The organism is Haladaptatus cibarius D43, from assembly GCF_000710615.1.
GTDB lineage: Archaea > Halobacteriota > Halobacteria > Halobacteriales > Haladaptataceae > Haladaptatus > Haladaptatus cibarius.
Genome location: NZ_JDTH01000010.1, coordinates 1 through 57671 on the forward strand (window position 1 = coordinate 1; position 57671 = coordinate 57671).

Here is a 57671-nt window from a genome sequence, read left to right on the forward strand (position 1 = left end):
CGGGTCATTTATCCGAGCATTAATGGCTAGAGCTTATGTAGTTATACTCAAAAGTACAATCATTGCCACTGAAATTACCACAAACAGCATGGGAGGTGATGTGTGAAGATGCGCTTATTGGTTGACTTGGTTGCACAAGCTGACGCTGCACCAGATACGAACTATCACGATAAGATTCGCGGTCGAATATGGCGTTCCCTCCGAGGAACGAAGTTCGATGATGAACACGGGAACGGTAAACCACTCGGGTTTTCATACTCGAATATCTTCCCCTGGGGGTCGATGACAGCAGGAGATAAACGCCAGTTCCTCCTCGCGTCGACCCGGGAGGATCTTCTCGCGGCAATCGCGAAGGATTTCCGCGACAACAGGGAGTTCAACATTGGCGACCGACCCTTCGAGATTGAAGACTTGCGGGCACTCGATGTCGATGTCGGCGAACCGGGAACACGAGGTGTTATCGAGACCGCAACCGGTGTCGTTGTCCGGTTGTATGATCACCACCGCGAAGAGTACGGTATCGACGGCGAAGGTCACGACGGAACGCCGACGTACTGGCAACCCGAACACACGATCGAACCGTTCCGAGACGCAATCGTCGATAATCTCCAAGAGAAACACGACCGCTTTGCGCCGGAATATCGTCCCGGCCCCGCGGAGGTCGATGGCTCATTGTTCGAGGGCTATGACTTCCTCAAGACATACGCACTTCCGGTAACGGTTACGACGGGAACAGAAATCGAGATAGTGGTGAGCAAATGGCGATTCGATTATCGCGTGCGTAATGACACACACAGACATCATCTCAATCTGGCGCTCAACACCGGTATCGGCGGTCGGAACGGTCTTGGATTCGGATTCGTAAACATCGTCGAGAAAACGACGCCGGACAGAAGCGAATTGGAGGGAGAGAATGCTTTCGCCTGAGGAGTTCGAAAAGCAGTATCCCGAAAACGAACTGGCCGAAGAACTCCCCGACAAGCCGATTTCCTCGCTTCGGGACATCCAGTACCTGTACGGTAAGCTTTACACCCTCGCAACCGCAGGTGGCGGGAAGTACGCGTCCTATCTCACCCCGGATTCGGCTCGCGATTTCGTGGACGAAGAAGATAGTCTCGTCGTCGTCCGAATCGACGTCTCGGGAGACGAACCGCGATTGGAAACCAGCGACCGGCGTGGCCCCGTGTGGATTACGAAGTACACGAAAGAGCTAATCCCGAAGGTTGCACACTGTAAATACCCCGCGGCACGGGGTATCGACCACAGTGTCTCCCATCAGGCGGGCAAGAACAGCGACCCAGAAAAGCTCGCCCGATACGCGACGGAACGACTGACGAAATGGGCGACGGACGACGTGGTACAGTCGGTTGCCGACGAGCACGAAGATGGCTGGATTATCGACGCACTCGCCGACCTCGGAGCGGACGAATCAGTTCTCGACACCATCGAGGAGAGCGTTACCACGCAACTCGAAGGCTCGACTTCGGCACTGTTGACGGTACAGGTAAAAACAGAACCTGACGGTGAATACCAGTGGCCGGGCGACGCCGACCTCGACGTGTTCATGGCCGGAATGCGCCGTCGAAAACTGTCAAAACTAGTCTCGAAGGGACAGGCGTCTGATTCGTCGGGCGAAGCGACCGACCTCGTGACTGGTGACCGAACTCGAACCGTGGGAACAGCGGAAGACCCGCTGAACTACTTCCTCGGCAAACAACTGGAGAAATTCCCCGGACTCGACCCAAATGAAGCGTGGCGAACGCATCCGATTTCGGAGGACGCTGCGATTACGCTCATGAACGCAGAGACGTTTGTTGACGCTTGTACGTACCGAACATTCGGCGCGAACGTCTACTACCTGCCATACTTCTTCGGTACTCCGAAACCAGAGAAGACGTACTCTCTGTACGGAATGTTGTACGATGTCGCAACTGCAAGCGATACATCGGAACGCCTCACACCCGTTGAGCACGTCTATCGAAAGCGAGAGACCGAACCTATCGAAGACCGACTTCGATTCTACATCTCGGCGATAATGCCGCATCAGATGTCGCGGTACGACGTGTTCGGTGAAACGATGAATGGTCTGATTCAGTACCCGGCTAGCCTTCAAAGTGCACACCGAACGATACTGAAAACGACAGTATTCCGCGATAGCAGGGAGCGAACCGCCGCACTACCCACCCACGAGAATTGGTCACTGCTCGTTGGAGAAGACTTTCTCGGAACAGTCGCCTCAGGATGGTACTTCTTACAGACTTTTCCTGAAGGAGACGACGACACGCATGCGAGTGCGGACGACCGTCGAATTCAGGCACTCGTGGCCGTCCTTTCCGGAGAGGCAATACCCGTCTCGATGCTCTTAGAAGCGTATGTAGAGCGGATTATCGATGAGAGCCGAGACGACGAAAACGGATTTCCCGGCCTTCGAGTCGCCGCTCAGTACGCGCAGCTCTGTGCGCTCGCACACGCCGACCACGATTTCCTCGAAGTCAGAGACGAGAACGACACACTACAGCAGATTACGAACCCACCAACCTACAAATCACGAACTATGAAATCAGGACGAGAAATAGCCATTCCAGACGGCGGATTCGCTGGAGAAGAGAAAATAGAAACGTTCATCGAAGACACACCTGCGCTTGCCGAGAACGACGAGCGATGTGCCTCGTTCCTCCTCGGCGCGCTCGTCGGCGCTGTCGGTAACTATCAGGAGTACGTACAAGAGCGTTCGACGACACTCGTTGACCAATTCCCGGTAAAAGCAGTCACCCGAAACCGCGTAAAGAAAGTCGCAGAGGATGCCATCGAGAAGGCCGTTACGTACACGCGCCAAGAAAAAAAGGAGGGGAGAGTCTATCCCGGAACGAAATTCGACTACATCGTCGAACGGCTCCGAAAGACCATCATCCAACCCGACCCCGACGACTGGACTATCGACACGGACGATCTCCGGTTCTACTACGCTCTTGGCGTCACCTACGGCATGAACGACCGGCCAGTCAAGACGAACGGTGCAGATAAGTAACCCGAAACAACCCAAACATACCAATGACAAACGACACAAACTCCGTCGAGAACCGCTCCGAAATCGTCTTCCTGTACGACGCCGTGGATGCGAATCCGAACGGAAACCCATTGAGCGGCGCGAATCGGCCACGAATCGACCCGCAAACGCGACAGGCAATCGTCACCGACGTTCGGTTCAAACGCTACCTTCGCGACCAATTAGATGACGACGGTCACGGAGTGTATATCCGAAACGTCCACGAAGACGGTCAGCAAGCGACGCGCGAAGACCTCCTCAAAGCAAGATTGAAAGAGGTCGATTTGGACGAGACGGACGATGAAGACCTCGCAGACGAGGTCTTCGGGACGTTCCTCGACAATAGTTCCGACGTTCGGTACTTCGGTGCGACGATGAGCGTCGATACCGACCACGAGTACGCAAAGCACCTTCCCAACCACTTTACCGGCCCCGTCCAGTTTTCCCCCGGGAAGTCGATACACGCTGTCACCGAGAACGAGGAGTACGACAGCCTCACGAGCGTCATCGCAACACAAGACGACAAGGCCCAAGGTGGATTCGACTTGGACGACCACCGCATCCAGTACGGACTCATTCGATTCCACGGCCTCGTAGACGAACACGGCGCTGAAGACACGAACCTCACGACCGAAGATATTGAACGACTGGACACGCTTTGTTGGCGTGCAATCAAGAACCAGACTATCAGCCGAAGCAAAGTCGGACAGGAACCGCGTCTTTACCTGCGCGTCGAGTACGACACCGACAGTTTCCATCTCGGCGGTCTGGACAAAGACCTCGAACTTGACGGTGACCGAACGAAACCGGACGACGAACTTCGAAACGTTCGCGACCTCACCCTCTCGGTCGATGCACTCATCAGTCGCCTCGAAAAGAACGCGAACCGTATCGAGAGAATCCACGTCGTCGCAAGCGATGTTCTCCCCGTTTCGTACGGCGACGAAGTCGGTGACGCCGAACTTCTTTACGAAGCACTCGAAGATGCGCTCGGTACGGAATCGGTTCGCGTCGTGGACGTGTACGAAGAACACCTGGCAACCCTTCCCTGACCGTGACACAGGATACACTCTCCGCGTGGGACGATCTCCCATCGGACAGCGATAGCGTTCCACCCCGATGTCTCTCGGTTACAGTTCGTGGGCCGTGGGGACACTTTCGGCGTATCGAGGGGAACATCGTCAAGCAAACCTATCGTATTATTCCTCGGACAACAGTTGCAGGTTTGCTCGCCGCCGTCCTCGGAATCGGTCGAGACGACTACTACGACCTGTTCGCACCGGAGGAGTCGGCAATCGCCATCGAACCCATCGAACCACTTCGAACGGTGAACATGCCGATGAACACACTGTCCACCGCAAACGAGGCGATGCAGTCGCTGAACTCGCGTGGAAAGGTGAGCGTGAAGCTTCCCGACCCAACTAAGCTTCGCCAGCAACACAACTACGAAGTGCTCGTTGACCCCGCCTATCGACTCTACGTCTGGTTCGCGAACGACGACCGTTTCGGGGAGCTAGCGGCGATGTTGGAGGATGGTCGGTCACACTACGTGCCGAGTTTGGGACTCTCGGAACACCTTGCAGAACTCGATTACCACGGCATCAGTGAAGTCGAAACAGGGCCGACGGAAGGACTCGTTTCGGTCGATTCGGCGGTGCCAAACGCGGTCGAGCGAGTGATTCCCGAGAAGGAAGCGCGGTGCCAAGTCGAAGAATCACCCGCGTTCATGACCGCCGACGCAGGTGGTCGAACCACAACCGGTTTCACCAGCTATGCGTACAACCCCGACGCTGGCCCGCTGACGGTTCGAAATCCCGAAACAGCCATCGTTGACGGGAAGACGGTGATGTTCGTCTAATATGTCGTCCGAGTACGAAGAGCGATACTCGCACCCCGAAGAGGATGAAAAATCGGCAGTCTATCTCATCGACCATCTCCAAGACGTTCGGAACCGAGTTGAGTGGGCTGTTCCGGAAGACGCCGTAACACCGGATGGAGAGTCGCTCGTGGACGTTATGAAGAAACTCGCACTCGTCCACGATTTCGGGAAGGCAACGACGTATTTTCAGCAGCACATCGATGTCCTGCCCGGAAAACCAGACTTTCGGCAATTTCGGTATCACGCACCAATCGGTGCATTCGCGGCATACTACGTTCTCAAAGAGACAGGACATTCGGTACAGACGTGTCTGGCCGGATTCGTTGCGGTAGCGAAACATCACGGTCGACTTCCGGCGGTTACGGAGTACATTTTCGACCGAACAAAAGATGTATTCGAGAATCGGGATGAAAATAGTGAGTCCGAAGTTCTCGACCCAATCGAGATACAGGTAAACGACATCCATAAAAACGCGCCTCGGCTCGCAGAATACGTTTTTGTAGAAGCAACTGGGAAAGAAGATTCATGGTTGAAGTTTGCGAAAGCGTGTGTTAATGAAAACTCACTGTTTGAAGAGGTCGCTCATCACGTCTCGAAAAACGGAGACCGGGCTTTCACGAATCCCGAATTTCTCTCAGACGAGTTCTACGGACTCGTTCTGGAGTGCTGGGGGTCGCTGGTTCTCGCGGACAAGACGAGTGCCGCAGGTGCGCCGGAAACAAAATCGGTGTACGAGCCGGAAACCCCAGAAATGGAATCACTCGACAGCTACATCGAAGAAATCGAAGTTCGCTCGAATGCCGACAAGAACGGGAGTCGAACGGAACTGCTCAACTACTATCGCTCTACAGCCCGCGAAGACATACTCGGGAGCGTTTCCGAATTTGTCGAGAGTGATTCAGATATTGCGACGATTACCCTGCCAACCGGGATGGGTAAGACACTTAGTGGATTGAGCGCCGCACTCGCAATTCGTGACGCCACGGACGGCGACCGAGTAATCTACGCACTGCCGTTTACGAGCATCATCGATCAAGTCGCAGAAGAGGCCAGAGAGGTGTTTCCCACAGACGGAGTGGACGGGCTCCTCACAGTCCACCACCACCTCGCTGACACTCGATTTGCTCCGAAAAACGATGTAGACGAAAATAACGAGTACGATTCAGCCGATCTGAACGACGACATTGCAGGAATGCTCGGCGAGAGTTGGCGCGGGGGACTCACCGTAACGACGTTCGTGCAGCTGTTTGAAAGTCTTGCGGGCCCACGAAACACCCAATCGATGAAGCTCTCGGCGCTTCGTGGTAGCGTCGTCGTCCTCGACGAACCCCAGTCGCTTCCACTCGACTGGTGGAAACTCGTCCCACGACTGGTCGAAGTGCTCACCGAGCAGTACGGTGCAACCGTGATTGCGATGACCGCAACTCAGCCGGAGTTGTTTGAGAAGGAGATGTCGCTCGTCAGCGACGTAGATCAGTATTTTTCGGTTGCCGAGCGCGTTCGATACCGGCTTCACGATTCAGTTGAGCGGTTTCTTGCCGGAGGTGAGACGCCACTCGGCTACGAACGTGCGGCCTGCGAACTCACAGACAAGGTTCGAGATGGAACATCGACCCTCGCAATCTGTAACACTATCGACAGCGCGCGTTGCTTGACAGAGACAGTTACCGACCGCATCGAGACGGTAGACATCGCAGAAGAGTACCTCAACGCTCTCGAAGCGGACGTGTCGAATCCAATCGCGCAAACCGTTTTGCGAGTGTGGACTTCGAATGGGCGTCCCTTCGTTCATCTCTCTACTCGGCTTCGGCCAACGGATCGGTTAGCTCTCATTCGCATCGTCAAAATGCTTCGTGAGAAAGGGGTGCAAGTCGTCGCAGTAACCACGCAACTCGTCGAGGCTGGCGTTGACCTCAGCTTCGAAGCGGTCTACCGCGACCTCGCACCAGTTGATAGCATCGTTCAGGCCGCTGGTCGGTGTAACCGGTCGTTTGAACAGGAGTACGGCGATGTTACGGTCTGGTGGCTAGCAGAGCCAGACGAGCAAGAATCCACGCCAGCAGTTGCCGTCTACGACAAGGGTGGAGAAACGCTGCTCCCGGTCACTGCTGCAGCACTCGAAGAAGTGAGGGATGGCGGCCAGTTGACGGAAACAGACGTTTCTCGGAGAACGGTAAAAAGCTATTATGAGCGCCTGCACCACGACAAGGATGTTGGTCGGGCAGAGTATGCAGAGTACGTCGATACCGCCGATGCGGAAGCACTCGGTCAACTCTCACTTATTGATACCAATCGGAGTATCGACGTAATCGTTTGTCTCTCGAAAGACGACGAAGACCTCGTAGACGAACTTGAAAAAGCGTACAACGACTATGACTTCAACCGAGTCAAGGAGTTAGTCGACGAGACGAAACCGCTTCGCGTTTCGATTCCGATTTATGACGATGATTCGAACGAATCTGAGCAAGTCACCAACCTCCCGCCGCTTGGAGGCCGAGAGGAGGAAAACGACGTTCGTGTACTTCGGCCGGGAACCTACCAGTTCGAAGAGTACTTCGACGCAACCACCGGATTTGTCGTCCTCGACCCGAGCGTGGAGGACAGGTTCCTATGACCGACTCCGACCCCGTTGACTTGCTTCTCCAAACTGCTCGGGACGAAGCAGGGCCGGAAGAGTTCCGAGTGACTGGCGTGATGATGCAGTACTACGTCGTCTGTAAACGGGAGCTCTGGTTTCACAGTCGCCACGTTGAGATCGACCGCGGTAACGCGGCAGTCGTTCGCGGGACACACGTTGACGAGACTGCGTATGCGGACAAGCGCAAACACGTTTCGATTGATGGTACCATCGCCATCGACGTGTTGGACGATGGACGTGTGATGGAAGTCAAACCGTCGTCGTCGCTCGTCGAACCTGCAAAACTACAGTTACTCTACTATCTCTGGTACCTGAAGCACGTCGTCGGTGTAGAAAAGTCGGGCGTCCTTGCCCATCCAACCGAGCGAAAACGAGAAGGTGTAGAACTCGGTGAAGAGGAATCGGAACAGGTTGAAGATGCGATTCGTGGCGTGTACAATGTCGTCACGAGCGATTCACCACCACCGGCAACCGAGAAACCAGTCTGTGAATCGTGCGCGTACCACGATTTCTGTTGGAGTTGTTAATATGGATAGAAATTACCACGTATTCAGCGATGGGCGTCTTGAACGGCACAACGACACTGTACGACTCGTCACGCTTGATGATGAGAAAAAATTCCTTCCGATTGAGAAGGCAGAGGCCGTCTACCTTCACGGGCAGATCGACTACAACACGCGACTCGTCTCATTTCTCAATAAACACGGTGTCGCTCTCCACATCTTTGGCTGGAACGACTACTACGCAGGCTCGGTCATGCCAAAGCGGGGGCAAACCTCCGGAACAACGCTAGTCGAGCAGGTTCGCGCATATGACGACCTGGAACACCGCGTTGACTTAGCGCGGAAATTCGTCGCTGGAAGTATCCACAATATGCGAACAAACGTCTCGTACTACAACACGCGCGGTCACGACTTCGAGAGTGTTCTCACCACGCTCGAAGAGACACGCGACCGGCTTGAGGAGACGACCGACGTAGCGGAGACAATGGGTGTCGAAGCAACGGCGCGTCGTGCCTACTATTCGACGTTCGATGATATCCTTCCCACTGGATTTGTGTTCGACGGCCGCCGCTACAACCCGCCAGACAATGAGACGAATAGCCTCATCTCGTTTGGAAATTCCCTCGTCTATGCGAACATTATCTCGGCTATTCGTGCAACGGCGCTCGACCCCGCGGTGAGCTATCTTCACGAACCCGGCGAGCGACGGTACTCACTTGCTCTCGATATCGCGGATCTATTTAAGCCCCTTCTCGCTGACCGGGTTATCTTCCGACTTCTCAATCGAAATCAGCTCACGACAGACGATTTCGAAACCGACCTCAATTCGTGTTTGCTGAACGAACGGGGTCGGGAAACGTTCTCAAAAGAGTTCGAAGAGTCGTTGGAAGAGACGGTCGAACATCCACAGCTCAATCGGAAGGTGAGCTACCAGTATCTCCTTCGCTTAGAAGCGTACAAACTCAAGAAGCACTTGCTCACAGGGGAAGAGTACGTGCCGTTCAAACGGTGGTGGTGACATGGTCTACGTCATCGTCGTCTACGATATGCAGGCAGATCGAACACGTCTCATGCTCAATTTCCTTCGGAAGTATCTCACGCATGTCCAGAATTCTGTTTTTGAAGGAGATATTACGGAAGGCGATCTCGAAACTATTCAGAATAAGACGCGTGAGACACTCAAGGCCGACGAATCGGCGATTATCTATCGAATGAGTTCGGAGAAGTACGTTGACCGAACAGTCGTCGGTGAGGATCCCACCGATGATGCACGATTTCTCTAAATTTCCGTCGACCCCCCGGGGGTTTGGGGGTTACTGAGGGTCGACGGAAACACCCAAGTGTGAATGGCTTCAAGAGCGACTGAGTGCCCAGAAACGGGTATGGTTACAGACGAACCGTAGTCGGGTTGAAGCCATCGGCGTCCGTGAGCGTGATGTCCGTCTCGTGGAAGTTACAGACGAACCGTAGTCGGGTTGAAGCCCCAACTACCGGAGTGGTAGTTTTCTAGCGAAACGGTTACAGACGAACCGTAGTCGGGTTGAAGCTGGTTCATTGCGCTGATGGCGATGGTCGGTGGATGCGTTACAGACGAACCGTAGTCGGGTTGAAGCAGCATACCCGAGTCACTGAAACATCGCTTGGACGTGGTTACAGACGAACCGTAGTCGGGTTGAAGCCGGCGCTGGCGTCGGACAGCCCCCGCTCTGGGCGTGTTACAGACGAACCGTAGTCGGGTTGAAGCCTCCCGACGAGCAGTTCGAAAGCGCGCCCGGACTGTTACAGACGAACCGTAGTCGGGTTGAAGCGTAGATCGGGAGGAAAAGGCGGGCGTGTCGCCTGCGGTTACAGACGAACCGTAGTCGGGTTGAAGCGATGCCAAGGCTGGCAACGAAGGTGATCAGGATCACGGTTACAGACGAACCGTAGTCGGGTTGAAGCCACATCAACGGTGCCGAACTCGTCTTTGTCACGCCGGTTACAGACGAACCGTAGTCGGGTTGAAGCTACCGATAACGTATGCTGTTGGAGTAAGTGTATTCCGTTACAGACGAACCGTAGTCGGGTTGAAGCTCTGGATTGTCGCGGCGATGTGCCACCTGCTCGGGGTTACAGACGAACCGTAGTCGGGTTGAAGCTCAGGCTCACTCGTGCTGATGACCCGTCCCCGCTGGTTACAGACGAACCGTAGTCGGGTTGAAGCTCCGTGAGACCATCAGTCGATGGCCCGGCCGAGGGCGTTACAGACGAACCGTAGTCGGGTTGAAGTTGAGTTTTTTGTCCCCATGTTGGATTTGCGACGACTGTCCTAGCTTTCGGCTTGGATGTACCGCTCAGTGGATAGAGGTCGGCGGTGATACCGATGTTGAGATAACAGCTCCTGCGAAGATCATCGTCGAAGCAAAAAGTCGAGGGAGTTCAATTGGTGTTCGGAGTCTTAAAGCAACTCGAATCGAAGGCCACAGAGATAGTCGTAGAGCAGATCACACAATTGTCGTGTGCCCTCACTTCCCACTCAGGGAATTACTCGTTAGTTCATATAGAAAATATAAATAATTAGGATAAGTATTTTTATTTATATTTATGAAAATTACTATTAATATATTATCCATCACAAATTTCCTCAACAACAAGTTCGTAGACCTTTGGGAAGTTTGCCTCAAGGAAATCAATATCATCACTGAGTCGTTTTTTGATGCGGTTTCTGACAGTTGATTCGACTTTGTACCGATAGTTATCAGAAACATCAGCGTTACCTCCGATAATTTCTCTTTCTCGGTCAGTGAGGAGAGCACGGCCTTCGTCGCTCATGTTTGGTGGTGTTTCGTCTGCTCTCATATATTCCTCCGTATTGTAGGTGGATTCACCCCTACAAACACCTTACTCTTGGAAGTATATACTCTATGAAGTAATCATTAAGAGGTTAGAGGATACTCTATAAAGTAAGAAGCGTGGATTCTGGTACAGAAACCAGACGGCGCTGGAGACGCCGCCCGCGCTTCTGCGCTCACAGAAGCATGACTAGCAATACCCCTGCCGTAGAAAAACGCATCGACTACCAACCACCATTTTTCCGAGGACACCACTAATGGCGTCCTCCGACGAGAAACCCAACGGCGGGCTGCTCTCCCTCGAGGCCCAATTCGGCGAAAAAGTCTTCGAACCCGTCAAGCGCCTCGAACCCACACCCGAAACCGCCACTCAAGACCCAGACCAACCCACGCCCGACACCGACGAGGCGATCACTCGCGCGTACCTCGTCGAACTCCGCGTGGGCTTTCAAACCCGAACCAAAACCACCAGCCAAGCGCCCTCCCTGTACTGCATCTACGCCACGCCGGACTGCCAACGTTTCTTCGAACGTCGCCTCCACATCGACTATGACGAGGGCGGCTTCCAGATTCCCGAGGACACCGACACCTACCGCTCGGTCGCCACCACCAAAACGGGCAATCCGAACCTCCCCTCGACACCACCGGGCGAAACCCACGCAGAAACCCGCACCCACTACCAGTCCATCCTCGAACGGTGCTACGGGATCGACGCCACCACCCACACCACCACAACTGAGGTGCGCGCGTAGATGCACCCCACCGAACGCCCTTTCCAGAGAGCGCTAGCTGTCGGCACACAACCTCACGACAATTCGTTCGTGAGACAGAATGCATTCCTATCAGAATTAGCACTTATATGCGTAAAGTATATCCACCTAGTCGCGAAGCTGCAACCAAGGCGTACGAGCCTGAATCGCCAGCGGGCGTATCCTTATCGACCACGACGCAGCCACGACGTACCGCACTCCACGAGCACCAGCCACCGGCAACGCCACACTTGGTTCCCACCCATGAAACTCACACCACGGAACCCCAGTAAGCGACGACGACTCCAGCCCGACCTCACTCCTGAACACACGACCCTCACCACACCTGACGAGGACCCAGACAACTGGAGGCGAGCGTAATGGCCCACCACGATTGTGAGCCACCGCGCAAACCAACACAGGACACCGACCACGAGTGGTCACCAGACGACGAAATCACGGCAGCCGAAATCGAAGAAACATTCGATCAGTGCCCCCACTGTGGCACGTACATCGTTCAATGCGATGGGTCACACTCCTGCATTCCAGCCGACTACCAGCCCCATGCAGACGAGCCGGAACGTCGCCGTCGCATTGAGGCCAGCCCCTTCCCTGACGACGAGGAGGTGCTCGTCCTCGATCAGCCGACGAGCAGGGCCTACGCCTACCACGAACCCAACAACGAGAACAAACCACTCTGTTGGCCCCACACTGACGGCACATTTGCCACCCTCTCACGAGCAGCAGCACACGACCAACTCCAATCGCCCTGCCAGCGCTGTGAGCGCATTCGGCAAAAACGGGAGGCAGACCAATGACCGACCGAGAGACGGTTCTCGGACTCGCGTGCACGGATCCAATCCAAATCCGTACCAAGCATCGCACGTTGACGGGCATCGTCTATCAGTGTGAGTACCATGAACCCGAACTCACCTGCCGCGGCCCCGAGCCCGGTGAGCACGTGCTGTACGTTGCGACACCGACCCACGATCTCTACCGCCTGCAGTACCGTTACTACGACGAGATCGAGCACACCGAGGCCACACTCGAACACTACGATCTCTCACCGAGTGGGCGCTACACCTGGCTTCGGACGGGTGCCCGTGTCGAGTGCATCACCAACCCGAGAGGAGGTGAGCAAGCATGAGTACCCACGAGCATTCAATCGTGCCGAAGCCACTGAACCCACGTGATCCGGAAACACTTACCCGACGCCTCTCGCCAGGTGACCACGTTCGTATCACGACGACCGACCTGCCGCGAACGATCTGCACGGTCAGTGAGACGAACCCACCGACGAGCCACGCACCGCAACTCGTCCTGACGGCACCGCCGATCACCACGACTGCACAGAACGACGTCCAGCAAGCCACCTTCCACTGCACTGCCAGCCACTCCAATTCGCCCATGACTGTTCTCGAGTACACCCACACCGCTAGCGACACGACTGCCCGCTGTATCGGTTCGCTCACCACGATTGCTCACCTCCCGCGGCTCTCAAACCAGGAGACGACACTGCGGCCACAGTGGAGGTGTCTCGCGATGAGTAACACCACCGCTTCCGGAGTATCCAGTACCCTCGATGCAGACGATATCTCGGCCGGTAAACTCGCCAAACACGTCCAGTTGCTCACCGACCGAATCGACGACCTTGAACAAGAAGTTGCCATGAAAGACGAACGAATTGATGATCTCGAACACCGGGTTGAGGAACTCGAAGACTATCGCACAGAGGCGGCGAAAGAACGTGCCCAAGATCGACAAAAGCTCAGTCGTCTCGAAGAGACGACCGAGACTATACAGACAGATGTCGACGACCTCGCCGAAGCTGAAGAGAAGAACAGTCGCGTACGGGCGTCGGTCTCGCGGCTAATCAATCTCGTGCGCGATTACGAGACCGAAGAGAGTGTTGACGACGATTCGCCGAATCTCGTTGCGGAAGCGTCGAATGCCGGTCGACAACTCTTCGAGACAGTGCAGCGTTCAGAACAGAACACTGAACTCGTCAACTTCCGCGAGAAGCGTGCCGAGAGTCAGCAAGTCGAGGACAAGTATCTCAACGTGCTCGAGCACGCCAAGAACGTCGCCAAGACGAACGACGTGATGGTTGCACGGTTAGGCTATCGGGAAGTCGCGACCCACTACGGCTGTGCGTACAAGAACGACGGCTATCGCGTCATGGAGGAAATGGCCGAACGTGTCCCCGGTGTGACCTACAAAGAGTCACGGACGCTGTGTGTAGACGACGCGATGGGTGTCGGTAGTCACCACATCGAGATCGCGTTCGCACATCCCGATTTAGCCGGATGGATGCGCGCCCACGAAGCCAACGCGGAACGAAACGGAGGGCGCTAATTATAGCGTTGTAATCACGGGGTTCGAAGAACCCCCACTCGGGCGGCACCACCATACGAGATTCACACCGCGTTGTCGGTGACACATGGTGGTAGTAATCGGTTGGTTACGGTGGAGTGCGTCTTTTTCTGCGTCTTTTTCTGCGAAACAGAGGGGGTCGCGTTCGCGATCCCCCTCTATTACAACGGTATAATCGACTACCATGAGAACGACAAATGACAACAATGTAGCGAAGTATCGAGGACAAAATCTTCGCCCTAATGCGTTTCTCTGAACCGATTTTCGAAGCCACTTCTCCACTCGGCTGCCATTACCTCGCCCTCAAACGCTGCTAACAGCTTTCACAGGAAACGATTGACTGCTATCCCGTCCACGAGTACCATAGCATATAGAAACCATTTATATCGACGTAGTTTGCTCCGAGCTAATACCTTACATGACCACTACATCCATATCAGATGATGGCAACCAATGCTCTTTCAGTAGAAAACACGCGCGACATTGAATCATTTGTGAGTGAATGGGTTCGTGACGAAGGTGTTCCTGGTGTAAGTGTAGCGATTGTCGACGACACGGATTGTCTCTATACCGATGGGTTTGGGGCACGTAACCTAGAAACAAACGCACCAGCGACGCCAGAGACGCTCTATGGCATCGGCTCTTGCACCAAGTCAATTACCACTGTAGCGATTTTACAACTCGCTGAAGACAGCCAGCTCACACTTGATGATCCAGTTGACGACTACCTTCCATACCTCCGTGAGGTCAACGCGGACTCAATCAGGATCCATGAGCTGCTCACGCATTCGTCGGGAATGCCCAGCGATGGCAGTCTTTCAGCCCTCATCACACGACTCACAGGCCGCAGTGACCAGGATCCAGATCAGCCATTGAGCAGTGATGACGATTTTCGACGACACATCGAGGGATCTGTCGATGAACGACTGACTGATCGTGACCGGTTTTTCTACTATAACACGGGCTATTATCTCCTCGGCAAGGTCATAGAAGCAGTCACCGAGCAACCGTATGCAGAGTATATTCGCGACCAGATTCTCGAACCACTGGCGATGACTCAGTCGTTATTTTCCGAAGCAGACTTTGAGACGGTTGAAGATCGAATGACACCGTATAACCAAGAGGATGGAACAGCTGTCGAGGGCAAGTTAGCTTTCGATGAACGACTGTATGCCGCGGGCGGAATGATTAGCTCGGTCAGAGAGATGGCAAACTACCTTCAGATGTTCCTACGGGAAGGAACGTTTGACGATCACGAGATACTCTCATCGGAATCGATCGAATCGATGACCAAGCCGTATGCAACACGTGAGGAGTATCTCGACGAACGCGAACAGGGTTATGGGTATGGCGTCGCTGTCGAGTCATTTCTTACCGACACACTGGTTAACCACGGTGGGATGATGGGAACGACCACAGCCTGGTTTGGCTATTTGGTTGATGCTGGAATTGGTGTCGTAACGATGTGCAACACTGCTCCCGAGAAACGTCCCTCTGATGTAGGAAAGGCGCTTCTCGCCATTGTACAGGATGAATCGCCAGCAACAGTGGTGCCAACGTATATGCTTGAGCAGAAAGCAGAACCATTACTTGGAGAATATGCATCGTATCATGGTATCCGAACGGCAACCGTCTCAAAGAGGAGTGGCGGCCTCCATATTTCATTTGACGATCCAGGATGGTCAGCTGATCACTACGTCTATCCCGAGCGACTACAACCGGACGACTATCAGTACTCATTTGTCACCGACACTGGAAAGCAGGTGCCAGTAGAGTTTCGCATTGACGATGACGCAGTGAGTATGCTGTTTCAGCGGTGGCAGCTCCACAAAGAGTGACAGTGGCAGCAGAATTCGGCACGATTCATCGGTTTCCCGATTCAGATTTCCGGCTCTGTTTAAATCCTCATCAGCTGATAGAATTGGTCTGCTGAATACAGAGGATACATGCAGCAGAGCATTATCTACAGGAGAAATAGACCTAGTTCACATAACGGCGGTCCCCTCCGGCGCCGTGGCTGCCTTCAAGAAGGCGCACAACGTAGATACATACCGTCTGATAAGGTTCCGGCCCTTCTATCGTCTATATTGAATAGTCGTGATGAACAAGAGGATTCTATGACCAACCTCATCTACTTCATCAATTCATCACTCGACGGCTACATCGCCGACGAGAACGGTAACTTCGACTGGTCAGAACCATCCGAGGACGCGCATGCCTTCTTCAACGACCACCAGCGATCGGTCGGCACCTCCCTTATTGGCCGTCGCATGTATGAGACGATGCAAGTGTGGGACACCTTTGTTCTCGACGACCTCTCCGAGGTAGAACGCGAGTTCGCCGAGGCGTGGGGGGATACCGACAAGGTCGTCTATTCAACCACTCTGGACACCGTGCCGGAACCGCGGACCCACCTGGAGCAGACGTTCGACCCCGAGGTGGTACAAGCCATGAAAGACCAAGCCGACCGCGACCTGTCCATCGGTGGCCCCAGTCTCGCTTCCGAGGCCATCCGCGCAGGTCTGGTGGACCGGTATGTACTGCGCTTGGTTCCGACGATCGTCGGTGGGGGAACCCGAGCCCTCCCCGACGCAACGCGGGTCGACCTCGCTCTCAACACGACACGTCGTTTCGAGGACGGCTCCGTCCTCGTCGACTACAGCCTCCGATGACCAGATCACCCCTAACCAGGCAGCGGAATAGATCGACCGAGAAGTCACCGTCAGGAGAGTGCGGTTTGATTCTGACGACACTGTTCACATCTTCTATTTGCGAGATGTTACAGGAGAGATCCACCTTTCCGTGTTCTGTATCGTTTGCACTCGTCCGGGATGGAACCAACGTAAGTATATTAGTCATCGCTCGCAAACACTAACCCATGAAGCGGACGATCGACACGGACATCGACGGCATTGATGTCACTCGGCTCCAGTCATATCTTTCCCAGACTGAAGTCACGTTCGCTCTTTTATTTGGCTCTCATGCCCGTGAGACGGCAACACCGACATCCGATGTGGATATTGCACTCCACTTCCCGGATCAACTTGACGCCCGTGAGCGGTTTCAACGACGGAATCGAATCGATGCTGACCTCCAAGCGTATGCCGAAGGTTTTGTCGACGTAAGCGACATCGAACAGCTCCCATTGAACGTCGTTCATTCAGCAGTCCGTGATGGAATACTCCTCGTCGGGGATGAAACAGCCGTAGACGACTATCGCGAACAAATCGAACAAGAGTACGGTGCAACCGCTGATGAGCGAAAGCGAGAACGTCAGGAGTTCATCGACCGGCTTGCGAGCGGTGACGTCTGAATGGTTGATGAGGAGATTTTCGTCGATAAGCTCCAATACATCAACCAATATACCGGCGATTTGCGGCAGATGCGTGGACAATCACGAGACCAGTATCTGAACGATATGGTTCGGCAGCGGGCAGTCGAGCGAACGCTGATGAATCTCATCCAAGCGTGTATCGATCTCGCCCAGCACATCCGTGCCACAGAGGATTTCTCATCGAGTGAAACGGCAAAACAAGAGATACAGGCCCTTGGTGAGGCAGGGATCATCACGAGTGAAACACAGATGAAGCTGGAGGAAGCCGTTGGGTTCCGCAATATCCTCGCCCATCGTTACGGTGACGTTGATCAGGAAGTCGTATTTGACGTCCTTCAAGACGATCTCCAGTGGTTTGAGCGGTTTCAACAGGAGTTGGCACAGTGGTTCCAGCAACAGAACAGCACATGAATCAACACCTAGATCAGTCGTTCCGTAGTTCGTCGAGAGCGATGATCACATACAACAGTCCGACCAACCGGGTCCCGACGTAGACCCACGGTTTCCAACGGCAGTCGCTGGCATCAGTGTACGCAAGCTCGGCACCATACTCGACATAGGCACGTGGGAACGCCAACGCAAGCAGTCCGATCACACCTAGAAAACGCTTGAATGCAGCATACGAGCGGTCGCTTCGCCACATGGAAATTACGATGAGAAGTCCTTCGATCCGCGCACCAGGAATGACCCACGACTGCAATTCACAATCGTCAGAATTCTCGAGTGCGAGCTGCTCAGCACGGTCGAGAAGTGCGTTTGGGGACAGTAGTTCGATGATGCCGATGGCTGAAAGGAGCAGTTGGAGCATGAGTTGAGAGTTAGGTATCCGACAAGATAAACTTCATCGGATAACGAGGATGCCTTTGCTATTTAGATCCGTAATCGGTGAGTCGAAGCTTTCCCTCAACTTCGTAGAGATGGCCCTTATTGTACAGCCGTTCGATGATATCTTCGGCAGTAGGTGGCTCGAGATCCTCTTTCTCAGCTAAAACAGCATAGGCTTGCTCGTAGGTGAGTTCACCACCGGGTGGGGTTGTGCTCGCAAGTGCCTCAAGGGCTTCTTGTGCAAGTGGAGTGAGTGGCGACGTCTCGTTTGGACCCATTCGTACGACCAAATTCGAGGACGCGATAGGTAAACCCTCGGACAGAGTCTACTCATGATACTACTTAGCTCATCGTGACAAGGGGAAAAGCAGACAACATGGGAGCATGGGTTGGGATGAACACAAGAACCCACGTCACCTGCTGGGTTACGCTGACTGCAGTCTACGCTTCGTACGTGATGGATAAAGAGTTCAGCCAACCAGAGTGGAAGTGAAACTGAAGACACGGGAGGATTCGCGGCATCAGCGCTTCTCACGAACAATGTCGAGCCGGAGCGCATATGCTAAGGCGAATATTCTTGAGTTAGCATAATATGCTAACCACCAATGCCCAACACAATCAAACGGTCTGGCGATGGGCTTGCTCTCCAAGTCACAAAGCCTGCCAGAACCGCTAGACTCGTTGAAGAAACTGACAACGAGTCCGCCCGCCTAGCAGACATTCGCGTGTTTGCATTCGGCGGTCTCCTCCTCGTCATCGATATCGACCGCATCAATGACGAGAATATCGTCGAGCTCGCAACGTCAGCCGCTTTAGACACCGTCTCGATCCACCGAGTCGCAAACGCCTCACTCCAAATCGCAGGCAATGGATATCAGGTGCAACTGCCGGGTGCTACAGATGCAGGATTCCACGCTGGTGATCGAGCGCCCTGTACGCCAGCGCCGAATCTGCTCGTGATTGCGGCAGAAGGATCGGGACGAGTGGCAGCAGATATAGTGACGATTCGAAAAGAACAGGTGTGAAATCGTCCGCTCTCGGTTAGTATATTATCTTAACGAATAGACGGATCCAGCCGGTCAATCGAATTGGTAATGGTGGTCGATCTTGAGAAAGCACCCCCACACCGGATTTCAAATGAATTCGGCTCCAAAGGAAGGGAGGGTTCGAAGAATAGAGGTGATAGCGTGAGTACTCAAAGAGAAGATTCACGTAATAGGACGGCTATATCCCATGAATTTCAAGCAATTGAGTTCATTTGCAGCACAACCTCTCTATTCGCACTATTATATATATTACTATAACGGTAAAGTAGTAGTAGTAGTAAGAGTGCAAGAAACTCGGTTTCCAAAGGTACAACCAATATGAAGAGTGACCGATTTCTACAAACGACCTATTTATATATTGGATGCTGAACTGCCATTGCAATCGTAGATACTCGTCCTTTCTATCGTGGTTCATCGAGTAACACCGAATTTCAGATGATTTTCCAACAACAGTACTTCTACCGGCTGTTTAGCGTGGGTTCAGATAGTCCCGTCCTTTTTCCCCATAGTTATGTACCCGCTTGAATCGTGCCTGAATTCATTTGAAATTCGGTGTGGGGGCGTCGAGTATCCTCTATCTTGTCATACCCTACCGAGAGTTCATTTGAAATCCGGTGTGGGTGGGGGTTAGCCAACCTCTCCTACACCATCTGTTTTTACAGGGAATTCATTTGAAGCCCGGTGTCAGACGAACGGGTGACAATTTTTGTTTGGTTCATAGAATTTCCAACAACAGCGACCTGCTTTCGACACGAATCGATGCAACTGACGTGCCTGGGGAAAGAACTAAGGTGAATTCATTTGAAATCCGGTGTATGGATTCAGGCACAGCACAGGTGAAAACACTCGGCGAGTATGCAGCCGAGCATGGGGCTGTTGCCCATTCTCGCTCTAAGGCTCGCGATGATCCTCTTTCCGTGCTTGACGAGGATGATCCTATTTTCGCCAACGAAGATTTACTTCGTATTGACCACATCCCCGAGCATGACAAAATCGTCGGTCGAAACGACCAGATTGAAACCGTCGCTCGGCGACTCAAACCGACAATCACGGGGGGATCTGGAAAAGGAACGCTCCTTCTTGGCAAGTCTGGTTCCGGAAAAACGCTTGTCACCCGATATGTGAGTCGGGAGGTCGAAGAACGCGGTGCAGAGAATGACACCCGAATCGGTCGGGCAATTATCGACTGTGCCCAACGCCGCTCGGAAGTTCAGACTGTCATTCATCTCTCAAAAAGTCTGAACGATCCGCAGCAAACAGGAATTACGATTCCACACTCGGGAATCGCGACGGGAGCATACTACGACCGTTTGTGGAGCGTCATCGACAAACTATACGATGCGATCATTGTCGTTCTCGACGAGATCGATCGGCTTGCACCGCCCGATGATGCCCGGAATATCCCACCAGAGGAAGCGGATGACAGCAAACTCCTCATGCAGCTTTCTCGAGCTGGAGAGGAGAATGACGTTGATGCTAGTATTACTGTCGTTGGCATCAGCAACGATCTCAAATACGGTGACCGATTGGACACCCGTGTCGAGAGTTCGTTTGCTCCCGATGAAATTGTTTTCCCTGCCTATGATGCAAATCAATTGGGAGATATTCTAGACCGACGTCGGGATGCCTATCACAAAGGCGTCCTTTCGGAGGACGTGATCCCGTTGTGTTCTGCATTTTCTGCCCAGGAGCACGGGGATGCACGACGTGCACTTGATCTCTTTCGACTCGCTGGTGAAGTCGCTCGTGATGCCGATGGCGATCAGGTTTGTGAAGAACACGTTCGAGCTGCGAACGACGATGCTGAAGTCACACGCGTTCAAGATTTGATCAGGGGCTGTCCAACCCAGGCAAAGATCGCGATTGCTGCGCTTGCCGCCATGGATGAATTCACCAACCAATCCCATTTCAAGGCGACTGAGATGTACCAAGTCTACCGTGTATTTGCAGAGTCGATTGGCACGAACGTCCTTGGTCAAAAGCGTATCACCGATCAACTCCGTGAGTACGAAACGCTGAAAATCATCGACATGACCCGAACGAGTGATGGATACCGTGAAGGAACGTACCTAGAACTCTCTCTGTTGGATGAAGCAAGCCTTCTGCTTCAGTCGATTGGACTTGATGATCAGTGTTCTCGAATCCCGATTGACACCAAAATGCGCCAGCAGATTGTTGGCCTCGTGGGACGCTAGCTTTTTGCCTATAGCTATTGCTTTCAGGTACTTTTCAGTCACACAATTTCCAGCTACAATGCGTCGTATAGCTTCAAAAACTCAATAGAAGAAAATCAACGCTCAGGACGAGGTGCAGTCTGATACCGTTCAATCGCGTCGGACTTCTCTACGCGAGCATATACTGTCTGTAACGTTTCTTCGGCCCGCAGTAACCCGTGTTCGCCGAGAAACGCTCGTCCCTCATCACTGACCCCGTAGAACTTGTATGGGAGATCATTCTGCCGTTGCTCGTCAGGGAGAAACACCTCTTCGACGACTCCCACATCAACGAGTTGCTGGAGGTGCTGACGGATCGTCGTCTGGCTCTTGCTCGGATTCACGTAGTCCAGTTCTTTCAGCGTTGGAAGCTGTGATGGGTGTCCGAGGATGTCCTGGATGAGCGAGAACCGCGTTTCTTGGGTGACAACGTTCAACCGTTTTCGAACGTTATCGAGGTTGGATGACGTGTGACCAGACGTACTCATACTTGTTTCTTCGAGTAGTGCGTGCAAAAGCGTTTCGCCGAAATACGAATCGGTCTACTACGATGTGGTTGCTGATGAAGTCGATGCATTGATACTCGACAATTGAGAGTACAAAGACAATGAGCACGGAGGAACCTACTATAAAAGAATTTGCAGAGAGAGCCGAGGAGCATCTGCACAACACTTCGCTCACTCCCCAGGAATATGAAGACCTCAAACACAGCGTTGCAGAACTCTCCCCTATTTTCACAAATGAGTCCGCTTACTTTGTTCTCGGTAGCTACGGTCGGCCGGAGATATACCGGCTTCAGTTAGTTAAGGATCGTCTCAACCGGCGGAACGATTCCTATGCATTTCTTATGGTGGACATCCGGAGCGAATGGGTCAACACCTATGTCAAATTCCGCCTTCTAGCGGACTATTCCGACTACATTATCGGTATAACCGAACACGACCGTGGTGGTTTTCTTGTCGAACAGGGGTACTTCACTGCTCTGGAGTCCTATTTCACGAAGACGCGAGTTTTCAAGCGTGAATATTCCACTCTGGCTCCCGATACAGTCGATACGAATGTCGATCTCGAGAAGCCATACAGTGGGATGCAGACTGCAATCTTCGACATGCTAAACGATGCAGGCCGCCTGTGTATCTGGCAGACCGAGGACGACCTTTTAGAATGTGCCGAAGGACTTCCCTAGTGATTTGCTAATTCTCCTCTCTGGAATTGATTTTGATAGCAAGCGAGACGTGAGTTAGCGAGCCACTTGACTGCAAACGTATTCTCGTCGTCGTTCGGGCTCATTCAGGACACAAAGGATTTGTCTGACATACTTTTATCCCATCTTAGAAGGCATAACTAGAGTAGAGAAGTATGACGACTAAGATAGCTGTGAGTAATCAAAAAGGCGGCGCTGGAAAAACGACGACGTCGATTAACGTCGCAGGAGCGCTCAACCAACTGGGTTACAACGTTCTCTTGATCGATTTGGATCCACAGGGACATGCAACCGAAGGGGTCGGCTTAGAAGATGAATACGATGCAGACGTCATAAGTTTCTATGATGTCTTACCTGATTTAGACGTCATAGACGAAACGTCACAACTGATTTACGAGCATTCTGAGATGGATGTCATCCCGAGCCATCAGGATATGATTAACATCGAGGATGCGCTGGCTGGCGTACCAAATCGTGAAAACCGCCTTAATATGGCGCTTGACAACCTCGGCGAGTACGAGTATATCGTCGTCGACTGCCCACCAAACTTGGGCGTCTTGACCGACAATGCGCTTCTCGCATGCGAAAATGTACTCATCCCAGCACAGACGAAGACGACGAGCATCCGTGCGCTTGAATTGTTGTTCAAACAAATCAACGCTCTCGAAGCCGCTTTTGGTACGGAGATTAAAGAAGTGGGACTTGTCGCGAACGAAGTTGGGACGGACAACGAAGCAGACGAGATGATGGAGTGGTTCGAAGAAGTGTTCGAGGAAAGGGCACCAGTGTGGGAGATCCGAAAGCGAGTTGCACTACAGCGCGCGTGGAACACAGGGGTCTCGATTTTTGAACACGAGGAAGACTGCGACATGGAAAAGGTCTATCTGCAAATCGCTGAGTCGCTGGAGGGAATCGATGGCGAAAGATAAGACGAAGAACCGTGATCCATTCGGAAGTCGATATTCTCAGAACGAAGAACCATCCGAGACGGAAACTCAAGATACTCCGTCTAAGACAGGTGAATCGGACAATCTCTCTAAGACTGGAAAGACTGACACACCGTCTAAGACTTCTAAGAAGGATAATCCAGAACAGACAGAAAAGACAGGGGAAAAAGAGAAGACGTCTGTGAAGAACCGGCCGTCAGTGCTGATGTATCTCCCCGAAGAGCAGCACACTGAACTGGATATCCGATTCGACGAAATCAACGCGAGGTACAAACGTGAACATGGTGAGTCACTTCAGAAGAATCGCGACTATTACCCGATTCTCATTGAACTCGCGATGGAGAAGACCCAGGAGATGGACGAGGATGAATTGCTTAGTCGTCTGAATCAGTCCTAACTCTCTTAGAGATTATCTACTTAAGAGGTCATAGATTATTCCACCTATTGCGATAGAGAAGCCCTTCAATATTTCTAAGATAGATATGACCGTATAGACTTATTAGATCAAGTCTAGTTAAGTGGAGGTAACCGAGAACAACGTTCTCTACACTGCACGGATGGATGTGTTCATAGCTGTCTAAGATGGATATGCTAAGAAAGCTATCTGAACTACTGCCTCATATTTCCAGTGGGTGAGTATTGATCTCAACATAGAATCCCGAGAGTCGTCGCCATCATATCTATCTAAACTATCTAAGATGTTGTGTTTCCCACTGCTAATCTGCCGCAACCGACTAATCCGGGTTAGTATTATACCCTAACCTTTATCGCGAAGCTGAGCGAAGATAGAATCGTCAATCTGTGCAAACAAGTCATCTACACTAGCACTACCATCTGGTATAGAAACGGAGTCGATCCATGTGTTATTGGTACTCTTGTAAAAGAACAACCATTCGAAGAAGAACTGGTCAGGTAGTCCTCAGTTGCTTTAGTTGATTCAAAACTGCATCTTCCCAAGTGGTCAATTCGTGTTGTAACCAGTCTATAGTTTCTGCGAGTGGTTGAGCAACGTATAGTTATTTAACGCCTCCATTCGAGTCGGTGCTGGGATATCGAGTCACCAATACCCACTCGGGGGTTGCAGTTGCTTCCCAATCGTACTCTGATCACGGTCAAGAATTTCAGCGATCTCAGCGATCGTACTGTGTGGATGGTCGAGAACAGTGAGGTATACACGGAATGCTGCTTTATGGACTCCGCAGACCGTAGCCATCGTCTCCGTGAGCTCCAACTCGGATTTCTCATCCAGTAATTGCTCGAATCTCGGTTCGCTCATCTGGGAGTATTGTCCCCTCTGTCAACTCATTATCTTCTGTCTTCATATGTGAGAGGTCTAGCAATCGCTTATAGCTCTTTCTCACACACCGGTTAAATCAACGGAAACACACCTTTAGACGCTGTCAGCTCCGGTTTTAGCGGCTCAGACTTCGTGCGCTTTATTGCCGACCCAGAGTGAGAGTGTGGCGTGTCGCTTACCGAGCGCATCCGAGGACTCATCGAACTCACCCGCCCCAGCAACGCCATGGCATCTGGCGTACTCACGTTCACTGGTGCGTTCGTTGCCGACGGCGGGACTGTTCTTACTGATGGTGCCGCTGCTGGCGCAGCAGTTGCCACAACCATTCTGGCGACGGGTGCAGGGATGGCGATTAACGACTACTTTGACCGGGATATCGACCGGATCAACAACCCCGAGCGACCGATTCCACGCGGGGCTGTTGCTCCCCGGACGGTACTCGCGTTCAGTTTCGTCCTCTTCGCTATCGCTGGTGTACTCGCATTTATGCTCCCGATGTTGGCGACGGCCATCGCGGTCGTGAATTTCGTTGCCCTCGTGACGTACACGGAGTTACTAAAATAATAATAATTGAACAAAGACAATCTGCTTAGTTCACAACTTTATCCATCGAACCCCTTACTAGATTGTAGTTATCATACCTCAGCAAACGGTGTGGTGCCTGTGCCAATCCTAACCCATTCTCCCACATCGCGTGCTCATTCCCCTTTGTTGCGCTACAGTGACTATCGATAAACGACATTCCGTCCGAGGGTTTACTTGGCCAGTACTCGAAGTACCTGACTAAATAGTCTCCAATGGCGAATCGCCACTCACAGTCCTTGACGCACTCACGGCAGGTTCCGAGTGAGGGAGAGTTTTCCTATGAACATGTGTATACAGTTCTCGCAGAAAAAGAAGACCTTGAGCGCCCTGCTATCGAGGATATTAACGTGGATTCCCCTTTATGAAGACCATCTCTCAGATGATGTCTGTGACAACACATTTCCGGTCACCCAACCACACGAAATGATACACCTCGTCAGTAGCAATACTCTTACTCCCTTTTCTGCTACGCTGGCCAATCCAGCTTCGGATTACAGCAGAATCATCCTCATACTAAGCTACAAGGTAGAACACCAAATCAATCATTTCTATCTCGAAATACCGTTCGACAACAAATTCTATTGATCAATCCCACGCATCGAGCGTTTGGTCTCGTCGTCCACGTCGAGCTAAACAGTATCTTCTATACTGCTGAGTACAGCATCGAGAGCTTCCAGAAGACGGTCTGCGTGATCTTTTTCAAATACTAGGGGTGGACGGATTTTCAAGACGTTCTCGTGTTTCCCAGTCGAACCGATGAGAACCTGACGCTGACGAAGGCGATTAACTACTTCTGTAGCCTCACTGGTAGCTGGTGTCCATGTTTTTTTATTTTGCACAAGTTCGATACCGACCATCAGCCCACTTCGACGGATTTCACCGATAAGATCGTGTTCTGCAGTTAGCTGCTCGAAGCCATCCTGGAGATATCCGCCGACATCACTGGCATGTTTCAATAAACCCTCATTCTCAATGACATCGAGCACTGCGAGGGCGGCTACTGATGACACTGGATTTCCACCAAATGTGCTGAATATTCCGGGTTGCTCCCTGAGTGTCGAAGTAATATCCGACCGTGTTACAACCGCTGCGACTGGATGTCCATTGCCCATCGGCTTACCCATCGTGACGATATCAGGAACGATATCCGCTGCCTCAAAACCCCACATATTCGAGCCAGTACGACCGAACCCTGCCTGTACCTCGTCGGCAATGACGTATCCGCCTGCTTCGTGCACTTGGTCAACCATCTGGCTTAATCTTTCTGTATCTGGTGGAAGAATACCAGCGCTAGCGAACAAGGGGTCGAATAGGAACGCAGCGATCTCTGTACCTCGTTCCTTAAGTGCTGCTAGCCCATCAGACATTGTGCCCGAGGTATTAGCACTGACAGACCCGTGATATCGAGAGTTATCAACTGGCGGTGAAATCGTTTCAACGTGGTTTGGATGGCGTCCGTCTATCCAGTCCTCAGGTGACAATGTCGTCGTTGCGTCAGTGATTCCATGATAAGCGTGATCAGTTACAATGCCACCTTTCCGCCCCGTCGAGGCGGTTGCTAGACGCCAGGCGATATCATTCGCTTCGCTCCCCGAATTGACTAGCAAGACCCGGTCTAGTTCGTCAGGCATCGTGTCTAAAATTCTCTCGGAAAGTGTGACGATAGATTCGTGCAAGTAACGAGTATTGGTAGTCAACTTACGAGTCTGACTTTCGATGGCGTTAGCAACCGTTTCGTTGCCATGACCCACCACTTGGACATTGTTGTATGCGTCAAGATAGCGGTCGCCAGACTGGTCAAAGAGCCAAACACCATCACCAGCAACGAAATGGACGGGTTCGTGATATGAAAGCCGTGCCGACCCGAGAACCTGACGGCGACGGGAAATCAGTTCGGATGTTTCGATTTGGGGGTATGGAACATTGCTTTCCAGTGCAGCTGTTCGCAGGAGCCGTTCTATCACATCTAAACCGGTTTCCTCTAGTGATATCAGCGAGTTCCACAATTCGTTTGCGTCGTCGGTGTTGTGCGCGTATTTCTCGCTTTTCCACGCGTGCATGAGTCCCCTAACGACCAGCCGTGTCAACACCAAGACTGGCAACAGACAGATCTCCTCTTCTTCTAACGGTGTAACACTGACGTATCCCCGGACTACTGACTCCGCTGCCGAAATCGAGTTCTCGTGACGATTCATCACGTTTGCAAGCACTACAGCGAGGTCACAAACGAGGGCCGTATAAGTGAGGTCACCGAAGTCTGTGATACCGCTTACCCTATTGTTGTCATCGAACAATACGTTATCCGGCCCGAGATCATTGTGAACCACTTGTGCACGGAGAGAATCGAATTCGGGTTCTACGCGTTCTTCGAATTGATCAAGAACCCTTTCAGCAGTATCGCGTCGCTGGTCATCACTGACGTTTTCGAGCAACGATCGGAAATCCGAAGCGTGTCGGAGATCCCATAAAATATCATACTGTGCTTCGGGGTGGAAAAAGCCGCGTAAAGCTTGTCCCATCTTCGCAATGCTCACACCATATGCGTACAGCGCATCGTCATCAAGATCCCCGAGCGAAACTTTCTGCCCCGAGACGTACGTGTACATCTGCACGAAATAAGTCTCGCCGTTCTCATCTACCGATGTCCATGGATCTCCATCGTTTGTTGGAACAATTTCCATTATCGGCAGATCGTGATCGGTACTCTGTATGTGCTGAATCGCTTGTGTGCGAAAGTTGAGTATCTCACGACCGTCCGCACGGTTGAAGATTTTGAGAACGAACCCATCTCCTTTGTCCGTCTCAATCCGAAAGTTCTGGTCTCGCTCTCCCCCCAGTTCCGATACAGTTCCGCTTTTCCCGAAGTTTCTCTTAGCGATTTCCGAAACTCTCGATGTATCGACTGCTGGTGGATCAGTAACAATCGGTTCGGAGCCTTGCAGATTATCGCTCATTTCGTATTCTCCTATTGATGACACTCATACCCTGAGATGCGAAGAGTGAGTGGTTAAAGGTTTGGTGAAGAAGGGGACAGACAGAGCGACGAGTTGACTTCGCTTTCAGCACATGGAGACAAAACTAGGTCTGAAAGATTACTCATCCCATCCTCGGCGAAGGTACTACTTTCTACACGATACATTGATATATCGCAATCGTCGCTATGACAATGCTGAACTATTGTATTCTGACTACCAAGCCCAAATTGGTGTGTCGAGAGACATATATGCAGGGCAATAGAGAGTGACCAGGAGGCGAGAAATCATCTCTTTCGTATTGAATTCGAAACAACGCTAATAAGCGTAATAAAAAAGCTTGATATCCATCTGAGCGATGGTCGGAGTATTGAACTAGATGACACCTTCTACGTTGAAGATGGAACGTGGATCGAATCGATCACGATTTCCTGATCTGCGACGAACCTGTACCGATACTCGACATGTCCTTGAAGGTGAATTTACTCAACCTTCTCTGTAGTCTTGACGACACTGAGAATATAGGCATTATCTACATCTCACACGGTCTTGCGAGTCTTTTGCAAGCCTCAGATCGACTGGTGATTATCTATCTCAGAAGTGTGATCGAATCGGCGATATCGATCGCATCGCCAATCAGCCGAGACACCCCCTACACACATTCACTGTTATCGGCAACGCCAGAGAAAGACTCCTCAATCGACCGCGATAGAGTCATCTTGTGGGTGAGCCACCAGATCCAGTGAACTTTCTATCGGAGTGAATCTTCGTGCAACGGTGTTCAAATGTGAAAGAAGAGTGCTGACAGGTTGAGCCGGACTTACCAAAACCGCTGAAAATGGACATAGAGCGGCCTGTTATTCCCCGAAAGGAGAAATAGGAGAAGTCACCGACGAACACCAATCGTCTGAATACGGCGAATCAAGTAGCGACTGACTCCAAGATCGGTTCGTTGAAACAAGCACTGCAATCAAAGCGGATTACCTGTCGGAACAGCTGTGATTCCGAGTGTTTGGGAAATTGCGGTTCGAGATTCCACTGCAATTGTTGGTTTTCTTCGATAAACCGACTCGGTCGCTTGCGTAAAGCATGATTAAATTTTATTCACTCTTAGCCCAATATTTTGGTAGAAGTCCTACGCTTAAAGAGTCATAACGGAACACCACCGTGCAAAACGCTTTATTGAGGTAACCTACCGAACCTGTTCGGTCAAACTAGCGTCGGCAGTGAAGGGTTGAATTCGGATCGAGAATTCGTGTTCGATAGGGTGAACTCGATACTGTGGGAGCGTGTCGGGTCCACAGCTACCAGATCCGATACCGCACTGTTTCGCGTCCACCGTCACGGTAATCTCGTCTCGTTTCGGAAGCTTATGTGGATGTGATGCCACTTCGAGGTCGGAAATCGTGTACCGGTGCGCGCTGAAGTTCATGTAGTCGGTTCCAGTGGTGTACAAGCCGACGCCCCCCTCGTCAGTGAAGGTTACCCACCGGACATCAGTTCGGTTTCCGTTTTCCTGCGGTACAACGTATGGTGTCTGTAGTTCGTCAACGTCTCGAACGTACCGTCCGATGAGATTCGATTGTTTGCTGTCGGGGTAACTTTCGCCGGGGCCGCGTCCGTACCAGGTTGCCCGAGTGAACTCGCTGTCGAGCGTGAACACGTACCCAACTCGAGGTAGAGTTTGAAGGTCAGAGAAGTCGTCTTCCGGCGTGAGCCGTGTATCGATGTCGATCGCACCGTTCCCATCAACGGTGTAGCATTGTTCGACGGCAAATCCATGGTCGTACATCGGCGGTGCGAGGCGACCAGTTACGTCGATCTGTGTGACGCCGTCATCAGCCACCTCGTGTGTGACCTCGTCAGCTCGGAATCGGAGGTCGTCAAGCCCGTGTTCGTACCACAGGCGGGCGAGTGAAACCGACCACGAGTTTTCTAGCGGAATCTCACCGTCGTTTTCATCAAGTATCTGACCGATGTTCCGGACGAACGTCCGGCCGAGTTCCCGGTGTCCGTCGTTGTCTGATGGTGCTCGCCAGAGGTTGAGCTTTGGGCCGGATTCGAGGAGTTGTCGACCGTGGTAGGTCAGCGAATCGATTACGCCGGTTCGCTCGTCGAACCGAACTTCGAACTCCGACCCCGAAATCACGAACCGATTGTCCGTCGTCGTGCACTTGGTTGCCTGTGTGTTTGAGACGGTCTCACTAAAACGAGGTTCGGAACCGACCGGAAGTTCGAACTGGGCAGTTGCGACCTCGTGGCCGGCTTCACCCCATACTGTTGCGCTGGCAAGCGTAAATTCGAGTGTTACGTAGTACTCGCCATCTCCCGAAAGCTCGGTAGGATCAATCGGCATCGCTGTCTCCACACTCTCTCCAGCCAGCACTGTTGTCATTGAAAGCGTTCCACTTTCGATCACGACGCCGTCCTCCATCACAGACCAGTTTGCGTTTAGATGATCTAGCGTGCGAAAGTCGTATCGGTTCCGGATTCGAATTGTGGCTGTATCCGAGTCGATGAGTTCGACTGCAACTGGTTCAAGCACTTTCTTGTATTCGCTGAGGGCAGGCGACGGCTCACGATCCGGAAATACGATCCCGTTAATGTTGAAGTTTCCATCGTTGGGCTCGTCGCCGTAATCACCGCCATAGGCGAAGCGTTTGTCGTTCTCGTCTGGAATGTCCTGTGTGAGTCCCTGATCAATCCAATCCCAGATGAAGCCTCCTTGGATACGTTTGTGCGACCGGAATGTATCCCAATATTCGGTCAAACCACCAGGACCGTTCCCCATCGCGTGGGCGTACTCACAAAGGATTACCGGATGGTCGGGGTGTTCTTCGGTAAGTTCGATTACGCGGTTGGGTGAGGGATACATCGGCCCGACGATATCTGAAATCTCCTGTTCGGTGTCGGGTTCGTAGTGAATCGGTCGGGTTGGATCGATGTTACGGACGACGTTGGCCATCGTCTCGTGATTCGAACCAAATCCGGATTCGTTTCCGAGTGACCAGACGATGACGCTTGGATGGTTCTTGTCTCGTTCGACCATCCGAACCGCCCGGTCGACATATGCGTCTCTCCACGCTGGATCATCGCTCAAATGTGTAACGCGGTCATTGCCTTCCATTCCATGGCACTCGAGGTCAGTCTCATCAACGACGTACAGCCCGTAACGATCACAGAGGTCGTAAAATCGGGGATCGTTCGGGTAGTGAGCTGTTCGGACAGCGTTGATATTGTGGCGCTTCATTAACTCGATGTCTTCGCGCATCGTCTCGAATGAGACTGCGCGGCCTCGGTCTGGGTGGTGGTCGTGTCGGTTGACTCCGCGAAGCATCACCGTTTTACCGTTGATTTGCAGGATTCCGTCTTCAATCTCGACGGTTCGGAAACCGGCCGTCTGCGACAATACTTCAGTGGTATCGCCATTGTCGGCAACCGTGATAAGCAACGTATACAAATTCGGCTTCTCTGCGGTCCACTTCGCTGGGGATTTGACTGTGCTTTCGACAGAAACAGTCGCTCGCTGGCTTCCCGGGATCGTCACCTGTTGGGTACCGACTTCGGTGACAACAGTCGAACCATCGTTGTTGAGCAACTGAACAGCGACTTCGCGGGTGGCAGCCTCTGACAGATTGTTCTCGACTTCGATGTCAACTGACAGCCGTCCGTGTTGGTAGTCGTCGTCAAGGTCGGTTCGCAGGTCAATGTCGTGGGCGTGGACACGCGGCGTTGTATACAGAGAAACGTCGCGGAAAATGCCGCTCAGCCACCACATATCTTGATCTTCAAGATAGCTTCCATCCGACCATTGCACAACTTTGACGGCAATCGTGTTCTCTCCAGATGAAATTTCGTCGGTCACGCTGAACTCAGCGGGCAACCGACTTCCTTTGCTGAATCCGACACACTTCCCATTAACCCACACCGAGAAGGCGGAATCAACCCCCTCAAACCGGAGGATTGTCTCACGGTTATCCCACGATTCAGGTACCTCGACTGTTCGACGATACAGACCAGTCGGGTTCTCTGTTGGCACCTTCGGTGGATCGACTGGGAACGGGTAAGCTGTATCCGTATACTGAGGAGTTCCGTACCCTTCAAGTTGCCAATGCTGGGGAACTTCGATATCGTCCCAGTTGCCGTCCTCGAACGCCGGTAGATGAAAGTCGCCCGGCCCATTGTGGGGGTTCGTTTCATAGCTGAACCGCCAGTTACCGTTCAGGAGTTTGAACCACGGGGACGCATCTCGATCGCTCAACAGCGCACTCGAACGGTCGGGATGTGGCAGCGCGTAGGTGTGATCACGTCGTCGGTTCCTGCCGGTAACGCCGGGATTTTTCCAGTCCTCTACCATCGTTCTGGTTCATCCTCCCGGTGTAAATCAATCTTCTCTTCACGGCAGATTGGGTGTGGATTGAGAAAATGACATTGGAGTAATGTGTTCTAACCGAGCTCCTACCAGAAGGTAACTTAATTCCTTGCCAGACGGAACCAATTCATATTGGCGATGCACGAGATCCTTGAAATCGAAGCCATGGGATAATGTTGAATGTCTTTAAATTACGAAGCCCATGACGAGAAGTTTGTGTGCGGCGGAACATACTACCATTCCTTCAGTGTGTAATTGGTGTACATGTGGATTATTGTATTTCATACACTGAACAATATTGCGTCAAACAATCTTGGTTTGATTACTTGTAATAATGAAATAAAATAATGTGGTCTGATAACCGAAAACTTTGTTTAATGTGGGTTCAGTCAACACGACCATGTCTGCCATCGACTCAATTGGTGATAATGTGTCCAATAGACGGAGAACCGTGGAAATTACTGCTTTTAAGAGATTGGACTTCCCGTCGTATTTTGGCGGAGCGGTTATTGCGTGTTGGTGTAGGTCATATATTTAACCTTACACTCATGGTTATTGTCTTGACATAGGTGTGTGAACTGATTACAATATCATACACTTCACACCGATTACTGACTTCCATCTGAATTACCCGTCCTGTGTTTATTCGTCCATATGGCTATCATCTGTTGAGAAATACTGCTAGTCGAGTGTATGAATATCTGGAGAATGTTTATTACTCACCTATCCCTCTTTCAAGTGATTGGCCCCCTTGTGGATTCATTTAGGAGCGTTGTACTACTACAAAACTACACAATTATTGAATAAAAATGAGAAATAATGACTCATCCCGGCCGGCCGCTCGTACAATCGGCGACAGATCCTTCAAACAACTGGACTTGCTGGGCTAGGGGTTGGATTCAGCGAGACAGCTCGCTCAGACCCCTCCCCTACCCGGAAGAAAATGATTCCAACTCTATATCTGGACTAGCTAGCAACTATCCTTCGACACTCGATCATATCGGAGTTCCGGATACCGCCCTCCCTGATGCGGACATGGATATCACTCCATTTGCAGATCGGGGTACGTGGCATGGCTATGCACTACCAGGCAAGGACGACACTGAGTACTACGGAGCATTTATTGGCCCGTTGTACATTGCCCAAGAGTATGCATGGTTCCTTAGCAAGGGGTTTGTCAAAATTTCTGTGATTGATAAGAAAAGCAGAACCGAAATCTCCCTGAATGAGGCCGATGCCAAAATCGCGTCTTACCCTGGTTTCCTTCGTCAGGTACTCTCTGTAGATGGGTTGACGGTCACGCTCGATCTTCGGTTCGTTACCGACCGAACTGCACTTGTGACTGCTACAATCAGAAACGACAGGGAGAATCAACGCACGCTGAGCATCGAGTGGAGTGGTAGACTACTCGAGAACCAGTACAATGCACCTTCACTATCCCCTCACAAGGATAGTATCTGGGTTCACTTCGATCGCGTTCGTGAGACATGGGCTTACATGACGAGTGGTGAAGAGTTATTCCAGGTCAACCACAGTAGACCAACCACTACCGAGGTTGATGGAGGCAGCTATACGACTACGCTCAACCCGGCGATTACCATTTCGCCAGGCGATGAGGAACGACTAGTCTGGACGGAATCCTTTACGTTCACCGACGTGAGAGCGCGGAAAGAGCCAGAGCAAGCCAAGGAGATTCTCAAACGTCCCGATGAGTATATCAAGTCGGCCAGTTCCCGTTGGAATCAATACCTCAGTGCTATCGCAAAATCCAGCACGTCGGATTACGAGGAAGTGGGAATCAAATGCCTTGAAACACTGATCGGCAACTGGCGAAGTCCGGCCGGTGCAATTCAACACGACGGCATGACACCGTCGATTTCGTATAAGTGGTTCGCTGGTGGATTCTGGGCATGGGATATCTGGAAACAAGCCGTCGGGACGACGCAATTTGCCCCGGAGTTAGCAAAGCAGCTTATCCGATCGATGTTTGACTATCAAGTGACCCATTCTTCGGATACTCGACCACAGGATGCAGGGATGATTCCCGACCTTATCGCCTACAACACTCCCGACAATGGTGGTGGCAATTGGAACGAAAGAAATTCGAAACCCCCGCTTGCGGCATGGGCAGTGTGGGAAATATACAGACATACCTCTGATTCCGATTTCCTCGAAGAGTTGTATCCGCTGCTCGTTGCGTACCACGACTGGTGGTATCGAACACGTGACCATGACGACAACGGTATCGCAGAATATGATGCGACGGTTCACTCAACCAATGATTCGGACGAGGCTATCGTCACGGCTGCAGCGTGGGAAAGCGGAATGGACAATGCACCTCGATTCGATGACTCATCTGTCTTAAAGAACTGCTACGACGGTAACATAGTGGGATACTCTCTGAATCAGGAATCTATCGATCTTAACTCATATCTATATGATGAAAAGAAGTATCTTGCAAAGATGGCGAATGAGATCGGAAAAGAAGCTGATGAAAAGCGCTATCTTTGTGAAGCAAAATCTGTTGGCGAGTATATCCGAACACATATGTTCCACGAAGAGACTGGCTTCTTCTACGATATCGACACCGAACAAAGACCGTTCATCGAGGCGCGCGGTGTTGGACGAGCAATTCACGGTGTTATTCCGTTATGGACAGGTATCGCAACACAGGCACAAGCGGATTCCGTTGTCAAAACACTCACCAAGGAATCGGAGTTTAACACGTATCTGCCTCTTCCAACGGTTTCTCGGTCTATTCCTGACTTCGATCCAGAATCGTACTGGCGGGGCAATGTATGGCTTGACCAAGCGAAGTTTGCCATCGAAGGACTGGCTCGGTATGGATACGATACGACAGCAACGAAGTTCACCAAAAAGCTGTTCCAACATGGTGATGGTATTATGGGTAATGCTCCGATCCACGAGAACTATAATCCGCTCACTGGTGAACGGTTGAATGCACCGAACTTCAGTTGGTCTGCGCCATCATTACTGACGCTGTATCAGGACTTCTTGTAGAATTACTATCTTTTGTTCGCTGTCGTGAAATAAGAGATGTGCATGGCAAGTCGATAGCCCCAAATTATCCGATTATTATATACTATCGATGTGGGCTTTATCTGTATGATTTGTGGTCAATAAAGTATAGTATGTTGGCTTGTTAGTCTGAAACTGTAGAGCAATGGTTGAGAGCAGAAGGCAGCTAGTCAACGGTACAGCCCTCCCCTTAGCGCGACAACTCCTTCGCAACGAGAAATCTGAGCTTCAGAGTGAGATCAAAGCTTTTGAGAACTTTTCCGATCGCCTCAGCCAGATTCCGCCACAACCATGTCGAACTGATGGTGGAACATTAACCAGTACTTTCCAATCCCAGCCTTCAACTGCACAGTCGCCACAAGAAGCTGTTCGAACTGCCTATCGCGACACGGTGTTATCTGTTGACCACTGGAAAAGCACTTATGGGGCTGAGACTGCAATCGATAGTATCGCACAGGAATTCGGACCTGATATAGCAACGTACCTTAGCGGTAGCTCGAGTATCTGGTCGCCCTTAGTCTGGAATCAGCTCCGCAATGCGAGTGAGGAGGTAGTCGGAAATCGACAACGAACCGTCCGAAAAATCACACAGGAGCTGTCACAACTTGATGATCTACAGAATTCGCTTCTGGAAATTGATGACGAGTTAGCTGCAATTGAGCGAGGTCACTTCTCGTTTACCGACCGAACAGATTGCCTTCGTACACTGCAGCGGGAACTCGATCAGTTGGTAGATGACCAGCAAAAGTATCTCCATCAACGTGAGTATACGAATGGAGATATCTTCTCAGCGTTTATCTATTCGGATCTCGACACAGACTTTCCAGGCCTCTCGGCCCTCGCGACGACCCACAGGAAACTCGAACGAATCGAACTTCGCCACTGGTGTGGCCTGCTCTGACGTTCACTTTAATAGTTAATCTTATCCGTGATATCCTCACGCAGAACCACTGAGAAACCACACAGTAATGAAAATGGGCCGATTGGCTGTTGGTACAATGAGAATCAGCATTCTTTGGTATGAAACGGTTCATCGTATTTCAATGGATACGTCCCCGCTATATCGAATCCAAGCGGGAGTCTCGATGTCAGTCCTCGGTTTTATCACCATTTTCGGCCCACTCCGCACGTAATAGGCCCTACAACACCTCGCCAACGTATCCACCGCCTGCAATAATCGCACTGCGTTTCCGGCCTTCCTGTACGAATCCGAGTTTTTCGAGAACACGCTGTGACCCTTCGTTGGGGGCTAAGGCTTTTGCTTCGATGCGGTGCAGGAGTAGTTCGGTGAACCCATACTCTACGAGGAGTTCAGCCGACGCTGCTGCATGTCCGTTCCTTGATAGTCTGGAGAGATAAGGAATGCAAGATTTGCACACCGTTGATCATCTCGGAGGGGTACCAATCTTACACGACCCACCGGCTCGCCATCTGAACAAACTAACAAGTCCACTCGATCGTTGGTGTCGTGCTCCCGTTCCATCCAACTCTCGTAATCTCCGCGGGTGAAGGGTAATCGAAACTCGTGTATGTGACGACGTATCTCGGGATGGTTCATCCATCGCTTGACGATGTCGATGTCTTCACGCTCGATAGTTCTGAGTTCGATACGGTCTCCAGCGAGAAACAATGATTCTGGCATATCTTCTGATTGTTGTATCGTAATAGTAGTAGCGTATTGTCTAACCATTCTTTTAGTTAGAGTCGCACTCTACAACTCATAGCATATCGTATTCATAAATGAATTTTTTGTTTATCTGTTCCAACGGATATCCTATATTTCGGCACGGAAATTATCGCTACCAAATAACTACGGCAGTACGAACCAATTATATTACTAGAATATTAAGAAAAATTTATCATTAGGTTGGGTAATAGACGTAACGTACCATGACAGACAACGGTACGCAGTTCGATAGACGATCGTTTCTCAAACTAACTGGTTCGGTCGGTGCTGCGGCTGCAGTTTCGGGTATTACGGCTGCAACGCCCGGACGTGAACCTGGTTCTAAAGAAAACGAACTCCTCGTCGGCGTTTCACCTGCTGGTGGATCGCCGACTGACGTCGTGCAGGCGCATCTGCCTTCAACGGCACAAATTGTCCACTCAAACGACGTACTCGGCTACGTTGCTGTGCAGATCCCCGACAATGATTCGGTAAAACAGCGGTTCTCCGACGCGGTTTCGAAAAACGAGTACGTTAAGTACGTCGAAGAAAATATGACCTATTCGACGTCACTAACCCCTAATGACCCCAAATACAGTACGGAGCAGTACGCCCCCCAGATGGTCAACGCCGACACTGCGTGGGACACCACGACTGGTTCATCATCGGTGACCATCGCGGTGATTGATACGGGTGTCCAGTACAATCACCCCGATCTGCAGTCAAATTTCGGATCGAATCCCGGCAAGGACTTCGTCGATGATGATTCTGATCCGTACCCCGATCGCCCGAGCGACGAAAATCACGGTACTCACGTCTCTGGTATCGCGGCGGCGGAGACTAACAACGGCACCGGCGTCGCTGGAATCAGTGAATCAAACCTTATCAATGGAAGGGCTCTTGACGAAACTGGTTTTGGCTCCGTCGCGGATATTGCTGATGCCGTTCAGTGGGCGACAGACCAAGGAGCAGACATTATAAACATGTCGCTTGGTGGTAGTAATCCGTCGGACACGATGCGAAACGCCGTCTCATACGCATACAACCGCGGAGTTTTCATTACGGCGGCCGCTGGCAATTCGTCCAAGGGATCCGTTGACTACCCTGCCGGGTACGACGAATGCCTGGCCGTCTCCGCACTGGATTCCGATGGCTCGTTTGCCCAATATTCGAATTACGGATCGAAGGTAGAACTCACTGCGCCAGGAACGTGGGTGTACTCTACGACGACCGCGAGCCGTGGCAATTACGAAACACTCTCGGGAACATCGATGGCAACACCGGTTGTCTCGGGGGTTGCTGGCCTCTCGCTCGCACAGTGGAGTGCTACAAACCGCGAACTCCGAGCACACCTCAAAAACACTGCTGTCGACATCGGTCTGCCGTCGAGCCAGCAAGGAAGTGGTCGCGTCGATGCTCAGAATGCCGTCACTAGTCAACCGCCAAACTTTAGCCGTACTGCTGACCGGACGAAATACAGCGGTTCGTTAGTCGATTACCTCGACAGTTCCTGTCACAGCCACACGTGGAAGCAGTCCAATCCGTCGCAAGTAATCGTGGAATTACTCATTTCAAAAGATTCAGCCGATTTCGATCTCTACGTCAACGACGGACAAACAGCATGCCCAACCACGAACAGCTATGATTATCGCTCGAAGTCGCTGGGGAGCATTGAATCCGTTACTATCGACAATCCAGACACGTCTACAGACCTTCACATCATGGCCGATTCGTGGCGTGGAGGCGGCAGTTACGAAATCGTCGTCACCGAATACACGGCCTGAAGGTCGTTGTAATTCACACACTGGAATTGAGTGCGTGGGCAGTTAATTGCCTGGTCGGAAATTCAGCCCACGATGGATAACAGAAGTCGAAGCAATCGACCAAACTTTTTTATCGTCATCAACCGTCGATGGATTTGTGGTTCACGAGACAGACAACGCAACCATCGCCGACGCTGTGGAGCGTGTGTTGATGGGCGATCGGTTAGATCGACGGGACGGTTTGGCGCTCATCTCACAGCCAGTTGAGAAACTCGCAGTTGCCGCCGACTACGTACGGTCGCAGTTCGGTGACAACACAGTTGATGCCTGCTCGATCGTAAATGCGAAAGCTGGTAACTGCGCAGAAGACTGCGGCTTCTGTGCGCAGTCTGTTCATTTCGACACCGGAACCGACACACACGATCTGCTTGAACCCGAGGAGATACTTTCTGCTGCAAAGCGAGCTGAACGTGACGGTGCTCAGCGATTTGGTATCGTCGTCGCCGAGAAAGGGGTCTCCAAGGAAAACCGACCCGAAGAATGGAACGCAGTACTTCGGGCGATACGCTTCGTTCGTGATGAGACCAATGTGGCGGTCGACGCATCACTCGGGATTCTCACAGAAGAAGAAGCTCAAATCCTCGCCAACGAGGGAGTCAACCACTATAACCATAACATCGAAACCTCACCGCGATTTTTCCAAAAATCGTCGATACCCATTCCTTCGAGGATCGCGTCGAGACCCTGAAAGTCGCCAAGAACGCGGGCATGGATCTCTGTGCTGGGGTTATTCTTGGGATGGGCGAAGCGCCAACCGATCGCGTGAATGCGGCCATTGCGCTTCAGAATATCGGTATTTCCTCGCTTCCGGTCAATACCCTCAATCCAATTGAAGCGACGGCACTTAGCGAAGAGCTTGGGAACTCTGCGGACATTTCTACCGAAGAAATCATCAGAACATCTGTCTGAGAAAGTGGTGTTTAGCAGGATATGAGACAACTTCGACCCCGAATAATCCATGTCCAAGACTGACAATTCGAGAAAATCGAGTTTCTCTTCCAGGAGTAAAAATCCGTGAAAATCCAGCCAATCATCTTTCAATACGAAAGAGGCTTGGAGAAGTGCTATCGTCGGTCCTGCAAAACTTCTAACTGACCACGATCGCGAACCGTTACCTTAGGTGTGAGAGTCACTGATGTGGTTGTCTCATACCGCTGTGTCCCGTCGCTAGAGTACTTGTAGGCGTTTGCGGTTGCAGTCTGTGACGGGAGTGTTGTGCCTTTTTCAGCACCGGTCGCAACTGAAACTTGTTTGTTTTCAACCGAGACACTCGCTGCTCTATCCCCGATGGTGAGGCGTAACTCGGGAACTCGAACTGAATCTGTCAAGGATAGAGTTTTAGTGGTTCGGAAATCCGATGCAAGGTGAAGTGAAGGAAAGCTAGTTGATTTTCCTCCTATCGAAGCCCGCTCAGTAACGCTATCTTGCTCGACCACAGCTTGAGATTTTTGTTGGAAGGAGTTCGTGATCGCTTCCGAGGCAATAGATGGAACGAGGAGTTGTTGCTTTTCTTCGTTCACGATGTACCTCGGTGGTTCATCGTTTGCTACTTGCTTGAGGGTGACGTTCGGGTCTTCAGCCTCAACGTTAAACTTGATACCGGATTCGACAAGTCGAATAGTATTTCCAGCGGGTGCTGCTGCGACTGCACCAGTTCCGAAAATACCCATGCTTACAGCCGCCGCAGAAGTGGATTTGAGGACGGTTCGTCGTTTCATGCTATCGGTGCTCTTATCGTTGGTGTTGTTCGTCATTATGGATCCTTCCGTTAGGCTGCGTCCGAGGTTGCTTTGATTCCGTCCCGTTCACATGTGTTCAGTGTTTCAGTCCACGTCGATGCCGAGTAGGAAGACGAGCAGGTGCCACTTTGTTGGGAATTCGGATACCCTGCCGCCATCGGTGTGGATGCGTTATTAGAGTATACAGATCCGAGATCATGCTCATCATTTCCGGGTATCATGCTCTGGATGGTTGGGTTCGCTTCATTGATGTACGCGTGGAACACTTCCTGCACGGAGAGGCTCTTGTAGTAATCCGCACTTCCCCAGCCGAGAATCGCGTCTTGAGACCAATTCCACGCACCACCATCATTAGGGCTTTCAGCACGACCACCAATATTCTGAGAGCCAACACAAAGGTGGCACCCCCTAACATTCTCTTTGTTGTTCGGGCCACTGTAGTTAAGCCACTGGTTATACATCGTGAGGTTATCGCTGTCGTTCAAACGAGGATGCTCGTAACTGATCCAAACCTCGTATTTGTAGCAGGTGTTATCATCCAGGAGCTGTTCTCCAACGTCCGTATGTGCGCTATTGAGGTCATTAGCACAAATACTGTCTTCGGACGCTGTATTTGGATATAGGACGACGATGTACTCTTCGGTGCTGCTGTTACCGGATCGCTCATTGCTTTGCAATAGCTGGTATGCCATGCAGTAACATTGTGGCATCCCATAGATATTAAATTTATTTGCTAAATATTGTTATTACAATTTCTTGGAGGAACTCAATGCTGCCTATTGTATTCTATAACTACGTGGCAAATATATTGGTGAGTTTTAGATTTTTGTTCCTGATAGGGGAACGTCTTCATGTGAGGAATGTAATATAAAATGCCGCCATTTCGCCTATAAATCATAAGAAGCAAACGAATATTATCCCCCCATTACACAACTATGTATGTAATGGTATGCTCTATAGTATTCTATCTACACAATTTCTAGTATTCACGGGTGTTCCGTCTTACAGAACGGGTCGGAGTACTGTTATCATCGCAAATTAATTCTCAAAACTATAAACGGTTAATTTTCATACTTGTCTATCTATCTATCGAACAAATGGAAGTGGTTGGAAATTCGCCGCGTACAAACGTAACTGCATCAAACGCGATCAAAAGCTAGCTAGCTACTCTTGAGGCTATTCAGGAGAGTGTAAGGCAGTACAAGTGTGATGAAGTACACCGCGTGTGTTCCTTTGTAAGGAACGAAGTTCATAAAGGGTTTGTTACAACATTCACAACACAGTAGAAATAAATGCATTTACAAATTCCAGTTGTAGAAAGGGCTAAAACGAATGACCATGGAGTCATCGTTTGAAAAGTCCGACCCTACTGCGTAAACGTAATCATTAGAGTGAAGCTTGAGAGTGATCGAAGGTGATTTCGAACCTCAGACAATAATGACTAAGCTTGAACAGCATACGATTTTTGCAGCCAAATATGTTTTTTGCAGTGAATCTTGTATATTCTGGCCTCGGAAATTTTATGAATCTACGTTCCGATACAAGTTTGACAGAGGATATAGACCCAGAGAATGTCGGCTTCGGACGAAAGTAGAGTCTCATGAACTATTGATCACTGAAGATCCCCTCCATGCCAGAAATCCCATTACGATGACCAACCCATCCGACAACACCCACGAGTCGAAATCCAGCCTCTCACCAGAGATTGCTTTCGGACTGCTAGCTAACGAACAACGACGTGCTGTCCTACAGTGGTTCACAAACGAAACCGTGGATGTCGTGAAAGTTGCCACGCTAGCCGATCACGTCCATGAGGAAATAGATACGGTCGATACGCCACGTCAGGCACAAATTACCCTCACCCATTGCCACCTTCGGAAGCTTGCAAATTATGATATTATTAAATTCAACTCGGATGATGGATTAGTTCGTTACCAATATTTTCCACAGATAGAGGCAATACTAATTATCGCCAATCAGTATGAGTAGCCCAAGTTCGTTCTCAAGAACTACCTAACATCAATCGTGATTTTGTCGTGGTTGATTGGCCGTGTGGTTGAGGTCTAATAGTTTGGAGTTTACCAAACCAATACATCGCTATTCCACCATGAGATGGGTTTCACAACCCGTTTCTCCATATGTTACTGTTCTTTTTGCGTATCAACTTGATCTACAATCACCTTTCCCACACTGTCTACGATAACCTCACAACCTGCATACTCAAACTTCACTAGCCCATCAGACCTCGCATCTCCTTCATGGGTCGGGGCAAAGAGGTTGTCCAATGCATCAGGGTCGATAATCTCATAGAGCGGAATGAGTTCCTGATACGGTCGGTTGACTTCGTCAGCTACTCTCATAACAACCTGTTTTGCGAGCGGTTTTGAGCGGTTACTCACTGGTTCATATGATCCGTTTCGACCAAAGGTTGGCGATGGTGTACTGTCGCGCTTATTCATACTGGCTCTCCATATTCTACTGGGGATTTTGTGTGGCACTTGCCGGTGTGACACGTGCAACCATCTGTTATGGATTGCACCAGTTTAGGTGACAGCTCCACCCACAATAAATAGTTCGGTTACTTATTCGCCGAAGAGTATTTGAGAAGAAAAAGATAATCCTTTAATTTTGAAACCCTACAGAGGGAGTCTGTGAAAGCGACAGTGTGAGTAGCAAGCAATAGAAACTAGATGGAAAAACACGCCATTGGCACCATTCGAAAAGAAAATTCCAACTAGTATTGAGCGAAGGCCACAGTGGCTTTTTAATCGGAACTAGCATGAGCGATCGGTGCTACAGTTGGCACACTGTCGTAAGTAGTGTTTGGACGATAAGAGTTAATTCGCATATATTCGTAGCGATGGCTGAGTATGTTACGCCGCGTTGAGAAGGAAGTGGATATGCTCCAACGACATTTGGAGGTTCTTCAAACAGTCCTTGAGAAAGAACTGATAGGAATCTTGAAGATGTCGAAGTTAATTGACTACCCACCGCATAAGGTGCGCTATTCATTACGGAAGCTTGAAGAAGAAAATTGGACCACACCCACTACACAAGGGGCAATTACAACTGATCAGATTGAGCCTTTTTATGACTAATATTGATGAGGGAGTAGATGAGGTGCATGAAAAGCTGGCCGGAATCGAGTTCGATTCAGAGAAGAAGTGACTGGCTTCAGAGATTCTGGGAGCTCAGTAATCAAGTAAGAACAGTGAGCATTAGTGGAAATGTGCTCGCTATATTGATTTGCTGAATAACGCTATCTTATGAGTTCCGATTAGTAGCAAATTGCTGTTCATAGCTTAGCTCCGTTTTATAGCCCGCTTGTACTAACGCATTTTGGGCGGATTCGAAGCTCTCCGTATCACTGACGCAGTCGCTCAAATCAGAAGTAGCTGAAACAACCGTTGGATCAAGATAAAACGTAACCGTACTTGCAGGAGTCAGCTTAACTGAGCGGTCTCCATCACGAATCATTGTCTCTTTCAGTTTACCCTGGGCCACTTCGACAGGTAGCCTACTTGCTTCTGTGGTAACCATCTCAAGTAATTCGTTCATCTCGTCAATAATTCGTGGAGTAAGACCCCAAGATCCGAGCAAACCATTTCGCTTTGAAGCACGGGTGATTCCGGCAGCTATCTCTTCGTGTGTTAGTTCACCATCACTCCCATAGCCATACACACCAAGACAAGAATTAGTGTCGAGTTGGGTGAGTGCTGAGAGCATGACCGCATCAGTTAGCGGACTTTTTATCCCCGGTTCATCACCGGCAGCTAGAACGTCCCCGCCAGCATCAGTACCGACGACGAGGTCGATTCCGAGTATGTCGCATGCATCATCGAGGCCAGCCGCAACACCACACGCGCCACCGTCGATATCAATGAGCACGACATCCTCCTCATGATGGCATGCAACATGTGTCTCGGCGAATTCAATTCCATCTACTGTGCGTGTTTCACCAGTGGCGAGTGCAACAGTATCATTGAGTGGTTCTATGCCCTCAATCTCTTCGAAATGCCGAGGGCCAGGCCGTGGATCAACAACAACTCGTTCCCAAGCGACGCCACCAAGAATGACGTCTACTCCGTGTGCTTCAAGGAATCGAGCTGTCGGTATGGTACTGACAACATCTCCACACCCACCAACACCGAATACAAGGGCCTTTTTGTGCTCAACTACTTCTTCAAGCGTCTCCATACACAGACTTTCTATACAAGCAAATATAATTGTTTCACCTATCGATTTGACTATTGAATAATTGTCAGTGAGTACTTCCTTATTTACTTGAGACAACCACTATTGTTTTCATCCAGTTCCTTTCTTAGCCATATTTTGATTTTATTGGGCTAACGATTGGCATGAGCCGGTCAATATCCATGAGTACATTGATAACAGTATTTGTGGAAGTATTCAACTGATATTCAAAATAGCTACCTTCCCGGTATCCATCGTTATGCTCCTTAAGTTCTAGCACACTACAGAGTGATAACTCTCGTAGATGGTCACGAATTCGACGTTCGACAAGCGGATCAAGATCAATTGCCTTCGCCATTCGTTGATATTCGGGATAGATTTCACGAGTTCGTGCTGGCGTATTATTTTGCATCTCCATTATTGTGACTGCAGATAGTACCACATGACCGTGGGTAGTGAGATTCCGCATTCCTCGCTCTATTTGTTTTCGCCGAAGTATTGCTTCTGCTTCACGAACGTAGTGTTCATTAACGCGTTCGTCTCCACGTTCTAGTGCAACTTCGCCAGCTTTGTACAGGAGTCGGATGGCTTGCCGAGCACTACCGGTATCCTGTGCAGCAAATGCTGCACAAAGTGGAATCGTATCACACGTCAGTACATCTGGTTGAAAGGCGAACTTAGCGCGTTGATTAAGTATCGTCTGAAGCTCATTGGCATTATACGGTGAGAACTCTATTTCATCATCACACAATGTATCTTTTACTTTTGGGGACAAATTATCTCTGAATTCAAAGTCATTACTGATACCAACTACTCCCAATTTTACATTTTCAACGTATCCGTTTGCTCGAGCACGGGGTAGCTCATAAAGAATATCATCATCAGTTCCGATATTGTCGATTTCGTCGAGAACGATAATCACTATCCCTCCAATTCGCTCAAGCTCATCCCAGAGGAAGTTAAAGACAGTTTGCTGGGGGTATCCTGTAGTCGAGATCGGTCTATCTGATGGTCGCAGTTCGTTGACGAGATGAGTTGCAACTTGATAACTTGAATTAAGAGAATTACACTGCAGCGTAACAGATGACACGTCCAAATCATCGAAACGGTCAGCATCACTCTCCAGTTGTTCAAGCAGCAACTCCGTTGCGACAGTTTTCCCAACGCCTGTTTTCCCATATAGAAATATGTTTTTTGGAGGAGCACCTCGAATTACTGGACTTAGGGCGGAGTGGTAAGCATTGAGCTCATTTTCTCGTTCCAGGAGTTCATTTGGCTGCCACTCATCTCGCAGTGCTTCCTCATTCTCGAAAATTTTTGCCGGACGGTCGAAGGACTTCATCAGCTGGTTGTTGGCTAATAGTCGCTTGCTGAATGGTAATAAAAACCACGGTGTCCGGAGCGTCCTGAACAGACCTCGGCATCCTGAGCAAAACGGCTATTTAATACACTCCCCCTCCACACTGTCCTGAGCACTCGCATTCTAGTAGGACGGTGACTATCATCGAGTGAATTAACTCGGTATCTATGACGGGATCTCTGTAGTACGGATCCGGTTTATTCTTAACCATGATAAGCATTTCCTTTATAGAGCAAGATTGTTTGGCTAGGTACCCTGGACTGAGTGCTCAGGACAAAGTGGGGGGTGTGTGTTATTTGCTCCGGACGGGACGGGGTGAACCGGACACGGTTGTTTGTTCCTCAGCGAGGAACGCCATTTCCAGGGGAGAACTTGAGCATGACACATTTCAATAATTTTGTTGACAAATATGACATCATTTATCTGGGGAAGATATAACTTGTACCTTCCACCTCTCACTTTTCCGGGCTAATACAAGAGGTTGAGTGCTCCCTTCCGTAGCTCCTACCTTCCATTACAAATGTAGGTGTGTAATAGATCTAAAATCAGAACGCTTTACAAATATGGTTCTGTAATGATGATCTCGCCCAATTCGTTTCGGCGCATATGTTCCCGATAGCGGAACGGATCTGGATATGGGTCGGTTCGGATGTAGTCTCAAATATATCATAAACAGGATGGCCTCCAAATAACTCTCCGTTCGGTAGTGAGGAACAGTGGTGCCTGTGGGAAGTACCCCGACTGTATTGGAGTGAGAGCTTTTTTCTGAATATGGTGGTGAAAATTAGGGCCTAACTCAACGGGCGCCAAGTTCGTGGGGAATCATTCAATCGGCGGCATCCATCCGTAGTTACGACAACCAGATCCTCAATCCGAACCCCCCATTGATCTTTGAGATAAGCTCCTGGTTCAATACTAAATACCATTCCTGGTTGAAGTTCGGTCTCATTTCCGTTCACAATGTACGGTGGCTCGTGGATATCTAGACCAACACCATGTCCAGTCCGATGGACAAACTTCTCTGCGAGCCCGTGTTGCTCAAAAACATCTCGGACGGCTTTATCGACTTGGCTAGCAGTCACGCCCGGTTTAACCGTCTGAAAGCCGGCTTCAAGTGCAGCTCGAACGACATCATATACCTCGATAAATCCTATCGGTGGCTCACCAGTAAATACGACTGTCCGCGTCTGATCACTCGGATAACCGTTAATGGTGACTCCGAAGTCGAGTACGACGGGATCACCGGCCTCGATAACACGGTCGCTTACTCGATGATGTGGGTGTGCACCGTTTTCCCCCGATCCAACAATCGTCTGAAACCCAAGTTCCTCTCCCTCTTGTGCAAGAAGGTTCTTTCTAATTTGCTTTGCAAGCTCTCGTTCAGTGAGTCCCACAGCATCAGAGCCAAGTGAACGAATTTTCTTGCTCACTCGATCTGCGATATTCGATGCGTGTTGGAGGTGTTTCAGCTCCGTTTCGTCTTTTTGCATGCGTAGTGGCGAAAGAACGTCCTCCCCGCGCGCGAAGGACGCATTTGGAAGATACTCTTGAATGTCTAAGACAAACCGAGCCTGCATGGTATCATCGAGCAGCACACGGTCTCCATCCAGCGAGAGTTCATCAACTGTACTTTTGAGAATGGTAGCAGGCCCGGTATCGTCTGACCAAGTTCGAATGTCTTCGATCCATGATTCAGTTTGGATTTGGTTTTCGTACATTTCGGGTACTACATACACCGGATCTCCGTCGCTGGGTACAAAACAGAGAAGATGGCGTTCCATTGGTTCGTCGGTAAAACCAGTTAGGAAATGGAGGTTGGAACTCATCGATAGGATTACTGCATCAGCATTTTGTTTTACGAGTTGTTCTTGGCAACGCTGCATTCGCTCTTCTAAATGTGCCTCCATACTGGCTGGTTACTCACTCCCCCATCTTGAATCTCGCTATATTACAGAAAGGTTCTATCGTTTAAAACACGGCTATATTTGAGAAATTAGAAAAGAGAAAGTACTCAGCCATACGTGACATTTATTTCCACGACGTTCGCGGCTTGGAGGACAAGCTCCGGAATCACTTCTTCGAAGCGTTCACTTCTCATTCTCGTCGTAGGAGCGGCTACACTAATTGCTCCAAGCACCTCTTCATTTCTCCCGAGGACTGGTGCTGCGACGCATTGGAGCCCCTCAACTCGCTCCTGACCGCAATATGCGATGCCAGAATCACGAATGGTAGCTAACTCTTCGAAGAGGGTCTCACGGTCGGTGATCGTGTTCTTAGTCGCTGCTGGGAGTCCATGTGTGTCCAAAATCTCGTGTACTCGCTTCTCGGGCAGATATGCGAGGATTGCTTTCCCAAGTGCGGTATTATGGAGATATCGGCGCTTTCCAGTGTGCGTATCAAGTGTCACTGCCTTTTCTCCTCGTGCACGAAAGAGATAGACTCCTCGTCCGTGTTCTTCAACCATTAGGTTCGCGAGCTCGCCACTTTCTTCCGCTAAACTCTGTACTTCGGGCCGACCAACCTCGTATATCTTCCGCCGCTTTCGTGCATATTCACCAATCTCGAAGAAGCCGAGTCCGACAACGTAGGTATCATCGACCTTTGTCACGTAATCATGTTGGCGTAGCGTTGTGAGGTGATCATGAACCGTACTTTTTGACATCGGTAAGTGATCCGCCAGTTCCGTTACCCCTGCTCCATCAAGTTCTTTAAGTGCCTCCACAATCCGTATCGTGTTTTCGGTGGTTCGAAGGTACTCTTTTCGTCTCTTTTCCATAGTTAGCAAGGTGTTGCATGTGAAGCTACAAATAGATTGTTCCGGGATGCCGAACAATATTGGTGAAAGTACGTATGATTTTCTCTCAGATGTTTATCGAAGGAAAAACCCCTTGCCGAATGGATCTGCTGGATCAATGAAAAACTCGTGTTGACCTGTTATGTGCGCATATCCGCGAACCCTTGGATAGATCGCTGAATAGCCCTCGTAATCAGTTGCTTCTGTATACGACCCGACGAATTTCGAACCGACGATACTCTCAACTTCGAAAGTCTCATCAGGCGAGAGGGAACCTGCTGACGATTGAAGAGCGATACGGGCACTTACCCCTGTGCCAGTCGGACAGCGATCAACTTCACCGTTTGCAAATACACAGACGTTCCGACTGTCAGCATTCTCATCTTCTGGATCTCCCGTAAGTATTGTTCCGTAGAGGAATCCGAGATCGTCTGACTCTGGATGCTCAACCTTGACTTCTTTGGCGATTGCTTCTTTTATTGTTTGTCCGATTTCTACTATCTCCCCGAAATGATCCGCATTCAGCTTCACATCAAACTGTTCGGCATCACAGAACGCATAGAATGCTCCACCAAATGCAATGTCGAATCGGATCGTCCCCCAGGGTGGGACATGGACTGTTTGATCTCGTGCGTAGACAAATGACGGAACATTTGTGAACTCCACTGATTCTACCACTCCCTTATGCCGATAAACGACCGCCGTTACGCGTCCAGCAGGAGTATCTATGACAATCTCATCATGATTGGGGGTGATTCCTAGTAAATTAGTATCCGCGGCTATCTTCGCAAGCGCGATGATGCCATGTCCGCACATTGTACTGTACCCTTCATTATGGAGGAAGAGTACCCCAAAGTCTGCATCATCATCGTTTGGTTCGGTAACAACGGCCCCATACATATCCGCATGTCCTCGCGGTTCCCACATGAGTGCCCGTCGGTATTCATCTAGTTCCTGTTCCATATATCGCCGTTTCGCCCGAACTGTGGTACCTTCTAACGGGGGTAGTCCGTTGGTGATGACTCGAAGGGGCTCGCCACCCGTATGAGCATCAACGGTTTCAATTTCGGTCCACTCCTCCGGCGGTTGCCAGGTCGGATCGGTAGCATTCATAATCGATCTTTCTCGTTTGGGGGTTCGTCGAGACGGATTCGACACGTTGCTCAGAATCAAACTTCCTCGCTAACTACTTATATCTATAGGTGACTGTGAATCATCATCTGGTTCCTCGAACCACACAATTATGTGTATTGAACTGGAATTCACCGCTCATGCGGGTGATTATCATTGGCGGTGGCATCATTGGATTGGCGTCTGCGTATTACCTTAGACAACGCGAAATCGACGTCACGGTACTTGAGAAATCGACGATCGGATCCGGAAGTACCGATCGGGCTAATGGCGGTATCCGAGCTCAGTTTTCATCACCGGTGAGTGCAGCCCTCTCAAAGGAGAGCATTAAGATATGGGAGACGTTCGATGAGGAATTTGACACCGATATTAGCTATCGTCGCCCAGGCTATCTCTTCCTTGCCCGGACGGAATCAACAGTTGAACGTTTTCACGAGAATGTGCGACAACAGAACAAACTCGGTGTCGAGAGTGAGTTTGTGACTCCTGGTGAAGCTGAACAGCTGTGTCCGAAACTGAAATCCGACCAATTTCTCGGAGGAACGTACTGCCCTACTGACGGTTTCGCAGATCCCCATCTCGGATTGCAGGGATTCTCTATCGCTGCGAATGAGGCCGGTGCAGATATCCGAACAAACGTCGAGGTGACTGATGTGCTTCAGCGGGACTCAGACGGCAAGGTCACGGGAGTTCGGACGGATTCTGAGAAATTCAACGCTGACTACGTCGTAAATGCGACGGGTGCGTGGGCAAATGAAATCGGAGAAATGGTCGGACTCGATATTCCAATTTCACCGCGCCGCCGTCAACTCATGGTCGTCGATCCGGAGAATCCAATTGACGATTCTGTTCCGTTCACGATTGACCTTGATCGAAGCGCTCACTTCAGACCCGAACGCGACGGTGCGGCTGTTGTCGGTGGCCATTTTTCCGATGTTGACCCGGAAATGGATCCTGATGCCTATAAAGAGAAAATGGATTTGGATTGGGCTGCTAAAACGATTGAGGAGGCGTCGAAGTGTGCAGAGTATTTCGGCCCGGAGTCTCGTGTAAAGCGAGGTTGGGCTGGGCTGTACGCTGTGACTCCTGATCACCATCCAATAATCGAAGAATCCTTTCCTGGATTCATTAACGCTGCTGGATTCTCGGGACATGGGTTTATGCAAGCTCCAGCAACAGGACAGATCGTGGCGGAACTCATCGCTGATGGCGACGCCTCACTGATCGATATTTCACAGCTAACTGCCGAACGGTTTTCCCGCGGTGTGCATCTCGAAGAGGGCACCGTGATCAATTAAGTGACGATGACGAATCCCTGACGGTCAGAAGGGAGCTAGCTATCTGGAACCCTCGAAAATAGTTCACCCATCCTAAATTATTTATACACATCTGCTTCCAAAAGACATGGGGACAGCTCAAGTAGACTCAGTCGAACCCACCCTCTCTTGGTTACCCCCTTTGAACCGTTGAAAATAGTAATTCTATACATTGATGGCATTCATGGGAACTCCATTGAATAATAGATTTATACCTCTGGACTGAAAATGCTCCATATGGTCAACATAGACCACTCTGCCAGCAGAATGGATCGGATTCCCTTCTCTGGAATACGGAAAATTTTCGAAGAGTGCGACCGACTCGAGCAATCTGGAACTGATGTTGTACACTTGGAAATCGGTCGTCCCGACTTCGATACGCCGAGTGAAATCAAGCAAGCTGGAAGTCAGGCACTTTCCGATGGACATGTCCACTACACCTCCAATTACGGAATTGCTCCGCTTCGATCAGCCCTTGCCGATAAGCTATCTGCTGAGAACAGGATCGATTATGAGCCAGAGAGCGAGATTGTCGTGACGACCGGCGCAACTGAGGCAATCTTTGTAACAATGCTCGCCCTAGTTGAAGAGGGTGACGAGGTACTAATTCCAGACCCCTGCTGGACGTACGCCTCTAGTATTCGCATGGCCGGCGGTAATCCAGTCACTTACGAGCTAGACCCGGAAACAGGCTTTAAGCCAGACCTCGATTCACTGACGGAAGCAGTATCAGAGCGAACTAAACTGTTAGTTCTGAACAGCCCCCACAATCCAACTGGTGGTGTTGTAGACCAAGATACGTTGAACGCCATCGGGGACTTCGTGATCGACAATGACCTGTTGCTGCTCTCGGATGAGATCTACGAGAAAATCCGGTACGACGGTTCGGAGCACTTGAGTCCTGCCGCTGAAAATACCCTATTCAACCGGACGGTAACGATTAACGGGTTTTCCAAAGCGTATTCGATGACTGGATGGCGACTTGGTTATCTCGCAGCTCCAGCCGAACTCATCAACTCAATTGTCCGTGTTCGGCAGTATACGACAACCTGTGCGCCGTCGATTTCACAACATGCTGGCGTCCGTGCACTCCAAAGTGGTCTCCATGAACCGATGGTCAATGCGTTTGCACGTCGGCGTGAACGTATCATGGAGCGAATCGAAAACATTCCCGGGATGTCGTGTCCAACACTGTCGGGTGCCTTTTATGCCTTCCCGACAACACCTGACGGGTATCCTGATGAAGAAGAGTTTGTTTGGTCGCTCCTCCGAGAGGCAGGTGTTGCATTTGTCCCAGGATCCGTCTTTGGTGAGTCGGGACATGGCCGATTCCGAATTGCCTATTCCAATTCGGTCGAACGAATTGACGAGGCATTCGATCGTCTTGAGGATTGGCTCTGACTGAAACCTGGGGTATAAGCAGGAACTGTTAGCTGTTCCATTTCCGAAGGCCGATGAATTCACATCCTCTTTGTCATATTTTATCAATGTCACAAGCTACCATTCATCATTAACTATATGTATGAACAAGTTATAGTGTTGGCTGGAGTAATGAAAGCATGGTGCAAGCAGGCACAAATACAGTTATGGGCTTAGTTGGATACTTAATAGTAGTTATATTAATAGGTTATTGGGGTTCGAAAAAAGTCGAATCGGAAGAAGACTTCTTTTTAGGTGGAGAGAAACTCCCTGGCTGGGCACTGGCACTCTCAGAGCGAAGTTCGGGGATGTCCGGATGGCTTCTTTTAGGTATGCCAGGATTGGCATGGGCGACTGGACTTTCCTCTGTTTGGGTTCTCGTAGGTGCATCAGGTGGTGCGATCATTCAATGGGTAATCTACTCAAAGCCGTTTATGAACGGACGGAAGGAAACGGGGGCGATTACACCAATTGGACTTATTGCGGAGAAACTGCCAGGTGATTCACCGATGATACGGCTGCTTCCTGCCCTCGTGACATTCGTATTCTACATGGGATACGTCGGGTCGCAGTTCCTCGCTGGTGGGAAGATTCTCCAGCAGATTTTCGGAATCACGCCTCTCACGGGACTGCTTATCGTCGCGGTCATGATTATCGCTTACTCCCTTGCCGGTGGCTTCCTGGCCGTCGTTTGGACCGATGCATTGCAAGCATTGTTGATGGTGTTTACTCTCATCGTTTTGCCCGCGATACTACTCGTGAGCGTCGTTAGTGATCCCTCGCTTTCAGTCATGGGTAGCTTGGAAGCAGCTGGTGAGGGACGAGCGTCGTGGTTTGGAGGTAAGACCGGAGCAGCTGCACTGCTCCTCCTTGGCGCAAATCTGAGCTGGATTTTTGCTGACCTCGGTGGCTATCCTCACCTGGATGTCAGATTGATGGCGATGCCCAACAATGAGGAGCGAAAAACAGCGGTCATCATCGCAACCTTCTGGGGAATACTCACTTCCATTGGTGCAGTTCTCCTCGGCCTACTAACTCGAACCCTCCACGGTGCGCCCCAAGCGATTCAGGCCGACCGTGAGATGGTTCTCCCATTTATGGTTCTCGAACATACACCGGGACTCCTTGGTGGAATAATGCTCGCTGGTGCGCTCGCAGCGATGATGTCAACGGCTGACTCGCAACTCGTTGTCGCAAGTTCCGCTGCGGCACAAGACGTCTACAACAAAGTGGTTGCAAAAGAACGCACGTTCAGTGAGAAAACCCGACTTCGTATCTCACGAGCAGCAACGTTGATTGTTGGACTTGTCGGTCTTACCATTGCACTCTCCGTTGAAGATCTCGTTTATACCTTGGTAAGCTACTCTGCAACGGGACTGTTCTCGGCTTTCGGGCCAGCGTTCACCCTCCTGTTCTTCTGGCGGGACAATCTCTCAAAAGCTGGCGTTGCTGCAGCGTTCCTTGTCGGACCTGCAGTTACTATCCTGTGGACTGCATTAGGCTTCACATCAATTGTTACGGTTCGCCTTGTTGCCCCCCCGATTGGTTTTGCAGCCGCTATCCTCGCGTCGCTGATTTGGCCACGTGAGGAAGTAACTGAGACGCCGTCACCCGAAACACCGACGGTGCAGGACTAATCGCCGCCGTATACTTCTCACCTCCGCTAAGCTCTCATAAGCCAGAAGCGGCCCAGTGCTACTATTGCTACACTAACCACGAGCAGAAGGATTTCCGTCGATGTCGGCTCTTCTATCGATTGGCCTTGCTCGACTCGAAGATGTCTGAAAAAACCGGAACTTGCTCAGTCGGAAATCGGAGTAGACAGAAGTGGTCATGCTTTGCTTCCAATGAACTACTCCACTATTATACTTCGTTATCCTCCATCAATTAGATGTGTTGATTAAAGTTAATATTTTGACACGAATTCACTCCGGCATCTTTATGAAGAGTTAGGAGGAAAATATGAACCGATGAAGTCTGGTACCTTTGAGAACGAGCAAACCGTACAAACACACCAGCAAAAAGGAACCACAGAAGAGTTCCATCAAGCGTACGAAGATGCTGTCGAAACCGTTCGTGATGAGCTTGGAGGGGAGTATCCGCTTTGGATTTCCGGCCAGCCGGTTGAGACCGATGACACGTTTACGGTTACCAATCCTGGTGATTTCGACCAAGTGATCGGAGAATTCGCCTCGGGCGAACCGAACCATGTCGATCAAGCCGTTGAGGCTGCCTCCGAAGCATTCGACGACTGGCGAAACACTTCCTGGGAGAAGCGAGCCGAAATCTTCAACCAAGCAGCCGACAATATTCATGACCGGAAGTACGAGCTCGTTGCGACAATGGCTCTTGAAAACGGGAAAAATCGGGGTGAAGCAATCGCCGAAGTTGACGAGGCCATCGATTTCCTTCGATTCTACAGTCAGGAAATTGAAAGGAATAACGGTTACACGTTCGATAGAGGCGAACCAACACCGAACCAACACTGTACAAACGAACTTCTTCCATATGGTGTCTTCGGGGTTGTAACACCATTCAACTTCCCGTTGGCAATTCTGGCTGGAATGACGACCGGCGCAGTAATCACTGGAAACACTGCTGTCGTGAAACCGGCAAGCACGACTCCCTTGGTCGCGCATAAATTTATCGAAATACTGAATGATGCAGGGATTCCGGATGGTGTCGTAAATCTCGTTACTGGTGGAGGCAGCTCAGTCGGACAACCACTGATCGAGCATGAAGACGTCGTCGGCTTTGCCTTCACGGGGTCTCGAAAGGTCGGTCTTACCATTCAGGAGACTTTCCAGGAGATGGGAAAACGAGGGCCAGTTGTCGCCGAATTGGGTGGCAAAAACCCAGTCATTGTCTCTGATACAGCTGACCTGTCAAAAGCGGTGTCGGGAGTCAAGCTTGGGGCATTTTCTTTTAGCGGTCAAAAGTGTTCAGCGACATCTCGCGTCTATGTCCACGAAGATGTTATTGATTCGTTCACTGAGCAGTTGGTCGCAGAAACTATGGAGTTGACGATTGGCGTACCAGAAAACGAGGACACCGTAGTTTCACCGCTTATCGACGACAGTGCCTTGGATCGATATCACGAAATCTGCGACTTGGCACGGGCTGACGGTACAGTACATACTGGTGGTGAGCAGGTTGCCGACTCAGAACTACCCGAGGGTCGATACGTACAACCAACTGTCGTAACGGATATTCCGCACGACCATGAGCTCGCAACGGAGGAACATTTCCTCCCGTTTGTAACTATCCATCCCGTCTCAAGTCTTGACGAAGCGATTACCAAGGCTAACGATAGTGACTATGCACTTTGTGCTGGTCTCTTCTCCGAGGGTCAGGAAGAAATCGACGTCTGGTTCGATCGAATCGAATCTGGAATGTGTTACGTGAACCGCTCACAAAGTGCCACAACCGGAGCGCTAGTCCATGCACAACCCTTCGGTGGCTGGAAATTCTCCGGAACGACTGGTAAATTCGCTGGTGGCTATTGGTATCTTCCCCAATTTATGCGCCAACAGAGTCGAACAGTTGTCGGAGACGTTGGAAACCAATAATTGACACACCGGTATCGTAATCAAAGCTGAACGGTCGAACCCCAACGTCTTTTCTTTAACATCTGAAAACAGGTTAAAGAGCTCGCTATCCCCCAGTGCCTGTGTATCAGCGTGTACCGCAGATGGATTCCTGCAACCGAACTACTAAATAGTGAGAGGACACCATTCCAACTGCTATGACCCTTGGAATAGAGGACAATGTGGCGTTAGTTACAGCATCGAGCAGTGGCCTTGGCAGAGCGTCGGCCAGAGTGCTTGCTAAAGAAGACGCGAACGTCGTACTCAACGGCCGAAACAAGACCGACATCAATGAAGCAGTTAGCGCCCTCGATGGTCTGGGGAATGGCAAGGTTATCGGTGTCCAAGGCGACCTCACGGAAAAAGACGATATCAAGAACCTTGTTCAAACAACCGTCGATGAATTTGACCGGTTGGATCATCTCGTCACCAGCGCTGGTGGTCCACCAAGCGGGCCATTCACGGAAACGACGGACGATGATTGGTATCACGCATTCGATTTGCTAGTCATGAGTGTGGTTCGTCTCGTTCGCGAATCGATTCCTCATCTTCAAGATGGTCAGGGCGGAACAATCGTCAATATCACATCTCGAAGTGTTAAAGAGGCTATTGACTCACTTGTACTTTCGAACTCGGTACGAATGGGCGTTATCGGTCTCGAAAAAACGCTCTCGAAAGAACTCGCGCCTGAAATCCGGGCAAATGCTGTGCTACCTGGTCCACACGAAACAAGCCGGATTCAGGAACTCGTTGAACAATCTGTCGAACGGGGTGAATACGATTCCTACG

45 protein-coding genes, 4 pseudogenes and 1 CRISPR repeat array (1 of these 50 running past the window's edge) are annotated in these 57671 nt (G+C 50.7%); of the genes and pseudogenes, 34 read left to right on the forward strand and 15 right to left on the reverse strand.

Annotation, left to right across the window (positions count from 1 at the left end; all coding sequences use genetic code 11):
• Positions 1–108 precede the first annotated feature (108 nt).
• From cas6 to cas2, 8 genes are read left to right on the forward strand one after another with little or no spacing between them, the layout of a single operon-like run.
• On the forward strand, positions 109–927 hold the full coding sequence (cas6, locus tag HL45_RS17745) for a CRISPR-associated endoribonuclease Cas6 (RefSeq protein ID WP_049972557.1): 819 nt from the start codon (positions 109–111) through the stop codon (positions 925–927).
• Complete coding sequence (gene cas8b, locus HL45_RS17750; RefSeq protein WP_162833895.1) at positions 914–3028, forward strand: type I-B CRISPR-associated protein Cas8b/Csh1; 2115 nt, start codon at positions 914–916, stop codon at positions 3026–3028. The genes cas6 and cas8b overlap by 14 nt, the downstream gene beginning before the upstream one ends.
• A gap of 23 nt (positions 3029–3051) precedes the next feature.
• Positions 3052–4098, forward strand: coding sequence for a type I-B CRISPR-associated protein Cas7/Csh2 (gene cas7b / locus HL45_RS17755; protein ID WP_049972558.1), 1047 nt, complete (start codon positions 3052–3054; stop codon positions 4096–4098).
• A 2-nt stretch (positions 4099–4100) separates the two neighbouring features.
• Positions 4101–4904 (forward strand): type I-B CRISPR-associated protein Cas5b, encoded by an 804-nt coding sequence (cas5b, locus tag HL45_RS17760; RefSeq protein ID WP_049972559.1) that lies wholly within the window; start codon positions 4101–4103, stop codon positions 4902–4904.
• 1 nt (position 4905) lies between these two features.
• Positions 4906–7539 (forward strand): CRISPR-associated endonuclease Cas3'', encoded by a 2634-nt coding sequence (locus HL45_RS17765; protein ID WP_049972560.1) that lies wholly within the window; start codon positions 4906–4908, stop codon positions 7537–7539.
• Positions 7536–8090 carry a CRISPR-associated protein Cas4 gene (gene cas4 / locus HL45_RS17770; protein WP_049972561.1) on the forward strand — a complete coding sequence of 185 codons (555 nt, stop codon included), beginning with the start codon at positions 7536–7538 and terminating at the stop codon, positions 8088–8090. The genes HL45_RS17765 and cas4 overlap by 4 nt, the downstream gene beginning before the upstream one ends.
• Position 8091: 1 nt before the next feature.
• Positions 8092–9084: a type I-B CRISPR-associated endonuclease Cas1b gene (gene cas1b / locus HL45_RS17775; RefSeq protein WP_049972562.1), complete on the forward strand. Its 993-nt coding sequence runs from the start codon at positions 8092–8094 to the stop codon at positions 9082–9084.
• Position 9085: 1 nt separating this feature from the next.
• A complete protein-coding gene (cas2, locus tag HL45_RS17780; protein WP_049972563.1) occupies positions 9086–9349 on the forward strand; it encodes a CRISPR-associated endonuclease Cas2 in 264 nt (87 codons plus the stop codon).
• Between the two features lie 102 nt (positions 9350–9451).
• Positions 9452–10335: a CRISPR direct-repeat array (repeat unit 30 nt; unit sequence GTTACAGACGAACCGTAGTCGGGTTGAAGC).
• Positions 10336–10670: 335 nt separating this feature from the next.
• Here the strand turns inward: cas2 and HL45_RS20075 are convergent.
• Positions 10671–10904 (reverse strand): hypothetical protein, encoded by a 234-nt coding sequence (locus HL45_RS20075; RefSeq protein ID WP_211250896.1) that lies wholly within the window; start codon positions 10902–10904, stop codon positions 10671–10673.
• A gap of 250 nt (positions 10905–11154) precedes the next feature.
• Between HL45_RS20075 and HL45_RS17785 the strand changes: the two genes are divergently transcribed.
• The 8 genes from HL45_RS17785 to hepT all read left to right on the forward strand — a co-directional run bounded on the left by HL45_RS17785 (position 11155) and on the right by hepT (position 17764).
• The gene (locus HL45_RS17785; RefSeq protein WP_049972564.1) at positions 11155–11649 is read left to right on the forward strand and encodes a hypothetical protein; all 495 of its coding nucleotides are present in this window, start codon (positions 11155–11157) and stop codon (positions 11647–11649) included.
• 377 nt (positions 11650–12026) lie between these two features.
• On the forward strand, positions 12027–12464 hold the full coding sequence (locus HL45_RS17790) for a hypothetical protein (protein WP_049972565.1): 438 nt from the start codon (positions 12027–12029) through the stop codon (positions 12462–12464).
• Entirely contained in the window at positions 12461–12793 is a 333-nt protein-coding gene (locus HL45_RS17795; RefSeq protein ID WP_049972566.1) for a hypothetical protein, read from the forward strand. Before HL45_RS17790 ends, HL45_RS17795 begins: the two co-directional genes overlap by 4 nt.
• Complete coding sequence (locus HL45_RS21695) at positions 12790–14001, forward strand: hypothetical protein (protein WP_233274841.1); 1212 nt, start codon at positions 12790–12792, stop codon at positions 13999–14001. The genes HL45_RS17795 and HL45_RS21695 overlap by 4 nt, the downstream gene beginning before the upstream one ends.
• A 461-nt stretch (positions 14002–14462) precedes the next feature.
• Entirely contained in the window at positions 14463–15857 is a 1395-nt protein-coding gene (locus tag HL45_RS17805) for a serine hydrolase (protein ID WP_158413723.1), read from the forward strand.
• A gap of 279 nt (positions 15858–16136) precedes the next feature.
• On the forward strand, positions 16137–16691 hold the full coding sequence (locus HL45_RS17810) for a dihydrofolate reductase family protein (protein WP_049972568.1): 555 nt from the start codon (positions 16137–16139) through the stop codon (positions 16689–16691).
• A gap of 206 nt (positions 16692–16897) precedes the next feature.
• Positions 16898–17332 carry a type VII toxin-antitoxin system MntA family adenylyltransferase antitoxin gene (mntA, locus tag HL45_RS17815; protein WP_049972569.1) on the forward strand — a complete coding sequence of 145 codons (435 nt, stop codon included), beginning with the start codon at positions 16898–16900 and terminating at the stop codon, positions 17330–17332.
• On the forward strand, positions 17333–17764 hold the full coding sequence (gene hepT, locus HL45_RS17820; protein ID WP_049972570.1) for a type VII toxin-antitoxin system HepT family RNase toxin: 432 nt from the start codon (positions 17333–17335) through the stop codon (positions 17762–17764). It begins immediately after the preceding gene.
• Positions 17765–17777: 13 nt separating this feature from the next.
• On the opposite strand, the gene HL45_RS17825 is transcribed toward hepT, so the two are convergent.
• Both HL45_RS17825 and HL45_RS17830 read right to left on the reverse strand, forming a co-directional pair.
• On the reverse strand, positions 17778–18161 hold the full coding sequence (locus HL45_RS17825; RefSeq protein WP_049972571.1) for a hypothetical protein: 384 nt from the start codon (positions 18159–18161) through the stop codon (positions 17778–17780).
• Between the two features lie 58 nt (positions 18162–18219).
• On the reverse strand, positions 18220–18456 hold the full coding sequence (locus HL45_RS17830; RefSeq protein ID WP_049972572.1) for a hypothetical protein: 237 nt from the start codon (positions 18454–18456) through the stop codon (positions 18220–18222).
• Positions 18457–18783: 327 nt separating this feature from the next.
• On the opposite strand from HL45_RS17830, the gene HL45_RS17835 reads away from it, so the two are divergent.
• Positions 18784–19203: a hypothetical protein gene (locus HL45_RS17835; RefSeq protein WP_049972573.1), complete on the forward strand. Its 420-nt coding sequence runs from the start codon at positions 18784–18786 to the stop codon at positions 19201–19203.
• Positions 19204–20039: 836 nt separating this feature from the next.
• A complete protein-coding gene (locus HL45_RS17840) occupies positions 20040–21419 on the forward strand; it encodes a Cdc6/Cdc18 family protein (protein ID WP_049972574.1) in 1380 nt (459 codons plus the stop codon).
• 95 nt (positions 21420–21514) lie between these two features.
• On the opposite strand, the gene HL45_RS17845 is transcribed toward HL45_RS17840, so the two are convergent.
• Positions 21515–21925 carry a helix-turn-helix domain-containing protein gene (locus HL45_RS17845; RefSeq protein ID WP_049972575.1) on the reverse strand — a complete coding sequence of 137 codons (411 nt, stop codon included), beginning with the start codon at positions 21923–21925 and terminating at the stop codon, positions 21515–21517.
• Positions 21926–22044: 119 nt separating this feature from the next.
• Here HL45_RS17845 and HL45_RS17850 point away from each other — a divergent pair, with 119 nt between their 5' ends.
• From HL45_RS17850 to HL45_RS17870, 4 genes are all read left to right on the forward strand, one after another.
• Positions 22045–22623 (forward strand): hypothetical protein, encoded by a 579-nt coding sequence (locus tag HL45_RS17850; RefSeq protein WP_049972576.1) that lies wholly within the window; start codon positions 22045–22047, stop codon positions 22621–22623.
• Positions 22624–22796: 173 nt separating this feature from the next.
• Positions 22797–23570, forward strand: coding sequence for a ParA family protein (locus HL45_RS17855; protein WP_049972577.1), 774 nt, complete (start codon positions 22797–22799; stop codon positions 23568–23570).
• Positions 23557–23985: a hypothetical protein gene (locus tag HL45_RS21700; RefSeq protein WP_233274842.1), complete on the forward strand. Its 429-nt coding sequence runs from the start codon at positions 23557–23559 to the stop codon at positions 23983–23985. The genes HL45_RS17855 and HL45_RS21700 overlap by 14 nt, the downstream gene beginning before the upstream one ends.
• 1068 nt (positions 23986–25053) lie before the next feature.
• Positions 25054–25449 (forward strand): UbiA family prenyltransferase, encoded by a 396-nt coding sequence (locus HL45_RS17870; protein ID WP_368085952.1) that lies wholly within the window; start codon positions 25054–25056, stop codon positions 25447–25449.
• 650 nt (positions 25450–26099) lie between these two features.
• On the opposite strand, the gene HL45_RS17880 is transcribed toward HL45_RS17870, so the two are convergent.
• A complete protein-coding gene (locus tag HL45_RS17880) occupies positions 26100–28424 on the reverse strand; it encodes an aminotransferase class III-fold pyridoxal phosphate-dependent enzyme (protein ID WP_049972580.1) in 2325 nt (774 codons plus the stop codon).
• A gap of 348 nt (positions 28425–28772) precedes the next feature.
• Here HL45_RS17880 and HL45_RS21970 point away from each other — a divergent pair.
• Positions 28773–28874 (forward strand): annotated as a pseudogene (locus HL45_RS21970) (helix-turn-helix domain-containing protein); the annotation flags it as partial.
• A gap of 760 nt (positions 28875–29634) precedes the next feature.
• Here the strand turns inward: HL45_RS21970 and HL45_RS17890 are convergent.
• Positions 29635–32799 (reverse strand): glycoside hydrolase family 2 TIM barrel-domain containing protein, encoded by a 3165-nt coding sequence (locus tag HL45_RS17890; protein WP_049972582.1) that lies wholly within the window; start codon positions 32797–32799, stop codon positions 29635–29637.
• 1050 nt (positions 32800–33849) lie between these two features.
• On the opposite strand from HL45_RS17890, the gene HL45_RS17895 reads away from it, so the two are divergent.
• Positions 33850–35835 carry an MGH1-like glycoside hydrolase domain-containing protein gene (locus HL45_RS17895; RefSeq protein WP_049972583.1) on the forward strand — a complete coding sequence of 662 codons (1986 nt, stop codon included), beginning with the start codon at positions 33850–33852 and terminating at the stop codon, positions 35833–35835.
• Positions 35836–35998: 163 nt separating this feature from the next.
• The gene (locus HL45_RS17900) at positions 35999–36754 is read left to right on the forward strand and encodes a DUF7260 family protein (RefSeq protein WP_049972584.1); all 756 of its coding nucleotides are present in this window, start codon (positions 35999–36001) and stop codon (positions 36752–36754) included.
• 238 nt (positions 36755–36992) lie between these two features.
• Here the strand turns inward: HL45_RS17900 and HL45_RS21975 are convergent.
• A pseudogene (locus HL45_RS21975) lies at positions 36993–37543 on the reverse strand (GNAT family N-acetyltransferase).
• Positions 37544–37743: 200 nt separating this feature from the next.
• Here HL45_RS21975 and HL45_RS17910 point away from each other — a divergent pair.
• Positions 37744–39303: a S8 family serine peptidase gene (locus HL45_RS17910; RefSeq protein ID WP_049972586.1), complete on the forward strand. Its 1560-nt coding sequence runs from the start codon at positions 37744–37746 to the stop codon at positions 39301–39303.
• Positions 39304–39439: 136 nt separating this feature from the next.
• Positions 39440–40242 (forward strand): annotated as a pseudogene (bioB, locus tag HL45_RS17915) (biotin synthase BioB); the annotation flags it as partial.
• Between the two features lie 164 nt (positions 40243–40406).
• Here bioB and HL45_RS20570 read toward each other — a convergent pair.
• Together HL45_RS20570 and HL45_RS17920 are read right to left on the reverse strand one after the other, a co-directional pair.
• A complete protein-coding gene (locus HL45_RS20570; RefSeq protein WP_144240127.1) occupies positions 40407–41096 on the reverse strand; it encodes a hypothetical protein in 690 nt (229 codons plus the stop codon).
• A 14-nt stretch (positions 41097–41110) separates the two neighbouring features.
• Complete coding sequence (locus HL45_RS17920; RefSeq protein ID WP_049972587.1) at positions 41111–41773, reverse strand: hypothetical protein; 663 nt, start codon at positions 41771–41773, stop codon at positions 41111–41113.
• Positions 41774–42731: 958 nt separating this feature from the next.
• Between HL45_RS17920 and HL45_RS20575 the strand changes: the two genes are divergently transcribed.
• The gene (locus HL45_RS20575) at positions 42732–43070 is read left to right on the forward strand and encodes a DUF7344 domain-containing protein (protein WP_144240128.1); all 339 of its coding nucleotides are present in this window, start codon (positions 42732–42734) and stop codon (positions 43068–43070) included.
• Between the two features lie 152 nt (positions 43071–43222).
• Here HL45_RS20575 and HL45_RS17930 read toward each other — a convergent pair whose 3' ends face one another.
• Positions 43223–43540, reverse strand: coding sequence for a HalOD1 output domain-containing protein (locus tag HL45_RS17930; RefSeq protein WP_158413725.1), 318 nt, complete (start codon positions 43538–43540; stop codon positions 43223–43225).
• A gap of 411 nt (positions 43541–43951) precedes the next feature.
• On the opposite strand from HL45_RS17930, the pseudogene HL45_RS17935 reads away from it, so the two are divergent.
• Positions 43952–44249: pseudogene (locus tag HL45_RS17935) on the forward strand (hypothetical protein).
• Positions 44250–44345: 96 nt separating this feature from the next.
• Here HL45_RS17935 and HL45_RS17940 read toward each other — a convergent pair.
• The 5 genes from HL45_RS17940 to HL45_RS17960 all read right to left on the reverse strand — a co-directional run bounded on the left by HL45_RS17940 (position 44346) and on the right by HL45_RS17960 (position 50542).
• Complete coding sequence (locus tag HL45_RS17940; RefSeq protein ID WP_049972590.1) at positions 44346–45278, reverse strand: DUF1152 domain-containing protein; 933 nt, start codon at positions 45276–45278, stop codon at positions 44346–44348.
• Positions 45279–45402: 124 nt separating this feature from the next.
• Entirely contained in the window at positions 45403–46617 is a 1215-nt protein-coding gene (locus tag HL45_RS17945) for an orc1/cdc6 family replication initiation protein (RefSeq protein ID WP_049972591.1), read from the reverse strand.
• Between the two features lie 809 nt (positions 46618–47426).
• Positions 47427–48542 carry a M24 family metallopeptidase gene (locus HL45_RS17950; RefSeq protein WP_049972592.1) on the reverse strand — a complete coding sequence of 372 codons (1116 nt, stop codon included), beginning with the start codon at positions 48540–48542 and terminating at the stop codon, positions 47427–47429.
• 104 nt (positions 48543–48646) lie between these two features.
• Positions 48647–49411 carry an IclR family transcriptional regulator gene (locus HL45_RS17955; RefSeq protein WP_049972593.1) on the reverse strand — a complete coding sequence of 255 codons (765 nt, stop codon included), beginning with the start codon at positions 49409–49411 and terminating at the stop codon, positions 48647–48649.
• Positions 49412–49504: 93 nt separating this feature from the next.
• A complete protein-coding gene (locus HL45_RS17960) occupies positions 49505–50542 on the reverse strand; it encodes a proline racemase family protein (RefSeq protein ID WP_049972594.1) in 1038 nt (345 codons plus the stop codon).
• Between the two features lie 158 nt (positions 50543–50700).
• Here HL45_RS17960 and HL45_RS17965 point away from each other — a divergent pair, with 158 nt between their 5' ends.
• The 5 genes from HL45_RS17965 to HL45_RS17985 form a co-directional block, all read left to right on the forward strand.
• Complete coding sequence (locus HL45_RS17965) at positions 50701–51858, forward strand: NAD(P)/FAD-dependent oxidoreductase (protein WP_049972595.1); 1158 nt, start codon at positions 50701–50703, stop codon at positions 51856–51858.
• A 255-nt stretch (positions 51859–52113) separates the two neighbouring features.
• A complete protein-coding gene (locus HL45_RS17970; RefSeq protein ID WP_233274843.1) occupies positions 52114–53277 on the forward strand; it encodes a pyridoxal phosphate-dependent aminotransferase in 1164 nt (387 codons plus the stop codon).
• A gap of 158 nt (positions 53278–53435) precedes the next feature.
• Positions 53436–54932 (forward strand): sodium/proline symporter, encoded by a 1497-nt coding sequence (locus HL45_RS17975; protein ID WP_049972596.1) that lies wholly within the window; start codon positions 53436–53438, stop codon positions 54930–54932.
• 333 nt (positions 54933–55265) lie between these two features.
• Complete coding sequence (locus HL45_RS17980; RefSeq protein ID WP_049972597.1) at positions 55266–56864, forward strand: aldehyde dehydrogenase family protein; 1599 nt, start codon at positions 55266–55268, stop codon at positions 56862–56864.
• A gap of 176 nt (positions 56865–57040) precedes the next feature.
• Positions 57041–57671 carry the 5' portion of an SDR family oxidoreductase gene (locus HL45_RS17985; RefSeq protein WP_049972598.1) on the forward strand. Its footprint extends 161 nt past the window's final position, so the window shows 631 of its 792 coding nt (coding positions 1–631); the start codon lies at positions 57041–57043; the stop codon falls past the right edge of the window.

Bases quoted from the DNA above. Each gene is read 5' to 3' on its own strand.
- cas6 (WP_049972557.1), top strand. From the start codon at position 109: ATGCGCTTATTGGTTGACTTGGTTGCACAAGCTGACGCTGCACCAGAT.
- cas8b (WP_162833895.1), top strand. From the start codon at position 914: ATGCTTTCGCCTGAGGAGTTCGAAAAGCAGTATCCCGAAAACGAACTG.
- cas7b (WP_049972558.1), top strand. From the start codon at position 3,052: ATGACAAACGACACAAACTCCGTCGAGAACCGCTCCGAAATCGTCTTC.
- HL45_RS17765 (WP_049972560.1), top strand. From the start codon at position 4,906: ATGTCGTCCGAGTACGAAGAGCGATACTCGCACCCCGAAGAGGATGAA.
- cas4 (WP_049972561.1), top strand. From the start codon at position 7,536: ATGACCGACTCCGACCCCGTTGACTTGCTTCTCCAAACTGCTCGGGAC.
- cas1b (WP_049972562.1), top strand. From the start codon at position 8,092: ATGGATAGAAATTACCACGTATTCAGCGATGGGCGTCTTGAACGGCAC.
- cas2 (WP_049972563.1), top strand. From the start codon at position 9,086: ATGGTCTACGTCATCGTCGTCTACGATATGCAGGCAGATCGAACACGT.
- HL45_RS20075 (WP_211250896.1), bottom strand. From the start codon at position 10,904: ATGAGAGCAGACGAAACACCACCAAACATGAGCGACGAAGGCCGTGCT.
- HL45_RS17785 (WP_049972564.1), top strand. From the start codon at position 11,155: ATGGCGTCCTCCGACGAGAAACCCAACGGCGGGCTGCTCTCCCTCGAG.
- HL45_RS17790 (WP_049972565.1), top strand. From the start codon at position 12,027: ATGGCCCACCACGATTGTGAGCCACCGCGCAAACCAACACAGGACACC.
- HL45_RS17795 (WP_049972566.1), top strand. From the start codon at position 12,461: ATGACCGACCGAGAGACGGTTCTCGGACTCGCGTGCACGGATCCAATC.
- HL45_RS21695 (WP_233274841.1), top strand. From the start codon at position 12,790: ATGAGTACCCACGAGCATTCAATCGTGCCGAAGCCACTGAACCCACGT.
- HL45_RS17805 (WP_158413723.1), top strand. From the start codon at position 14,463: ATGGCAACCAATGCTCTTTCAGTAGAAAACACGCGCGACATTGAATCA.
- HL45_RS17810 (WP_049972568.1), top strand. From the start codon at position 16,137: ATGACCAACCTCATCTACTTCATCAATTCATCACTCGACGGCTACATC.
- mntA (WP_049972569.1), top strand. From the start codon at position 16,898: ATGAAGCGGACGATCGACACGGACATCGACGGCATTGATGTCACTCGG.
- hepT (WP_049972570.1), top strand. From the start codon at position 17,333: ATGGTTGATGAGGAGATTTTCGTCGATAAGCTCCAATACATCAACCAA.
- HL45_RS17825 (WP_049972571.1), bottom strand. From the start codon at position 18,161: ATGCTCCAACTGCTCCTTTCAGCCATCGGCATCATCGAACTACTGTCC.
- HL45_RS17830 (WP_049972572.1), bottom strand. From the start codon at position 18,456: ATGGGTCCAAACGAGACGTCGCCACTCACTCCACTTGCACAAGAAGCC.
- HL45_RS17835 (WP_049972573.1), top strand. From the start codon at position 18,784: ATGCCCAACACAATCAAACGGTCTGGCGATGGGCTTGCTCTCCAAGTC.
- HL45_RS17840 (WP_049972574.1), top strand. From the start codon at position 20,040: ATGGATTCAGGCACAGCACAGGTGAAAACACTCGGCGAGTATGCAGCC.
- HL45_RS17845 (WP_049972575.1), bottom strand. From the start codon at position 21,925: ATGAGTACGTCTGGTCACACGTCATCCAACCTCGATAACGTTCGAAAA.
- HL45_RS17850 (WP_049972576.1), top strand. From the start codon at position 22,045: ATGAGCACGGAGGAACCTACTATAAAAGAATTTGCAGAGAGAGCCGAG.
- HL45_RS17855 (WP_049972577.1), top strand. From the start codon at position 22,797: ATGACGACTAAGATAGCTGTGAGTAATCAAAAAGGCGGCGCTGGAAAA.
- HL45_RS21700 (WP_233274842.1), top strand. From the start codon at position 23,557: ATGGCGAAAGATAAGACGAAGAACCGTGATCCATTCGGAAGTCGATAT.
- HL45_RS17880 (WP_049972580.1), bottom strand. From the start codon at position 28,424: ATGAGCGATAATCTGCAAGGCTCCGAACCGATTGTTACTGATCCACCA.
- HL45_RS17890 (WP_049972582.1), bottom strand. From the start codon at position 32,799: ATGGTAGAGGACTGGAAAAATCCCGGCGTTACCGGCAGGAACCGACGA.
- HL45_RS17895 (WP_049972583.1), top strand. From the start codon at position 33,850: ATGGATATCACTCCATTTGCAGATCGGGGTACGTGGCATGGCTATGCA.
- HL45_RS17900 (WP_049972584.1), top strand. From the start codon at position 35,999: ATGGTTGAGAGCAGAAGGCAGCTAGTCAACGGTACAGCCCTCCCCTTA.
- HL45_RS17910 (WP_049972586.1), top strand. From the start codon at position 37,744: ATGACAGACAACGGTACGCAGTTCGATAGACGATCGTTTCTCAAACTA.
- HL45_RS20570 (WP_144240127.1), bottom strand. From the start codon at position 41,096: ATGACGAACAACACCAACGATAAGAGCACCGATAGCATGAAACGACGA.
- HL45_RS17920 (WP_049972587.1), bottom strand. From the start codon at position 41,773: ATGGCATACCAGCTATTGCAAAGCAATGAGCGATCCGGTAACAGCAGC.
- HL45_RS20575 (WP_144240128.1), top strand. From the start codon at position 42,732: ATGACCAACCCATCCGACAACACCCACGAGTCGAAATCCAGCCTCTCA.
- HL45_RS17930 (WP_158413725.1), bottom strand. From the start codon at position 43,540: ATGAATAAGCGCGACAGTACACCATCGCCAACCTTTGGTCGAAACGGA.
- HL45_RS17940 (WP_049972590.1), bottom strand. From the start codon at position 45,278: ATGGAGACGCTTGAAGAAGTAGTTGAGCACAAAAAGGCCCTTGTATTC.
- HL45_RS17945 (WP_049972591.1), bottom strand. From the start codon at position 46,617: ATGAAGTCCTTCGACCGTCCGGCAAAAATTTTCGAGAATGAGGAAGCA.
- HL45_RS17950 (WP_049972592.1), bottom strand. From the start codon at position 48,542: ATGGAGGCACATTTAGAAGAGCGAATGCAGCGTTGCCAAGAACAACTC.
- HL45_RS17955 (WP_049972593.1), bottom strand. From the start codon at position 49,411: ATGGAAAAGAGACGAAAAGAGTACCTTCGAACCACCGAAAACACGATA.
- HL45_RS17960 (WP_049972594.1), bottom strand. From the start codon at position 50,542: ATGAATGCTACCGATCCGACCTGGCAACCGCCGGAGGAGTGGACCGAA.
- HL45_RS17965 (WP_049972595.1), top strand. From the start codon at position 50,701: ATGCGGGTGATTATCATTGGCGGTGGCATCATTGGATTGGCGTCTGCG.
- HL45_RS17970 (WP_233274843.1), top strand. From the start codon at position 52,114: ATGGTCAACATAGACCACTCTGCCAGCAGAATGGATCGGATTCCCTTC.
- HL45_RS17975 (WP_049972596.1), top strand. From the start codon at position 53,436: ATGGTGCAAGCAGGCACAAATACAGTTATGGGCTTAGTTGGATACTTA.
- HL45_RS17980 (WP_049972597.1), top strand. From the start codon at position 55,266: ATGAAGTCTGGTACCTTTGAGAACGAGCAAACCGTACAAACACACCAG.